This is a genomic window from Brevibacterium sp. FME37 (assembly GCF_014897485.1).
In the GTDB taxonomy this organism is placed as follows: Bacteria; Actinomycetota; Actinomycetes; order Actinomycetales; family Brevibacteriaceae; genus Brevibacterium.
Map to the genome: position 1 here is coordinate 1 of NZ_JABUYE010000007.1, position 57,671 is coordinate 57,671.

Consider the following 57,671-nt stretch of genomic DNA (forward strand, 5'->3'; position numbering starts at 1 on the left):
TACCCGAAGGTGCTAATTACGCGCGGCGCCGCGCGTAATTAGCACCTTCGGGTATCTTTAGACCCTCCCCCGACTCAGCCGACGGAGGTGCGCAGACTGCGGGCGAGGTCGCAGCGCTTGGCCTGCTCGGTCAAAAGTATTTTTATTACAACCACCCATGTAACCATAGATCTGTACATCTAGGCTCCTTGAGCGATGCACCTCACAGTGCACCAACGAAGAAGGAGAAACACAAAGCTATTACGCATCCACCAGGCAATCCATTACGGCTTGCCTGTTCCTTGCACTTGGCGACAATTGCCACGGTTCAACCATCACAAGCAGTCGCAGCGTCAGCGCAGCATTCATATACTCACAACGGCTGGACTGCCACATGGAGCCAGTCGGATTATGACGATCTTCAAATTAACAAGACTCCAGGAAAGGCTCCCTCAAAGACTGACGCCAGAGACGCAGAGATAGGTGACTGGTCATTGACACCTGGGTCAACACATACGGAGACCCAGGCAAATCAACTGCAATGGGGAGTCCAAATGATTGCACAAAGGTCCCAGACGGCTATGGCGCCGCAAACTTCAAACCTGCATGCGACAAACCTGATATTTGCTATGGGTCGTCGACTGACAGAATCAGCTGCGACAAGAAGCTTCGGTCCAACTTGAAGGCTGCATGCAAAGCAGGATACCCCAGCCTAACGCTGCCGACGGTCGCTGATGAATACAACAAGTGCATAGCTATGTCGACCGTCTACTACGACGGTGTAAGAAAGGTCGGAAAGAAACATTACGCAGGATCACGCAACCCGGCATAATCGACGAGCGCGGAAGGACAGATATGACAAAACTGACTTGGATCGGCGGGCTCGTGATTACCGCGTTCGGCCTTGCCATTTGGGCTCTGGGGTGGTTCCTTAACACTTATACGGGCGAGCCTGGCGACGCCGACATCGGAGCTGGAATTCTCTCCCTCGCTGGTTTGCCAATAGCCATCGTGGGAGTCATTCTGGTCGTTGTGGGCGCGACCGTTGCGGGAGTCAACCGGATCCGTAAACGCAAAGCACAAGACGCAGCCTGAAGTCCAGAATGAGTTCTTCCTGCCAGGCTCCGCAAACACCCCCTCACAACTAACTGACGGCGGCCCACGCTACCTCGCGCGAGGTAGCGTGGGCCCCCGTCAGTTAGTTGTGGCCCGACACGGTACCGCGTGGCTCAGCCGACGGAGCTGCGCAGGCTGCGTGCAAGTTCGCGGCGCTTGGCCTGCTCGTCCGGGTCGGGCACCGGCAGTGAAGCGATGAGTCGCTTCGTGTAGTCGTTGCTCGGCGAGCCGAGAACTTGTTCGCCCGTCCCTTCTTCCAGCAGCTCACCATGGAAGAGCACCCCAATGCGATCGGAGAGCATGTCGACGACGGCCAGGTCGTGGCTGATGAACAGGGCCGCAAAGTCGAATCTGTTCTGCAGCTCGACGAACAGCTCAAGCACCTTGGCCTGCACCGACACGTCGAGGGCCGAGGTCGGCTCATCGGCGACGAGCAGCTCCGGATCGAGTGCCAAACCGCGGGCCAGGGATGCTCTCTGACGCTGACCGCCCGAGAGTTCATGCGGGTACCGGGCACCGTAGGCGCTGGGCAGCTGCACCGAATCGAGCAGTTCGCGCACTCGCTGCTCACGGTCCCTGGGTGACATGTCCCGCTGGTGGATGGCGAAGGGCTCCGCCACACACTCACCGACCGTCAAGTGCGGGTTGAATGAGGCCGCAGGGTCCTGGAACACGAACCCGATTCGGCGCCTGACCGGAGAGAAGGCGCGTTCTTTGAATCCGACCATCTCGTGCCCGAGCACCTGGAGGCTGCCTCCGCTGGCCCTGGTCAGGCCTGCGATGGCACGCCCGATAGTGGTCTTGCCCGATCCGGATTCGCCGACCAGTCCGTAGACCTCGCCGGCCTTGATATCGAAGCTCACCGAGGACACCGCCTGGAAGTCCGACCGTCCGAATCCTCCCGGATAGACGATGTCGAGGTTGCGAGCAACGACGATGGAATCGCGTTCGTCCCGAGGCTTGCCGGGGTCCGCATCAGCGCCTGCGGATTCGCCGGTGGATTCGCCTGCGCGATCCTGCTTCGCCGAGGCGGCAGCGGCCTTTCGGCTGCCTGCAACCGTCGAACCCAATCGGGGGACGGCACCGAGGAGGTCGCGTGTGTACTGCTCCTTCGGGTCACTGAAGAGCTGTTTGACCGAGGACACTTCGACGAGGTCTCCGCGGTACATCACGGCCACCCGGTCGGCCAGGTCGGCGACGACGCCCATGTTGTGGGTGATGAGCACGATCGCTGTTCCCGTCTGATCGCGCAGATCCCGCAACAGGTCGAGGATCTCGGCCTGAACAGTGACGTCGAGGGCGGTCGTCGGCTCATCGGCGACGATGAGCTCGGCGCCGAGGGCAAGCGCCATGGCGATGACGATGCGTTGCTTCTGCCCGCCGGAGAACTGATGCGGAAAGTAGTCGAAGCGGTTCTGCGCATCGGGAATCCCGACCTGTTCCATCGCGGCGATGACCTTGGCTTTGAGCTCGGCCTTGCTGGCACGCTTGTGGTGGGCGCGCAGACCCTCCGCAATCTGCCATCCCACTGTGTAGACGGGGTTGAGCGCCGTCGACGGCTCCTGGAACACCATCGACACATCGGTTCCACGCATCTTGCGCAGCTGCTCTCCGGAGACGGTGAGCACGTCCTTGCCGGAGACGATCACCGCGCCCGATCGCTGCGCGGTTTCGGGCAGGAGACCGAGGATGCTGCGCGCGGTCACGGTCTTGCCGGAACCGGATTCGCCCACGATCGCGAGCACCTCCCCCGGGGTGACCGAAAGGGTCACGTTCTTCACCGCGTGGACGTCGCCGCCGTCAGTGGAGAAGGTGACGTTGAGGCCCTCGACGTTGAGGATGTTCTTCGCTGTGTTCACGTTCTCACTCATCACTTGGCCTCCACACCTGTGGTCACGCCAGCACTCGCGGATTCCTTCGCGGGCTTGGCAGTCTTCGTCTTCGCTTTGCGACGGACCCGCAGCCGCGGATCGTTGAGGTCATTCATCGATTCGCCGACCAGGGTGATGCCCAGAACGGTGAGTACGATTGCCAGGCCGGGGAAGACCGAGGTCCACCACACACCGCTGGTCACATCCGGCAGTGCCTTGTTGAGGTCGTAGCCCCATTCCGACGCCGAGGTGGGTTCGATTCCGAAGCCCAGGAACCCCAGTCCGGCCAGAGTCAGAATCGCCTCGGAGGAGTTGAGAGTGAAGATCAGCGGCAGTGTGCGGGTGGCGTTGCGGAAGATGTGCTTCGAAATGATCCGGGTCTTCGAGGCGCCGAGCACGATCGCCGATTCGACGAAGGGCTCTGCCTTGAGTCGCAGGGTCTCCGCGCGAACGACGCGGAAGTACTGCGGGATGAAGACCACGGTGATCGAGAACGCGGCTGCGGCGATGCCGCCCCAGGCACTGGATTGGCCACCGGAGATCGCAATCGACATGACGAGGGCGAGCAGCAGAGTCGGGAAGGCGTAGACCGCGTCGGCGATGACGACGAGGATCCGGTCGAGCCAGCCGCCGAGGTAGCCCGAGACGAGTCCCAGGATGACACCGGCGAAGAGTGACATGACCACGGCCACGATGATGACGGCGACCGCGGTCTGGGCTCCCCAGACCACACGGGAGAAGACGTCGTAGCCGCCGACGGTGGTGCCCCAGATGTGCGAGCCGCCAGGTGGCAGCTTCGACCCGAAGTTCCCGTCGGCGGTGCCGAGCTGGTTGAACCCGTAGGGGGCGATGAGCGGGGCGAAGATCGCGCTGATGAGGACGATGCCACACAGGATGAGACCCGTGATGAGCATCCCGCGCTGCAGGCCGACGGACTGCCGCAGGTGGGAGACGATCGGCAGACGGGAGAACCAGGATTTCTTGGCTCTGTCGTCGAACGCGATGGCGGGGACGCCGGAGCCCGGGACCGCCTCGGCGAAGATCTCGTTATTGTCTGGAGCCTGTGATGTGTTGTCTTCAGTGGACATCAGTACCTCACTCGGGGGTCGATGAAGGCTGCGATGACGTCGACGAGGAAGTTGGTCAGCGCCACGATGATGGCGAGGAAGACCACAATTCCTTGGACGGCCACGAAGTCACGAGCGGTGAGATACTCGGCGAGCTTGAAACCGAGCCCCTTCCACTCGAACGTCGTCTCCGTGAGCACGGCACCGGCGAGCATGAGGGCGATCTGCATGCCCATGACCGTGATGATCGGGATCAGCGCGGGACGGTAGGCGTGCTTAGTGACCAGGCGGTATTCGGAGATTCCGCGCGATCGGCCCGAATCGATGTACTGCTGGCCCAGGGTGCCGATGAGGTTCGTGCGCACGAGCCGGAGGAAGACGCCGGCGGTGAGCACGCCGAGGGCTATCGCGGGCAGAACCGCGTGGGCGAGCACGTCTCCGAGAACTTCGAAGTTGCCGATGCGGATCGCATCGATGATGTAGAACCGGGTGGGCCCGACCACGCCCGACATGATGTATTCGGTCTGGGTCGTGCCGCGTCCTGCGACGGGCAGGATGGGCAGGAAGACGCCGAAGATCAGTTTGAGGATCATGCCGGCGAAGAACACGGGGGTGGCGTAGCCGAGGATCGCGAGGATGCGCAGTGCGGCATCCGGCGCCTTGTCCCGGTGGTAGGCGGCGAGCATTCCGAGTGGGATTCCGAGGATGAACGCGACGATGAGGGCGTAGAAGACGAGCTCGACGGTCGCGGTTCCGTAGTTGAGGAGGATAGACGACACGGGCTGGCCGTCGGAGACCGCGGTGCCGAAGTCGCCCTTGAGCAGATTGCCCATGTATTCGAAGTACTGGACGAGGATCGGCCGGTCGTAGCCGGCGGCGTGGATACGCTCGGCCAGCTGGGACTGGGTCAGGCGCCCGCCCAGGGATGCGGTGATCGGGTCACCGGTGATCCGCATGAGGAAGAAGACCAGAGTGGTGAGGATGAAGATGGTCGGAATGATGAGGAGGAATCGGATGACGACGTAGCGTCCCAATCCGCCCCCCGAGGGCTTCTTCACCGCGACCGAGGTCTCGGCGGCTTCTGCCCCTGGTTCGCTGATGGCTGCAGACATGTGTTCCTTCATTGCTGGCGTCGAAGCTCGATGATCTCGAGTGTCGACGTGGTTCTCGTTCGATGCCACAGAGCGCGGGCACGATGGGGTGCGGGTGCGGGCAGACTGAGAGGCCTGCGCGAACGCACCACGAGGTGCAGGTGGGCCGGGCGGCTCACCTGCACCTCGTACCGACGATCAGTTCGGTGATCGTCGGGGCAGAGCCCTGCGCACTCTCACGTCGATGGCGACGTGCGTGGTTCGCGCTCTCATTTGCTCAGCAGCGCCAACCGGAACTGGAACGCCGGGTCAAGGGTGTCGTCGACGCCCTTGACATCCTTGCCTGACACCGCGATCTGGTTGCCCTGAAGCAGCGGCAGGGACGGCAGCTCATCGGCCAACTGACCCTGGATCTTCTTCAGCGCTTCCGCCCGCTTGCCCTTGTCGTCGATGGAGGACTGAGCATTCAGTTCCTTGTTCATCGTCTTGTCACGGTAGTGGTTCGCCAGGAAGCTGGGCGTCTCGTCGGTGTCGTAGAAGAACGGCACCAGGTAGTTGTCGGCATCCGAGTAATCGGGGAACCACCCCAGCTGGTACATCGGGTAGACGTCATCGGTGCGGTCCTTGTTGTACTGCACCCATTCGGTTGACTGCAGCTTGACCTTGAACAGCCCCGTCTTGTCCAGCTGATCCTTGACCAGAGCGTATTCGTCGCCCGAGGAAGGACCGTAGTGGTCGGGGTTGTACTGCAGGTTGAGCGTGACCGGGGTCTTGACGCCGGCGTCCTTGAGAGCCTTCTTGGCCTTGTCGACGTCGGCACCGCCCTGACCGTCTCCGTACTCCGACTTCAACGGTTCATCGGCTCCCGGCAGTCCGTCGGGAACGTGCGAATAAAGAGGAGTGAAGGTGTCCTTGTACACCTGGGAGGCAATGGCCTGACGATCGACCGAGTCTGCCATGGCCTGACGCACGGCCAAGGACTTCTTCTTATCTGCGTCATCGGTCTTGGCACCGAAGGGCATCGTGTCCATGTTGAAGACGATGTAGCGGATCTCGCCGCCAGGGCCCTTGTGGACCTTGAGGTCCTCGTTCTTGCCGAGGTCTTCGACATCGGTGGCCGAGAGCGAACGCCAGGCCACGTCGATCGTGTTTTCCTGGACGTCGAGCTTCATGTTGTTGGCGTCCGAGTAGTACTTCATCTGCACGGTGTCGGTCTTCGCAGGCTCGAGGTAGCCCGCGTAGTCCTTGTACGCCTTGTAGGTGATCAGTTCGTTGAACTTGAAGCCGTCGATCGTGTACGGACCGGCAAAGGCCTTGCCGTCGACGATGTCCTGGTTCTCGGTGATCTTGTCCGGTTCGAATACGTCCTCATCGACGATCGGCCCCACGGCGCTGGCCAGCACGCCTGGCCAGGTCTGGTCATTCTTGCGCTTGAGGTTGAAGATGACCGTGGAGTCATCCGGGGTCTCCACTGATTTCAGGCCGCCGAGGAGGGACGACGGTCCGTTCGGATCCTGGATCTTCAGCTGTCGATCGAATGAGAACTTCACATCCGAGGAGGTGAGTTCGTTTCCGTTGGCGAACTTCAGTCCGTCCTTGAGCTTGACCTCATACTTCGTCGGCTCGCTGAAGTCCGCCGATTCTGCGATGGAGGGGTTGAGCTCCGCGGTTCCCGGCTTGTACGCCAGGATGAACGGGTAGACCTGCTGCTCGACGAGCGAGCTTCCGTTGTCATAGGCACCGGCCGGGTCGAGAGCAACAACCTTGTCTGTGGTGCCCACTGTGAGGGAACCACCGCCCTCTTTGCCGTCTTTGTCGGTGGCCGAGGTAGAGCATGCCGAGAGTAGCAAAGCGCCGGCAGCGGCGATGGCCACTGCCTTTGCACCAGTTCGACGTTTCATTGTGTTCCTTGTCATCCAAAGTGCTCTCCGTGTCGTCTTTGCTCGAAGAGATCCGCACCACATCCTACGGCGACCGTCCCAAATAGTGAACCGAATACTATGATTCGGCCCACTCTGTCATCACTTTGAAACATGTCGATGGCTCCACCGAAGACGGAGACCGGCCTGATTTCTCGGGCTGTGACTACGAGATTTGCGTCGCGGGTCACAATCCGTTTGACTTATGAGGTCGGTCACAGCGAAATCCCATGCTCCCTTCCGTGATCGCCCATGCAAATGCTTGGTCCGGCTCCCTGCTGGATTCCGCTCACTGTTCGATTCCATTGTTTGCCTCCCTGATTGGAGAAGCATGTCCGCAGTCCTCGACTGGCTCAACAACATCATTTGGTCATCTGCCCTCGTCTACCTGTGCCTCGGTGCCGGTGTCTACTTCACAATCCGCTCGCGCGCAGTCCAGATCCGACAGATCAAAGCCATCTTCACGCAGATGTTCCGCGGCAAGAGCTCCGATGAGGGTGTCTCTTCATTCCAGGCACTTGCGATGTCGCTGGCCGGTCGTGTGGGCGTCGGCAACATCGCCGGCGTCGCCACCGCCATCGGCTTCGGCGGCCCCGGAGCGATCGTGTGGATGTGGATCTCTGCGCTGCTGGGCGCGTCGACCTCCTATGTCGAATCAACGCTCGGTCAGGTGTTCAAGGAGCAGGACCCCAAGACCGGCGAGTACCGCGGTGGTCCGGCCTACTACATCGAGAAGGCCTATCGTCATACCAAGGCCAAGGGACTGTTCAAGGTCTACGGCATGGTCTTCGCGGCTGTAACCGTCTTGGCCATGAGCTTCATGCTTCCCGGCATTCAGTCCAACGCGATCTCCGGTGCCGTTGAGAACGCGTGGGGAACTCCGACCTGGATCACGGCGGTCATCCTCGCGATCATCATGGGCTTCATCGTCATCGGCGGAGTCAAGCGCATCGCGCACTTCGCCTCATTGGCCGTACCCTTCATGGCCGTCATCTACATCATCGCCGCGATCGCCGTCACGCTCATCAACGCCGACCAGATCGTCCCGGTCTTCGAGCTCGTGTTCAAGTCGGCCTTCGGCATCGATGCCGGTCCAGAAGCCGCCTTCGGCGGAATCATCGGCATGGCCGTCCAGTGGGGCGTCCAGCGCGGAATCTACTCGAACGAAGCCGGTCAGGGCACCGGACCTCACGCGGCTGCGGCCGCCGAGGTCTCACACCCATCGAAGCAGGGCCTCGTCCAGGCCGGCTCGGTCTACATCGACACTCTGTTCGTGTGTTCCGCCACCGCGTTCATGATCCTCTCCACCGGCATGTACAAGGTCTTCGGTGATGATGGTGAGACGATCATCGGAACGGGCCGTGGTCAGATGGTCGAGTCGATCGCTGCGACTCCGGGCGAGAAGTGGCCACAGGCCGGTCTCGACACGATGATCTCCGGCTTCGGCGCTGGTTTCATCGCGATCTCGATCTTCCTCTTCGCACTGACGACTATTGTTGCGTACTACTACATGGCCGAGACCAATCTGGTCTACCTGCTGGGACGGTTCAAGAACCCCCTGGCGCTGACCATCGGCACACGCGTCCTGCAGGTGCTCATCCTCGTCGCGGTCGCCGTCGGTGCAATGTCGACCTCCGGCAGCGCTTGGGCGCTCGGCGATATCGGTGTGGGGCTCATGGCATGGCTCAACATCATCGCGATCCTCTTCCTGCAGGGCCCGGCGTTCAAGCTCCTCCGGGACTTCGAACGTCAGACGAAGCAGGGCCTGGATCCGGTCTTCGATCCCAAGGCGCTGAATATCAGAAATGCCGACTTCTGGGACAAACGATCCGCCCGTGTGAATGCGGGCGAAGCGGTCTCGGAAGGCTGAGCACAACACAATAATTGAATACAAGTCAGTGAATGCTCGCGAGGTCCGGGACAATGGCGTCCCGGACCTCGCGTCGTACTGCTGAGCTGTTAGTGCTGGTGTGCTGTCACTTCAACTGGCTGCACTGATTCGGAGTGTGCCGATCACTTCAGGCTGGTGCCTGCGGAACCGAGGTTCTGGCAGGCCTCGACGATGCGATCGGCCATGCCGGCTTCGGCCGCCTTGCCATAGGCGCGCGGATCATAGATCTTCTTGTTCCCAACCTCACCGTCGATCTTGAGCACCGCGTCGTAGTTGCGGAACATGTGCTCGACGACCGGACGGGTGAAGGCGTACTGGGTGTCCGTGTCGATGTTCATCTTCACGACACCGTGACGGACCGCCTCGGCGATCTCTTCGGCGCTCGAACCCGAACCACCGTGGAAGACGAGGTCGAATGGCTTGTCCTTGCCCACCTCGGCGCCGACATCGGTCTGGATCTCACCGAGCAGTTCCGGGCGCAGCTTCACATTGCCCGGTTTGTAGACACCGTGGACGTTTCCGAAGGTCAGAGCCGTGAGGTAGCGACCCTTCTCGCCCGAGCCCAAGGCCTTGACCGTAGCCAGGCCGTCGGCAACCGTGGTGTAGAGCTTGTCGTTGATCTCGTTCTCGACACCGTCCTCTTCACCGCCGACGACGCCGACCTCGATCTCGAGGATCGAGTGCGCGGCCGCCGAGAGCTCAAGCAGCTCCTCGGCGAGGACGAGATTCTCGTTCAGCGGGACTGCGGAGCCGTCCCACATGTGCGACTGGAAGTAGGGCTCGCCACCGTTCTTCACACGTTCGGTCGACAGAGCCAGCAGCGGCTTCACCCACTCTTCGACCTCCTTCTTCGGGGCGTGGTCGGTGTGCAGTGCGATGTTGACGTCGTAGCTCTTGGCCACCTCGGCGGCGAAGACGGAGAACGCGATGGCACCGCGCACACGGTCCTTGATCGTCGGGCCGGACATGTATTCGGCACCGCCGGTCGAGATCTGAACGATTCCATCGGATCCGGCCTCAGCGAAGCCGCGGATGGCCGCATTGATCGTCTGGGAGGAGGTGCAGTTGATCGCGGGGTACGCGAAGCCCTCTGACTTCGCCCGGTTGATCATCTCGGCATACACTTCGGGGCTTGCAATGGGCATACGGGCTCCTTGATCGGTGGATTCAATGCGCTTTCGGTTGCCCCCAGACTACTCGGTCTCCCGTTGCCAGCTGAAGCGGTCCTCGCCGTGCACGGAGAATTCTCGTCTCCTCCTCGAAAACGCAGACAGCAGAGGCGACCAGGATAAATACCCTGGTCGCCTCTGCTGCTTCGACGGGCCCTGCCGCAGACAGATACCTGCGGAAGGCAGATGCCTGCGGAAGGCAGGCCCCTACCGCGAGCCCTTGGGCTTCCGCTCCTCCTTGGGCGCCCTGTTCAACACGCCCTTGGTCCGTGACAGTCGATAGTCGATGCGTGCATCGACCTTGTCGCCGAGGTATTCGTCGAAGTCATCGGCGATGTGCTCACCGACCTCGTGGTAACGCTGACCGGTCTCGATCTCCCGAGCTCTGACGGATTCGATCTGGAACGCCCGCACCATCGAGATCGCGATGAATATCAGGATGATGCTGAACGGCAGCGCCGTCGCCAGGGAGGCCGCCTGCAGAGCACCGAGGCCGCCGGCCAGGAGCAGTCCGATCGCCAGAGCACCCTCGAGTGCGGCGAACAGCACGCGTGACCACACCGGCGGGTTCGGGTGTCCGCCGGACGCCAGCATGTCGACGACCAGCGATCCCGAGTCCGAGGAGGTGATGAAGAAGATCGCCACGAGGATGATGGCAATCACAGAGAGAATGCTGCCCATCGGCAGGGAGCTGAGCACGTCGAAGAGCACCTTCTCTGCCACGACTCCCTCTTCCGGGTCGACCAGGCCGCCCTCGCCGAAGAGCTGTCGGTAGATTCCCGTGCCGCCAAGTGCGGCGAACCAGATGAATCCGACCACGGTGGGCACGAGGAGGACGCCGGCGATGAACTCCCGGACGGTGCGTCCCCGCGAGATTCGGGCGATGAACACACCGACGAACGGGGCCCAGGAGATCCACCAACCCCAGTAGAAGATCGTCCAGCTGGATGCCCACTCGGCGCCTTCTTCGCCGGTGTAGGCACCGACGTCGAAGGTCATGTTGAAGAAGTTCGCCAGGTAGACGCCGAGGGATTCGATGAGGTTCTGGAACAGGAACAAGGTGGGGCCGAGCAGCAGCACGGCGATGAGCAGAAGGCCTGCCAGCGACAGGTTGATGTTCGACAGCCACTTGATTCCCGCGCCCACTCCCGAGATCACGGACAGTGTGGCCAGGAAGGTGATGACGACGATGAGGATGACGAGGAACATATTGTCGACCTCGCCGACCAGCCCGATCGCTTGGAGACCGGACGAGATCTGCTGGACGCCGAGCCCCAGTGAGGTCGCAATGCCGAAGACGGTGCCGAAGATGGCGAGGATGTCGATGATATCGCCCATCCAGCCCTTGACGCGGTGCCCGAGCAGAGGCTCGAGCGCCCAGCGGATCGAGACCGGACGTCCGCGGCGGTGGATCGCGTAGGCCAGCGCCAGTCCGATCACGGCGTAGATCGCCCAAGGATGCAGTCCCCAGTGGATGAAGGTCTGGGCCATCGCCAACTTGGAGATATCCGCTTCGCTGCCGTCCCATCCCGGCTTGGGGCCGGATGTGGCATAGGTCAGTGGCTCACCGACGCCGTAGAAGACCAGGCCGATGCCCATACCGGCTGCGAAGAGCATGGCGAACCAGGAGAAGACTCCGAATTCGGGCTTCTCCCCGTCGCGACCGAGCGTGATCTTTCCGAATTTCGAGAATCCGAGAACGATTGAGAAGAGGACGAATCCGCCCACAACAAGCATGTAGTACCAGCCGAGGTTGGCCACGATCCAATCGTTGACGTTGGTAAGAACCGTGTCCGTGCCCTTGGGCAGGAGAATCGCCAGCAGTGCCACCAGAATAATGGTGATCAGCGCGGGCCAGAACACGGCCGGAGCGATCAGGCCCTTGCCGAGGCGCACCCCCTGCGCTTTCAACTTGGCAGTGATCTCATCATCAGTGTCGGCTTCTGCCAGCGACACATCGCGCGACAGATGCAATCTGATCGGATCGGGTCCTTTGACCAACAGGTGAGGATTGTCTATGTCGTTTTTCGGCGCAGAGGAGGTCGTTTCTCCCACCTCATTGCCCTCTGCTTCGTCGGAGGTATCCATGAGGCCTTTCGATTCGAGCGGTCGTGAACGACTACCCACTCTGCCGCAATACACCATTGCTATCAAGCCATCTCTCAGGAATCATGCGGGAAACTCACCATGAGCACCGCTCCTCTGGCTGATAGCAGCACTGGCGACCACCACCGGCACAAAGAGGGGGCAGGCACCGGCAGACGCGAAGATTGCGTACAGTGCAACCATGGAGACACAAGGCAGCACCCGGCTGAGTCCCAGTTCTCGCATCCTCAGCTGGGCCCTTTGGGACTGGGGATCGGCATCGTTCAATGCCGTCATCATCACCTTCGTCTTCGCCCCCTACCTGACGAAGAGCGTGGCCGCGACCGAGGAGGCAGGCTCCTCTGCCCTCGGCTGGTCGACGGCTGCCGCCGGACTCATCATCGCGCTAGTAGCACCGGCAGCCGGCACTCGGGCAGACTCCGGTGGGCGGCACAAACTGTGGCTGGGAGTCCACACCGGGATCGTCATTCTCACGATGTTCGGCCTCTTCTTCGTCCGCGACTCCCCCGAATATCTGTGGCTGGGTCTCCTCCTCATCGCCATGGGCAGCGTGTTCTTCGAATTCGCCGAGGTGTCCTACAACGGCATCATGGTCCGCATCACCCAGCCCGACAATGTCGGGAAAGTCTCCGGCTTCGGCTGGGGCATGGGCTACGCCGGTGGCCTCGTGCTGCTCGTCATCCTGCTGGTCCTCGTCATCCAGCCCGAGGTGGGGCTCTTCGGCGCCGGCGATGAAGGTGGAATGCGATTCCGCGTCGTCGCCGCTCTGTCCGCAGTCTGGTTCGCCATCTTCGCTGTCCCGGTGATGTTCACAGCACCGAGCGCCAAGGCTTCAAAACCTTCGGGCGGACATCCGATCAAGGCATTCATCGCCGACTACGGCGCACTTGTGCGTCGGCTCGTGCGGATGTGGAAGCAGGAACACCAGACGCTGCGGTTCTTCATCGCCTCGGCAGTGTTCCGTGACGGACTGGCCGCAATCTTCGCCTTCGCCGGTGTCCTCGCGGCGGGCAGCTACGGCTTCTCCCCCGCCGAGATCATCATCCTGGGTGTGGCAGCCAACGTCGCGGCCGGTGCTGGCGCCATGATCGCCGGAGTCTTCGATGACAGGCACGGGCCAAAACCGGTGATCATCGCCGGACTCATCATTATCCTGCTCGGCGGCATGCCGATCCTCTTCAGCGATGCCCCGGTCGTGTTCTGGGTCTGCGCACTGGTGCTCAGCTTCTGCGTCGGACCGGTGCAGTCTTCGAGTCGGTCGTTCCTGGCCAGGATCACTCCGCCTGAGAGAGCCGGAGAAAACTTCGGACTCTACGCCACGACCGGTCGCGCCGTGAGTTTCCTGGGTCCGGCCATGTTCGCCGTCTCGATCTCGATCTTCGGATTCCAGCGGGCCGGCACCCTGGGTATCCTCGTTGTGCTGTTCATCGGCCTGCTCCTCATCATCCCGGTCAGGCCCGATGCCCCGGCTAAGTCGATGCAGGCACAAGTCGAAGGGTGAGAACGGGGCCGCGGGCTCGGACCTCTGCGCTGGAAGGCAAACGGTTGGCATGTTCTCTTCGATCTGAGCACGACGATCGAAGAGAACATACCAATCGTTTACGCATCCCGCACCGGCCTGCTTCGGTCGCCTGCTTCAGCCTTTGGCCAGCAGCTCGTCGATCTGGTTGATCGCTCCGGTCGAGCCTTCGACGACGCCCATGTCGAGTACGGTCTTCAGACCCTCAAGGGAGTCGAAGGACGATTCGTAGGTGACGCGAGTGCCGCCCTCGATCGCTTCGAAGGTGTAGGTGTTATTGCTACCCGGCATCGATTCGACTGCGTTGAAGTCTTCGTCTGCGAAGTAGTCGCGAAAGACGAAGCGTGCAGCCTCCTCCACCGAGGAGACCTCCCAGAGCCCACAGAACTTCTCACCCTCTGGGCTGGTCATGTAGTAGGTGACCCTGCCGCCAGGAGTCAGCGAGTGGTCAACGACCGTGGCCGGATAGGTGGGTGGCCCCCAGACTCGCTCCAACTGGCGCGGGTCGGCGTAGACCTCCCAGACTCGCTCCGGCGTCGCCGCGAACTCAGCGACCAACGTCAGGGTCAGTGTCTCTTCATCATGAGTGGTGTCTAGAACTGGCATGGCTTCTCCTCGAATGTCTCATCTCCCGCCCAGTTGACGGGATCGGGTCACTTCATCGACCGGCAGCCTCGTCGTCGGCAAGCAGGTCATCGATGCGCGCGACTCTCGCACGCCACATGTCCTCGAGCTCGTTCAGCAGCGACGCCACGGTACGGATCGCGCTCATCTCGACACGGGCGATCTGCGCCCTGCCGACTCGCCGCTTCGACACGAGTCCCGCGCGCTCGAGCACAGCAACGTGCTTCTGCACCCCCGCGAAGCTCATCTCATAGGAATCGGCGAGCTCGGACACCGAAAGCTCTTCATCCATGACACGCCGCACAATGTCCCGTCGCGTCCGATCGGCCAATGCGTGAAACATCGCATCCACCTGATCATCCAGAAGTGCCTCCATGGCATCAATGATACAACCACCTGGTTGTACGTCAAGGGGTGAATGAATTCATCCGCTACCCATTGACTCCAGCATTGAACAAGCGTTTAATATTAAACATGCGTTCAACACATGATGACTCGACTCCGCAGAAGCCGGGAACTACGAAGAACCAGGGCACGGCAGGGGCGAAGCCCACTCGTTCCCCCAACTCCTCGCCGGAGACTGCGGAGAAGATCCTCACGGCTGCGGTCCGAGAGTTCTCCGAGCACGGGTTCACGAAATCGACGATCCGCAGCATCGCCTCGGCGGCTGGGGTCTCTCCAGGGCTCGTCATCCACCACTTCGGGTCGAAGGAAGGTCTGCGCACGGCTTGTGACGATCATGTCTTCGCCGCGATCGCCGAGTCGAAGGCTCAGAACGCCGAGTACGCGGTCCACGCCATGCAGATGATCTTCGACGATCCGGACATGAGCACGAAGATCGACTACCTCATGAAGTCCCTGCTCGATCCCAGCGAACACGGCCAGCGCTACTTCGAGCACTATGTCGACCTGGTTGAGGACTACATCTCCCACGGCTTCGCAGGGTACGCCTTCCGCCAGAGCGACGACCCGCGCGGCCAGGCGGCGACGATCGCGACCCTCGCGCTCTCCCCGTCAATACTCGCCCAGCGGCTGCAGACGTCCCTGGGCACGAACAGTACGGCTGAGACGATGACACGCCTCGCGCCTCACCTGCTCGACCTCTACCTCAACGGCGTCCTCTCAGCGACGCCCGAGGGACAGCCCGATCCGTCGCAGCCCGATCGCGCAGACACCGGACCCGTGCCCGACGCTGCCCGGCCTGATCGTGCCGACATAGATTCCGACCCCACCGACCCCTCTGGAGGCAATCAATCATGACCACGACGACAAGCACCCCGCGCCCCGCCTCGGCGGCGGCCGACCACGAACGTGCGGCCATCTCCATGCAGGACGTCGTCAAGAGCTACGGACGCGTACGCGCACTCGACGGACTGTCACTTGACGTCGCCCGCGGCGAGGTCCATGGCTTCCTCGGCCCGAACGGCGCCGGAAAGTCCACGACCATCCGGATTCTGCTCGGAATCCTCAAACATGATTCGGGGCGCATCAGGCTCCTCGGAGAGGATCCCTGGGCGAAGGCGGTGTCGCTGCACCGCAGACTCGCCTACGTCCCCGGCGACGTCGAACTCTGGCCGAGCCTGACCGGCGGTGAGGCGATCGACCTGTTCGCCCGCCTGCGCGGCGGGGTCGACATCAGCAGACGCAACGAACTCATCGAGCGCTTCGACCTCGACCCACGCAAGAAGGGCCGGACGTACTCGAAGGGAAACAGGCAGAAGGTCGCACTGATCTCCGCGCTGGCCTCCCATGTCGACGTCCTGCTCCTCGATGAACCGACGGCCGGCCTCGACCCACTCATGGAGGCCGTATTCCAACAATGCATCAGAGAGGCCAAGGAGGAGGGCCGCACGGTTCTGCTCTCGAGCCACATCCTGGCTCAGGTGGAGGCGCTGGCTGATCGGGTATCGATCATCAGGTCAGGACGAATCGTCGAATCCGGTGCCCTGGCAGATCTGCGCCACCTGTCGCGGACAACGATCACCGTCGGACTCGAACACGATGTGCCCGCTCTGTCCGAGATGGCAGGAGTCCATGACCTCGTGCGCGAGGGTTCGCGGCTGCATTTCAGCGCCGATACCGCTCAGCTGCCGCAGATCATGCGGGCACTCGGCGAGCATGATGTCGAATCGCTCACCGCCACCCCGCCGACCCTCGAACAGCTGCTCCTGCGGCACTACGGCAAGGAGGAATGAGCCATGAATCTGCTGGCTGCGCACACGGAAGACGGAGATCGTCCCGTCCACAGCGGTGGGGCGACGGCACCACGGTCCGGGCGCCATCATGGTGCACATGAACGCGAGCGGGGCGGCCGCCTCGGCGAGGGAAGCCTGGCTGGGCTGGGTCACCTGCTGAGGTTCATGCTGCGACGGGACCGGCTGTGGCTGCCGATCTGGGTGCTCGCGCTCTCCGCGCTCACCGCATATTTCGCGAATGCGATCGCTGTGGTCATGGACTCGGATTCGCTGCAGGCGATGACGGCCTTTGCGAAGAATCCGGTGATGGCGCTCATCACGGGGCCGGGGTACGGGCTCGATCAGGTGACGATCCCCCGGTTCATCGTCGGAATGTACGGGTTGTTCCTCATGATCGGGTCGGCACTGATGTCGATCCTCACCGTCTCTCGGCACACTCGCGCCGAGGAGCAGACCGGGCGGGCCGAACTCGTCCGCGCCGGGGTCACCGGTCGGCACACTCAGCTCATCGCGGCCCTCGTGCTCACGGTGTTCATGAATGTCCTGCTCAGCGCGGGAATGGCTGCGGCGTTCGGATTCTCGCAGGCCGAGCCGGAATCGTGGTCGGCGACAGTGCTGTTCGCGATCGGGATCGGCGCGGTGGGATGCGTGTTCGCGGCGGTTACCGCGGTCACCGTGCAGCTGAGCGCCTTCGCCAGGGCCGCCTCGTCGATGGCCGGTGCGGTGTTTGCGCTCGGCTTCGTCGTCCGCGGTATCGGCGATATGTCGGCGGTGTCCGGGGGTTCACTCGATTGGCTGTCCTGGCTCTCCCCCTTGGGGTGGGCGCAGCAGACGGCACCGTTCACACTCGACCGCTGGTGGCCGCTGCTGTACTCGGCCGGCCTGTTCGCGGTCCTCATCGTCGTTGCCGTGGCGCTGCAGTCACGTCGTGACTTGAGCGCAGGGATCATCGCCGAACGGCTGGGCCGATCGCGGGCAGGACCGTTGCTGGCAACACCTCTCGGTCTGGCGCTGCGCCTGCAGGCATCGAATCTGATCTGGTGGTCGATCAGCATGCTGGTCATGGGCGTGGTGTTCGGTTCGTTCACGGGAGCCATGGACGAGGGCGCGGCGGGAATGCCGCCGGAGATTCTGGCGATCATGGGCGGACGGTCCGGAATCGTCGACGGCTACCTCGGCTATATGGCTCTGTACTTCGCGATCATCGTTGGCGCGTATGCGGTCATCGCCGCGGGTGGGGTGCGTTCTGAGGAATCCTCCTTCCACACCGAACCGGTGCTCGCGACCGCAGTCTCCCGCAGCGGCTGGTTGGCTTCTTGGGCCGCCGTGACGCTGGTCGGCGCAGGCTGGCTGATGGCCATGGCCGGTCTCGGCGAAGGTCTCGGTGCGGCGGTGTCGATGGACGATTGGTCCTTGCTGTGGCCGACGACCCTCGGGCACCTCGCGCAGACGCCGTCGATCTGGGCCCTGCTCGGCTTCGCCTACCTGCTCTACGGCTTCGCCCCGCGGTTGATGAGCCTGAGCTGGATCATCTTCGGAGCGTCGGCGGTGCTCGCCCTCTTCGGCGGGATGATGCAACTCGACGACGCGGTCCTCGACCTCTCCCTGTTCACCCATATCGGGCAGTATCCGGCTCAGGATCTCTCCGCCGAGGCGGTCCTGTGGTTCGTCGGGATCGCTGTGGTCCTCGTCGGGGCGGGGACGGTCGGGTTCCGGAGGCGGGACCTCGTCACGGCGTGAGGTGGCAGGGTCATTGGGCCTCGACTGTGTTCCTAGGCGAGGTAGCCGAAAGACCTGGCACGACTGAGCACTTCCGCCCGGCTCGACACCCCGAACTTGCGGTAGAGCGCCGAGAGCCGGTTCTTCACGGTGCCGGTGACCTGCTGCAGTTCGACGGCGATCTCGGCGACGGTCAGACCTCGCGCCAGAAAGTCGATGAGCTGGGCCTCTCCCGCACTGAGCTGGGGCATCGACGCTATGTCCACGGAGACCGGGCCGATCGTGCGCAGCCGGGTGATGAGTTCTTCCGGCGTTGCGAAGGTGTCGGAGAATTCCGCCGCAGCTTCCGCCCATGCGGGCGAGTCGGCGGTGAGCTCGACGAGCAGCTTGCGGTCGGACAGGGGAAGGAGCGCGAGCGGGAGCAGCGAACTCACCCACGCCGACAAGCTCACTGCCGTGGAGAAGTCGCTCCGTGCCGCATCTTCATCCCCGCGGCGCAGCTTGGCCGCTGCTCTGATGGCAGCGAGCTCAGCCCGGCTGCGCGGGCTCAGCGGGTGGTGATAGAACCATGTGTCTGCGCATGAGATCGCCTCGTCGTTTCGACCGGCGACGAGCGTCGAACGGACGTCGAGGACGATACGGGCGTCACAGGCCGGAGAGAGTCGTTCACGGTCTATCTCGGCCCACCGCAGCTGCCCCAGGGCGATGAAGACCATGCTGCGCCCGAGCGCCAGCAGATCTTTCTCCGCCTCGGACAGGACACCGGAGTCTCGGAACCGTTCCGCATCGTCGTTGACGAACAGCAGCCCGGACTCCGCCTCGGCCGACAGAACCGCCAGTGACCGGGCGATGTACGGCAGGTAGACCCACAGCGTCCGCAGTTCCGGATACGTCGAGAGCGCATCGAGTTCGCGTTTCGCCCGGTCGAGATCGAGTCGGTCGAGGGCCCGCAGCGCTGAAGCGATGCGTCTGGCTGGGGTGACCAGTTCGTCGATGATGACTGCAGGTTGCGGCACCGGGTCGGCTGAGCTCTCACCCGGGCCGGGACCGGATCGCATTTCACTCGACGGCTCCACGGCCGCCACCAGGTGCGCATCGGCTCGTTCATGATCGCCGCTGATCGCCGAGATGAGGGCCGTCCAGGCGATGATCGCCGGCAGAAGAAAGTCGCCGTCGATATGCCCGGCACGAGCCGGTCCTTCGATCTCATTGAGAAGGGACAATGCGCGGCGGGACGCTCCTGCGTGGTGGAGAGCGATCGCGGTGAGGAGCCGGACGATGGAACGCGCACGTGCGCTGGGGATAGTCGCGGCGGCCCGCATTCCCATTTCCGCAGCCTCACCATGACGGCCGGCATCGGCCAGTCCGATCATCGAGCGGACCGTGCCGACGAATATGGTCGGCTGTTCCTCTCGTCTGACATCTCCGAGCTCGACCGTCGCGGGATCCAGCGCATCAAGTGTTCCGGGCAACCGTGATCTCAGCATTCCCGGCCCTGTCTGTCTCACTGTCGCCGTCCGAATCTTAGCGGGCGTTCCGGCAGTGGTGCCTGCAGCGATGTCCTCGGCAAGTGTTCCGAAGAATTCGAGACCCGACCAGGCCGCACGGACCTTGGGCGGCAGGAGGCGAAACGCGGTGCAGGCGGGCCGGGGTGCGAGCAGGAACATCGGTATGCCCACCGCCTCGGTCACCCGTTGCAGCAGGGCCCAGTGTCCACCGTGTCGAGCCAGGAGCAGCACATCCCCGAGAAGGTCCGCGTCGACGGTTCCCGCCGACTCCATGTGGTCGATGAGCACGTCGAGCAGCGATGCGACCACCGGTCCCGCCCCGGCGGCGAGATCGTGACGCAGCTTGGCCGCGATGAGAGTCGGGATCTGCAGCAGTGTTCCGCGCGCGACGTCGTCGACTCGGATGAGGACCCCGTTGGACTCGAGCCTGTCGATGACTCCTTCCGGATCACGGAAACCGGTGCCGACGAGAAGATCATCGGACACCGCCGTCAGTACTCGCAGAGTGGTCGACTCGGATACGGTGCTGAGTTGCGCCAGCACTGCCGCTGCGATTGCGTCGCCGGGACCGAGCTCCAAAGTCAACGGCGGGCACAGCTCCGCCACCCACTCGGAGAAGGTCGCAGATTCAGGATCTACGCTGACGCCGGCCGCTGCTGCAGCGCGGAGTACTGACTTGGCGAATCGAGCACGACCGGCACTCCCGACCCAGAGTCGTCGACAGAGTTCGGGGTCGACCGGGCCGGTGCCTGCGGACTCGAGCTCGACGATGAAGTCGCCCAGACTGCGACGAGGATCCTGCCTCCCACCCTCGGCGTTCGAGCTCACGGCCACCCATCCTTCATCTCGGCGGATCAAGCCCGCGTCGTGTTCGTCGACGTACATCTCAACTCCCCCGCTCCTCCCCAACCTGACCCGACTGCTCCATCAGCCCATCGACTGCGGTCCGTCTCGGACTACCAATGTGCCCGCTCAGCAGACGATTATGTGCCGCTCCATGCCTCTTCTGCGGTAGTCCGCCATGGGAATGCGGGTGCACGAACCGCTGGGGAGCACCCATCCTGGTACCGTCGAAATCAGCGGAAGCCGATCGTGGTCTGCCGCTTCACTATCGCTGTTCTCATGTCTGCCCAGGACCGTCTGCCCAGGTTCGTCTGCTCAGGACGCTGGCCTCTGTCGCGGAGATGACCACGCACATACCGAGGTCGGTCCAATCCCCGACAGCAGCGATTGCGAGCCCCCAAGAAGTGCCGAACGTTGGCAGCGAGGTGTGCCCAACTGGCTGCACCTGCTGCCCGGAAATGAGGAACAGAGAAGCATGGCTGATGCGCTGAAGCAACTGGTCCGACCGGGTGAGCCGCCGACACCGTCGTATGTCCTCGACCTCCCGGCCCTTGAAGAGCAGGTCGGTGGTTTTCGCCGTGCGCTCGACTGTCACTGGCCGAACGCGATTCTGTCGTACTCGTTCAAGACCAATTCCCTGCCCTGGCTGCTCTCGTTCATGCACAGACGAGGGGTCTGGGCCGAAGTGGTCTCGGATTCCGAGTACGAATTGGCGCTGGCGGTCGGTTTCTCACCTGATCGGATCGTCTTCAATGGTCCGGTCAAAGGCCGTGATCGTCTCCGGCAGGCACTGCTCTACGGGGCCGTGATCAATCTGGATTCGAAGCGGGAGGTCCGCTGGGCGGCCGAACTGGCGGCGGCAGAGCCGGACCGTGTGCTGCGTGCAGGATTGCGTGTGAACTGGGATCTTGATGCCCGCTGCCCCGGAGAGAACACCTTGGCGGGGGCCAGCAGCCGTTTCGGGTTCAATGCTGAGAGCGGAGAGCTCAGTCAGGCGATCACCACATTGGAGTCCGCTGGAGTGCAAGTCACGGGCCTCCATATGCATCGGAACTCGTGCACGCAGAGCCTCGAGGTCTTCCGCGCCGCAGCGGCGGTGGCCGCAGAGGTCATCACCTCTCATCAGCTTCGCCTCGATTGGATCGACATCGGCGGCGGGTTCTTCAACAGTCCCGGAGGGAGCCCGACTTTCGGTCAGTATGTGTCTGCCATCCGCGAAGAACTCGATGGCACGATCGACGTCGAACAGACTCGACTGATCGTTGAGCCCGGAGGGTCGCTCATTGCTGTTGCCGTCGAATTCCACGCACAGGTGATCGATGTGAAGAAGATCGGAGGTCAACGCTTCGTCATCACCGATGCGAGCCGCACCGACATCGATCCGCAGTTCCGGCGCGAGAAGGATTTCGGACTCCGCCTTGAAACGGCATCGACGGAGTCCGTTCCTGAGCAGGTAATCTGCGGATTCACCTGCATGGAGAATGACCGGCTGACCGTCCTCAAAGACGCCCCGCTGCTGTGCGAAGGCGATCGGATCATCTTCGAGCGTGTGGGCGCCTACACCATGTCCTACCAGTCGTCATTCATCGAGTTTCCGCCCGCGGTCTTCGTCCGTCAAGGAGAGTCCTTGGAACAGGTCAGGAGAAAGGGCACCGCAGAAGACTGCTTGAGAGGAAACATCTGGTCAGAATCGGCTTAGCCGAGCACCGCGAAGCCTTCAGGCCTGGCCGAGCACCATGAAGTCGTCTCGTCGGGCCGAGGTGAGTCCGGGTTCACACCGCAGCAGAGACGGATCATTGTCCCACCCGGCCAACGTTCTGACGATGTCAGCGGGGACATCGGCTCCGGCGAGATGGCAGAACGGGTAGCCTCCTCCGAAACGCGGATTGACGTCGATGATGAGCGGCTCACCATCGGCTGACTCTTTGAAATCGACGTCGATGGGACCGACCGGTGTGAGGACTCTGCCGAGAGCAGCCAGGGAGGCCGCGAATCGTTCAGCGGGCACTGTTGTGGCAACGTCTGTGTCTCCGTTCCGCATGCGATCCTTGCGGCGTGCCAGCACTCCGCGCAGCTCTCCGGTCCCGTGCAGCGAAAAGATTCCGTCAACACCGTATTCGGTGCCTGGCAGCTGTTCTTGGATGATCACTGCGTCGAGACCGGCCGAACTCGTTCTGCCGTCCGGGTTCTTCGCGGATTGCGCCGACTCGTCGACAGCCGCGCGAAGAGTCTTCGCGGAGGCGAATCCCAAACCTGCCGAACCGCTGCCGAACCGATGCTTGACGACGAAGTCGCCGCTGGGGTTCACGCTGATCGCCTGCTCGGCCTCGCTGCCCAGCCACGTCGTGGGAGTCGGGATGGCGCAGTCATGGAGAGTCGCAGCCAAGAGGCGTTTGTCGAGGACGATCTTCTGGGCAGCCGAGCCGAGGGAGGCCACCGTGCATCCGAGTTCCCGGAGATCATCGGCAAGACCATCCGCAAGGATCTGCAGTTCATAGTCATTGAGCGAGATGAAGAGGTCAGGAGACTCGCTTCGGGCCCACTCCAGCACTGCGCCGCGATACTCCGGTGAGTTGTAAGCGGGCAGGATTACGCTGCAGTCTGCTGCTGCCAACGTCGGCGCCGATGACCGATACTCCAGCGCGATCACCTCACCCCGAATGCCCTGCGAGGCCAGAGCATCCTTGAACCAGTTAACATAGTGCGCTCGATAGGCGGCGGAGGCGATGGCGATTGTGAGAGGCTCGGTAACGGTCATGGACAGTCCTTCATTCACTGTGAATCGAAGTTCGCGAGAGCGAACACCTGGGCGTTGTGCGCCGTCCCTGCGTTCCGAAGGACACGTAGGAGGGAAAGTTCTGCGCCGGGGAATAGAACGTGACCGCCCAGAGCAGAAGCAGTGCTGCGATCCGGGCGTACATGCGCACGATCCAGGTGTGGAATCCTGCCCAGACGATGTCGCCGACCCCGCCGAGCAGCGAGGCGAAGAACACGAAGTACAGCAGGTCGCGGGGGCCCTGTGCCGCTCTCCGATAGCTGCGGACCGTCCACACATCGATGCGGTCAAGCATCAGAGCGAGCAGGGGGACCCCGATGACCAGTCCAAGTGCCCCGAAGTTCCACCACAGGTCGCCGTAGATGGAGGCGACGGTGGAGAATCCGGTCCCGTAGAGTTCCGGGTCGGTGAGTGCCGCGAGTTCGTAGCCGATGGCTTCGGGGATCCAATGCGGGGCCAGGTCGTCGGGCAGTGCCGATCGCAGCGGAGACAGAAGAGAAGCACCGAGGGTGGGGAGGCGTCCCAGTTCGGAGTCATGGACCAACGAGCCGAAGTTGCCGATGGCCACGAACATGGATGACAGTCCGGTATCGTTGCCGTAGTCCCCGCTCAAGGACACCTCGTATTCTTTCCTCCAGGCCCCCAACCCCGCCAAGAGGATGGGCGCGAGGATGACACCCGCGGTCTTCATCCAGCGCCGTCCGTAGCGGAGGAAGAAGACATAGGCGAGGGCCAAGATGAGAGCGATCGCTCGCAGTCTGCCCGTACCGGAGATGATCAGCGTCGGGTAGGTCACGAGTGCGCCGAGCACGAGGACGATGTTCCAAACACTCTGCAGCCCCTTCGGGCTCAGCAGCGTCGCGACACAGATGAGCAGGATGGCTGAGAACCCGACCCCGTCGAGCACGGGCTCGAGGCGGTCACCGAGGACCGCTGCGATTGTGAGCACGACGGCTCCGGCGCCCTGCGCCCACTGCACCGTTCGCAGCGGCAGCATCACCGGCTCTGGGCGTCCTGTCGAGTCTGATCGCAGGCACAGCGCTCCGATGCCGATCTGAGTGAGAGTGCTGGCGAACAGTGCCGCATTGAGGTAGACCTCGGGGCGAGCTCCTTCGATGAAGTAGGGGTCGGGGATGACGAGCAGTCCGCTGATCCCGACGATGGCGGCACTGGAGGCCATGAAATAGCCGGGCATCGTGATGCGGTCACGGCCCAGGAACACGAACAGCGTCATTCCATGGACGAACGAGACGATCGACATCACCTCGCTGGAAACGTTCACGACTGAGGCGTCTGTCGAGAACCACAGACGAGCAACGATGACGACGAAGAGGCAGGCAGCCGTGAAGACGATGACGAAGAGCGGAGAATGGACGGGCGGATCCGAGGCAGCGGGGCGATCAGCTGACAGCTTCTTCTCCACCAGTGTCAGGGACACGACCATCCACCTCCTGCCACTCTCTCTGCTGTATGGACCGCCAGGTGCTCAGTCATCGCCGGCAGCCCACAGTCCGTGCGATGCCGAATGTCGACTCCGGCTGCGTCCCGGCAGACTCTCCGTCAGTTCGTCCACAGCTGCGCGAACATCCGATTCGACGGTTGACTCGTCTGCACGCTGTTCCGATGCGCGCGCTCGACGGAGCAGACGACGTCGTGGCGCTGCCGTTTCCTCAGTCTGCGGGGCCTGTGCGGCATAGGCGTCTCTGTAGATCTGCGAATAGGTCGTGCTGTCGGTCTTCGGCATTCCGTTGAGTACCACGCCGAGTAGGCGCCGATCGACGAGCTGCAGCTTCCGCAGTGCCTGCGACATCTGCGTCCGGCGGACGGTTCCGCTGCCGGCAACGAAGATCGTCCCGGATACCCGCCGTGCAAGCGCGGCAGCGTCTGTGGCCGCCAGTAGCGGAGCTGAGTCGAGAATGACGACGTCATACCGGGCTGCGGCTTCGTCGAGGAAGGCCGTCATCTGGTCACTGTCGAGGAGCTCAGCGGGGTTGGGCGGAACCTGACCGCTGGCCAGGACAGTGAGGTTCGGCAGTTCCACGGGCTGAACCACATTGTCCAGATCGGAATCGCCGATGAGCACCGTCGACAGTCCTGCTCCTCCTTCGAGCCCCAGATAATTGTGCAGTGAGGGATCCCGCAGGTCGGCGTCGACGAGAAGGACGTTGCAGTCGGCACGGGCGAGCGCAGCAGCGAGGTTGATGGACGTCACCGACTTACCCTCTCCCTTCACCGATGAGGTCACGAGCAGTGAGCGACTCGTCTCGCCCAATTCGAGGAACCGCAGATTGGATCGCAGTTCCCGATAGGACTCGGACTGATCATCTTCAGTTCCGTACTGCGAAACGAGGGTGTGGTCGTCTCCTGCCGTCATCCGGGCCACGGTGCCGATGACCGCTGCATCGGTCAGAGCCTCGACATCGCTGCTCTTGCGGACCCTGTTGTCGAGGAGATCTCGCAGCACAGCAGCGAGGAGTCCGGCCAGCAGTGCGGCGAGCAGACCGAGGACGAAGTTCTGCACCAGGTTCGGTGACGCCGGACTGCTCGGAGCGGCGGCGGGGGTGACGACCGTGAGTTGGACGGTTGCCGGTCCACTCGCCGTTTCGAGCTCCGCCACCTGCGACCGGAGACTCGCTGCCACTGCGTTCGCCAACTCTGCCGAGGATCGGGCGTCGCTGGCCTGAGCCGTGATCGAGATGAGAAGGGTGTCTTCTGGAACCGTGGCCGAGACTCGTTTCGCGAGTTCTCCGGCATCGGTGGTCAGTCCGAGCGAGTCGATCGCCGGATCGAGGACGATCGGAGTGGTCACCAGGTCGGCGTAGGTGGAGATCTGCTGGCGCGCATAATCGGCGGCAGCGGAGCGGTCCGCAACAGAGCTTCCGGGGTCCGTGCGCACGAAGACGTTCGCCGATGCCTCGTAGGTCGGCGGCTGCAGTGCAGTCACCCCACCGACGGCGGCCAATACAAGAATAACCGTCGACAATGCGGCAACCCACCGCTCGCGGAGAATTGTGAGATAACGCTGAACGCTCATGATCGGCCTTTTCCATTGGAGGGATTCTGATGGTTGTCTGTTGGGCTCCCGGCTCTGCTTCGGTGGAGCATGCTGGGGTGTGCGAGTTCAGCTGGCATCGAGGACCACCTCACCCAGTCGTTCATAGGTCACGACACGATCGAACCGTTCTTCGGCCATGCGGCGGGATCCGCGTCCGCGTTCGGCCAGCTGCCTGTCGGCCGCCATCTCCACCAGGGCCTGGGACATGGATTCGATGCTCGGATCACAGCTGATGCCGGCACCGTAGTCCTCGAGGAGGTCGCGGTATTCTTCGCATTCCTGAGAGTTGACCACGGGCAGGCCCGCCGCCGCGTAGTCACCGATCTTGTTAGTAATGGACTGTGCGGCCCCGGCGACGATGGGATTCATCGCAATATCGCAGCCGCGCAGGCGGGCTACCATCTCCGGGAATTCGAGTCGTCCGTAGAAGATGACTTCGTCCGGCAGATCGGCCAGTTCACACCTCCATTGGCTTTCGAACGGCCCGGTGCCCATGACGTGCAGCCGCATGCGGATGCCATCGTGGTTCAGCTTGCGGACAGCACCGAAGACGGTGGGCAGATCATAGCTGTGGCCCAGGGTCCCGATATAGGCGAGTTCGACGTATCCGTCGTCGCTCGGTCGCTCTGCTGTGAATCGGTCGAAGCGGCTGAGATCCGTTCCCAGGTAGACGGTGCTCACTGCTGAATCGTCACCGCGTGCATCGGCGACTCGGCTCGAATAGGTCTCGGAGACGGTGATCACTGCGTCGGCTGCCTGGTAGATCCGTTCGGCCGTTCGGCGCAACGGCGCGAACAGAGGACGACCTGCCCACTGCGGTCTGAGCACCATTTCGAAGGCCTCTGGCCACAGGTCCTGGACATCGATGACGAATCGCACTCCGTGCCGTTCGGCATAGTCGGCAGCGACCTGCGCGACCTCGAGAGAGGGGACGGCACAGTAGACGACATCAGGGACTCTGCGCTGTTGCAGATACTCGTTGAGTCTCTTGGCCAGCACACGATGACTGCGCAGACGTCCGATGGAGACATTGCCTCGGTAGTCCGGTTCAGCCAGATACGTCGTCAGATACTGCGGGTTCCGGATGAGAGTGAGGTCCCGCTGCGACTTCGACAGGTGATGGAAAGATGAGGTGACGAGTTCCACCTGCGCTCCACGCCGGGCGAGTATGCTCGCCAAGGCGTCGAAACGGTCATTGGGGTGGCTTCCACCGCCGGTGAAATGAGCGATCATCAGGATGTCCATGGGTTCACTTCCTCGTCTCATCTGTGAATCGGTCGGTCGTCTCAGGGGCAGACTCCTCGGTCGCCGCCATCAGCGCGGGCGTCTCTGCGGCGCCCACCGCACCAACCGGCTCGCAGTCCGGTGGTTGTGCTCGCATCGTTCCCTCACTTCTGCTGCGTAACACCCTGGCAAGGGCGATCGCACCGGCCGCAGCGCAGACGCTGTAGCCGATGATCGATCCGTAGGCCGCGCCGAGCATCCCGAAGGGCGGAATCAGAGCGAGGTAGGCCAGCAGCGAGGCTGCGGTGCCGACGATCTCGACGATCGACACGGTTCCCGGCGCGTCCGCGGCGATGAGCAGTCCCTGTTGGACACGGGTGAGGCCGAATACGATGGCAGACACTGCGAGGGGAATGATCACCGTGGTCGCCGGAAGGTAGGACTCCGGGAGGACGAAGAGGATCATGGCCCAGGCTGCGGCCCCGAGCAGCCCGGCGGAGGCGGCGAGCAGGAGGAGGCTGCCGCCGATGAGCCTGACGACGGGGAGCGGACCCGATGCGAACGACGTCGACCAGCTGCGCAGGGAGGCATCCACCCACTGCTGCACCGGCCAGGTCGCCATCTCCAGGACAGTGGCCACGGTGACGTAGAGGCCCAGCGCCGCCGAACTGCTCAGCATGGGCAGCAGCAGTCGGTCCGAGCGGAGCATTGCAGTGTTGCTGAAATCCGAGGGCAGCAGGACCAAGCCGCGGCGGCGCAGCCCCCGACTCTCCTCCCGCGACGGGGCCGCAGGCTTCCACGACTTGGGCACGAGGAACAGCAGCGCCACGGCTGGCAGCGCCGAGGCGGCGTAGGCCCACATCCACAGCACCGGATCGTCCACTTTGAAGAGCACCAGCAGCATGGCACCGATGACGATGATGACCTGGGTGGCGACCGCATTGACCGTGAACCATTTCCATTCACGGCTGCAGACATAGGCGACGCGCAGTGCCCGCACCAAGGAATTGAGTGCGACATAGCCGGCGATCGCAATGACGCCCAGCCACAGCCAGTCGGTGCTGAATGGCGAGAACATGGCGGCAAGGACCACGACCGGCAGGATGCAGAGAGTTCCCGGTGTCACCATTTTGGAGAAGACTCGGTACTCGGTGCCGAATCCCCCGGAGCGCGCCGCGATGAAGGGGCGTTCGAGGCCCATGATCGCGAAGACTGAGAGAAAGTACGCAAGCTGAAGTGCGAATGCGAGATCACCGCGCCCGGCGGGGCTGAGCACGAAAGCGGCCAACAGGTTCACTGCCACGGCGCCGCCGGCGGCCAACACCTGCGAAGCGACCAGCACCGCGGCGGCGAGCTTGGCGCCGCCGAATCGGTCACGTACGTTCATCGCCGGGGTCCTTCTCTCGGGTGAACGTCGGCATCGTATCGAATCCGCCTTTGTTGATGCCCTGTCTGCCCAGCACGGTCTGCACCGTCTGCAGCAAAATGTGCAGGTCGAGACGCAGGCACCGGCGGTCGACGTACTCCACATCGAGGCGGAACTTGTCATCCCAGTCGAGCTCATTGCGGCCTCGCACCTGTGCCAGACCGGTGATTCCCGGCAGAGTCTCGTGCCGTCGCGATTGCTCCGGCGTATAGCGCTCGAGGTATTCGACCCGCAGCGGCCGCGGTCCGACGAGGCTCATATCGCCCCGGAGGACGTTCCACAGCGAGGGCAGCTCATCGAGACTCGAAGCCCGCAGAAACCGTCCGAGCGGGGTCAGGCGCTGGCCGTCGGTGACATGTTTGTCGTCGGGATGGAGCATGGTCCGGAACTTGAGGATCTCGAAGATCTCCTCCCCTCGCCCCGGACGAGGCTGGCGGAAGATCACCGGCCGACCGTGCACGACGAGGACGATCACAGCGACTCCCGCTTGCACCGGTGCCGTCACAATGATTCCGAGCGCGCCGGCACAGACATCAATCGTCCGCTTCACCGTGTCATACGGCCGCCTCCGGCGTACCACGGTCGGGTGACCTCGCCGCCGGCTCGGCGTCTTCGGATCGAACTCGCCCATCATTTTCCCTCCCCGAGGTTGAGCGCCCTTTGGAACAGAGCCGCGACCCCTTCGACCGCGGGAGCGAGCTGGAGCGCCGATCGGGCGTAGGTGTCACGATCGCAGCCGTAAGGATCGATGACATCGTCGACTGTGACTTGTTTCGGGGACCGGCGCCGGCTGCGTCGCCGGCCGGCTGCTCCGACTGCGGCGCGCAGGCGCGCGGCCCGGTCTGCTGATGGCCCGCCGCCTTCGCTTATGATGTCGGCGTCGCGGGTCACCGCGGCGAGGCTGGCGAGTTCACGGATCGTGAAGGTTCTGCGGACGATTCGCGGATTGAGTTCGACCACTTCCCGCCGGTGATCTCGAGTCATCACGAGGACGAGGTCGGCGTCACCAAGAGCCTGCTCGCTCACCTGCTTCGTGCGGCGGGTACGGATTTCGTCGACTCCCATGTAACCGGCGATCTCTCGCACTTCCTCCGGGATCAGCCACCCCGAGGCGGCCCGTGTCCCGGCCGAACGCAGACGAATCTCGGAGATGTCGGCGAATCTCTTCGCGAGCACCGACTCCGCGATGCGCGACCGACAGATGTTGCCGGTGCAGACCGCGAGCACATTGAACGTCTGAGGTGTCACTGCTCCTCCGTACTCTGCATCGTCACCTTTGCGTCGACAGCAACCGACGACAGCGGGTCCACTTCGAACTTGCCCATGAACGTGTCCTTTCACACTGCGGAACCATTGCGCGCAGGACTGCTGTCGATGATTGCGACCGACGACACCGGCGAGCTCTCAAAGACTCTTCTGCACCGTTCTAACCGGCTCGGAAAGCTCGGCATTTCGGGGTTCACGCTACCGGTGTGGAAGGAGCTCGGACCGGGGCTCCACATGAGCCTGCGGTGACCCGCAGTGACCCTGCGGTGACCCGCTCGAACGGGCCTGGAGCGCAACGAATCCTGGTTCGTCGTCTCAGAGGCGGATAAGCTTCTGAGTAACAGGCCGACGACGTTCGTTCAAAGGTGTCAGCCTTCTTCGCGCCGAGGAAACATACGCCCATAGCTCGCACTACGCTGAGTGATTGCAGGAGGACCACATGACGTCGATTCCAGCCACAGTCGTGATCGGCTCGGCCGGCCGCCGCCTGTATCTCATCGATTGGTTCCGGCAAGCCTTCGACACACTCGAGATCGACGGTCGAGTGGTCGTGACTGAGAACGACAAGACGAGTTCATCCGCGACTTATGGCGACATCGGCAGAATCATGCCGAAGTACTCGGACCCTGCTTATGAGACCGCCCTGTTGGACCTCATCGCCGACCTCGAACCCCAGCTGTTCATCTCCGTCAACGACTATGAGCTCCTTCATCTCCATGTGAATACGGACCTCGCGGACCGAATGCGACAGTCGGGAGTGCTCGTCCCCGGTGTGTCCGCCGAATGGCAGCGCGGCTGCGTCGACAAGCTGCAGACGGCGCAGATGCTCACCGACATCGGCGTACCGACGGCACCGACCGTCAGCGGAGGAGACCGTGACGGGCTGTCGGCTCTTGCATCGAATTCTGATGACGTCGTCGTCAAACATCGGTTCGGCAGCGGCTCGTCGGGCCTCGCCATCGTCTCCGCTGACCGTGCGGAAGAGGCTGTGGCCGAATCACTGCTCACCGCGCCTGCACGATCAGACACTGAGCCGACTGCCGACGATGTCGTGGTCCAGCCCAAACTCTCCGGCGTCGAACACGGTGTCGACATCGTCGGTGCCCTCCGCGCCCCCAGGAACCTCGCCGCTGTCCTTGCCCGACGCAAGCTGCGGATGAGAGCAGGCGAGACGGACAAAGCGGTTACGGTGGATCCTGCACCGTTCGTCGCGAATTCGGCTCTCATCGCGGAAGCGGCTGGGCTCACCGGACTCATCGATGTCGACATGTTCCTCGACGAGGAGGGACGCAGCACTGTCATCGACATCAATCCGCGCTTCGGCGGAGGGTATCCATTCGTGCATCTCGCCGGAGCCGATGTCCCGCTGTACTATCTGGCCCGTGCCATGGGCAGAGACATCGGCCAGCAGTGGTGTCTCTATGAGACCGGCGTCGTTTCGGCCAAGTACGAAAGCGTCCGCGTCACGGCGCGGGAATCGGCTTCGCCACCCGACTCAGCGCAATGACCTGGAACGAAAGTGCTGCTCAGGATCCGGCATCTCATTGATGAAGTGCTGGCGTTTCCCGAAACCCACAACGAGTTCTTCGGAGTCATACGAGAAGTCACAGCGCACGATGTCTCCGACGCTCTCATTGAGGAGAGCTCGCAGCCGTGCCTCGATCTCGGCCGATTGCGGTGCGTTGAGCACCCAGGTGAATTTCCCGATATCGTTCTGACGCAGTTGGAACTGCTTGATGTCCGTCATCCGATCAACGGGTTCGAGGATTTCCATATACAGCAGCCTCCGTGGTGTCTCCGCTGTGCCGCCGACCGGAAAATCGCGCTTTCGTCCTCGGAGTTCCTGCAGTATGGCAGGATTCGCAGCACCGGTCTCGTCGACGGCGAATCGTCCGAGATCCCCGGTGTCATATCTGAGATAGGGCGAGGCCCGGTTGAACAGATCGGTGACCACGATCCGCCCGATATCGCCGGGTTGAACGGGTGCGTCCGAACCCAGTTCGAGGATCTCGAAGTGGAATGTCGAGGTGTTGAGGGTGTAACGAGTCAGGGCGCCGTCCGAGATTCCGAAGATTCCATTCTCGGTGTTGGAATACCGCATGAAGAGGTTGACTCCGGCGTGAGTCCGCACCAACTGGTCGAGTGAATTGGTCGCCGGTTCGCCGATTCCGAGCACGGCTCCGACGACTCCCTCGTCGAACACGATGTCGCACTCTCGGAACCCCTCGAAGAGTGCGTCCAGATAGGAGCAGAGGGCAACGATGATCGTTCCGCGTCTGCGTCTGAGCCAATTCGCGATCTTCCGGATGCTCCTCTTATCACTCTCTCCGGTGTACATCCTCTTGCCTTGCAGATGGAACGCCATTCTGGTTCGAGCCGACACGTCGAGCCACGATGTCCCGTGAACGACTGTTGCGAAGGGATCGGCGCCGAGGTACTTGTGAACTGCCACCATCTCGGCTCGATGGTGAGAGATTCGGTCGGCATCGAAGTAGGAGATGTAGCTGATTCCGGAAGTGCCCGACGAGAATCGGGTCGTGAGGCGGTCAGGGTCGACACTCCGGTCGAAGAACTGCCGCCGATCTTCGACCATCATCGGTTTCGTGACGACCGGCAGCGAATCGAAGCCTTCCCCCGGCAGCTGCTGGTAGAAGGGCACATGAGTTCGTGCATGCTGCGCAATCCGATCCAGCGCATCGAGTCGATGGGGAGCAAAGGGACTCTTCAGCGCCGAATAGACGTCGTCGACGACTGCCGATGACAGCCCTTTCGGCAGCATCTGCGCTGCGTATCTGCGTGCCGTTGACAGCATTGCGACTCACTTCTCCTCTTTCGGATTTCTGTTTCATTCGGCGTCGGTGCGGTGCGGAGCTCGAGCCGGATTCTCTCAGTCTTGAGACTTCATTGCGGTGTCTGCCGTCCGGCCGACGCAACTCGTGCTTTGAGAAACTCCGTGACAGTCGCGATGATCCGCTCAATGTCTGCCTCGTCCATCGTCGAACCGCTCGGCAGAGCGAGGCCGGTGGCGAAGAGATTCTCAGAGACTCCTCCGCCGTACATCTGGGCTCCGGAGAACACCGGCTGCAGATGCATCGGCTTCCACAGCGGCCGAGTCTCAACATTGTGTTCGGCCAGCCACGCGCCCAGGTCGGGCGCGCTGAACCCGGCTGTTCGAGGATCGACGAGGATCGTGGTCAGCCAAGCATTGTCACGGTGAGTGTTGTCATCGCCGAAGAGCTCGGCCCCTTCGATCGTCGCGATCAGGTCGCGGTAGCGACTCCGGATCTCCTGTCGTCTCGCGACCATCGAATCGAGCCGCGTCAGCTGTGCCCGGCCGAGTGCCGCGAGCAGATTGCTCAACCGATAGTTGAAGCCGATCTCACGATGCTCATAGTGGGCAACAGGTTCCCTGGCCTGGGTCGAGAGATATCGCGCGTAGTCGGCGAGGCTGGCATCATCGGTGAGCAGCGCGCCCCCACCAGAGGTGGTCATGATCTTGTTTCCGTTGAACGAGACAACAGCACCATCACCGAGGCTGCCGCAGAGTTCGCCTCCATAGCGGGATCCCAGCGATTCTGCCGCATCGACGAGGACGGGGACTTCGAATTCGGCCGCGATCGGCAAGATCCGGTCGTAGTCGGCAGGCCGTCCGAGCAGGTCGACCGGGACGATTGCCGCCGGCTTCTTCTTACCTCGGATCGAGTTCTTCAAAGCCCGGTGCAGCTGTGCCGGATCCATGTTTCCGTCCGAGGAGCAGTCGACGAATACAGGTTCGGCTCCGCAATAGGTGATGGCGTTCGCCGTTGCGGCGAATGTCATCGTCGACGTGATCACCAGGTCTCCCGGCCGCACTCCAAGGCCGAGAAGGCCGAGGTGGAGAGACGCCGTGCCGGATGAGAGCCCAACCGCATAAGAGACTCCGACTTTTGTCGCAAGCTCGGTCTCGAACGCTTCGAGGTCCGGACCGACAGGTGCTATCCAGCCGCTGCGAAACGCGCGCAACAGGAATTCCTCTTCGAGTTCCCCGACGTCGGGGCCCGACAGGAGGATCCGGCCGACGGCCGGGACAGGCTGAGGCTCCAGTGCGGTCTGCGGCTTCGTCGGTGCCGCGTCCGAGATCGTCATGGCCTGACCTCGTCCGAAATCAATGTGGTCGGCACCGACAGGTGGACAGCTCCGCCGGCGGGTTCTCGGCGGTCCACTTGATGACCGAGTTCCGATTGGGGACGGCAGCTGCGGTCGCAGAATTCTTCGATGATGCTCCGCTCGGCCATATCGATCGGCAGCTCAGCGGACGAGAGGACCGGCGCCTCCACTCTGCTGATCTTGTCGTGGACGCGGATGACCGTGCCCTCATAGTCGCCGAAGAGCTCCTCGTCGAGCTTCTCGCCTTCACGCAGGCCGGTATAGACGATCTCGGTATTCTGATTCGACATCGCCACCAGGCTCCGTGCGATATCGACGATGCGCACGGGTTCACCCATGTCGAGGACCATGACGTAGCCGTCTTCACCGATCGTCGCCGCCTGCAGCACCAGCTGGCAGGCCTCCGGGATCGTCATAAAGAAGCGTCGGACCTCCGGATCGGTGACCGTGATCGGACCGCCCTGTCTGATCTGCTCCTGGAACGACAGGAGCACCGATCCGCGAGAACCCAGGACATTGCCGAAGCGGACCGAGAGGTAGGTACCGGGCGACTTCGCTGCGAATCCGCTGACGAGTCTTTCGGCGATCCTCTTGCTCCGACCGAGTTCGCTCGTCGGGGCGGCGGCCTTGTCCGTCGAAATGTTGACGAAGGTTTCGACTCCGGCCGCACGTGCGGCCTCGAGGACGTTGAGGGTGCCATGGACATTCGTCTTCCAGGCCTCCTCGGGGAATCGCTGCAGCATCGGCAGATGTTTGAGTGCCGCTGCGTGGAAGACGATCTGCGGCTTCGCCTCGGCGAAGATATGGTCAAGGGCGCTCCTGTCGCGGATATCGGCGAGCACGGTGTTCGGCGACATCAGCAGCGCCGAGCCGTAGAGCATGAGTTCGACTCCGTGCAGCGCGGTCTCATCCCGATCGAGCATGACGAGGCTCTCAGGGTGGAGAGAGAACAGCTGTCGGCAGAGTTCGCTGCCGATCGATCCTCCGGCTCCGGTGACAAGCACCCGTTTGCCGGCCACCTTCTCGGCGATCTCTGCCAGATCGGTGTGCACCGGGGCACGGCCGATGAGGTCCTCGACCTTGATATCGCGGATATCGCCGATCTCGACCCTTCGATTGACCATCTCTGCCAGCGGTGGGATCGTCCTCAGCCATTTCCCTGTCGGCTGCAGACGATCGCGGCAGGTCTGCAGGAACTCCGCTTCGGAATCGGCGATCGCGACGATGACGCCGGAGACGTTAAGCCATCCGGCCACCTCGGCGATGTCCTCGCTCGTTCCGCGGACACGGACCCCGTGGACGCTCAGATGACGTTTGTGCGGGTCATCGTCGATGAGCCCGACGGGAAGATAGGCACCATCAGGATCGGAGAGCATCTGCCGAATGAGGGACTCAGCCGCGGCACCGGCGCCGACGACTAGCACTCGCTCCCCTTGCAACGGGCGGGTGGCGATCTGGTGGGACCAGCGGACGAGGTAACGGCTGCCGGTCATGAAGATGACGGCAGAGAACACGGTGAGCAGAACGAACGGGGAATCCCCCAACGTGACAGCCATCAGACCGCACGCGATGATCAGGGCGATGATGGCGATGCCGCCGTATTCGGCGAAGCTGCCATAATGGAAGCGACTGCGATAGAGCCCGATGAGCAAGCCGAGGAGCAGCTGCAGAATCGCTGCGGCCGTGACTGCGGAGGCGAGTTCGACTGCGCGGACGACACCCGCGCCCATAACTACCGAGGCGAACAGTCCGGCAACGGCCCAGGCTGCCACATCGAAGACTAGTTGGAATCTGGTCTTGCTCCTCCAGATCCGCATCGACATCCGCGCCGACCAGGGTGCACCAGAAGTCACCGGGGCCGGCGGCGCCTCGCTCACAGCACCCATCCGGGTGAGTGGATTCGGATGTTCTGACACAGTCATCGTGATCTCCCATGCTCGGCTGTTCCGGCCCAGTCCTTGTGGCTGACGGGCATCGTCGGAGCGAGCCGGCGATGCAGCGATTCCAACTGCGGAATGCGTCGACTTCACGCTATGGGGGTACGGTGACTGCTCTGCCGCTTGCGGAGGAGGGACTGCGGTCATCCGCGACGGCCGTGCGGTATGCCGCTCAGCGGATTTCTCCTCCGCCGGTGCTCAGACGGCGGCGAGACGCGGGTTGCCCGCCAAACGGGACACGAGTTCGGTTCGCGAACCGACATCGAGCTTGCGGTAGACGGCCGTGAGCCGGAGTTCGACGGTGCGCAGGGAGACGAAGATCCGTTCGGAGATCTCCCGGTTCTTCAGTCCGGCACGGACCAGCTCGACGACCTTGAGCTCCTCATCGCTGAGTTCGCCGAGGCGCGGCAGGCCAGGCATCGTCGGTATTTTCGGCTCCTCAACGATCTGCCCGTTGCTAAGGTGCTCGGCGAGACGCCCGGCCCCGACTTCGCGAAGCAGTGCCGCGGCGGCGAGCCTCTGTTCACGTGCTCTCAGCTTCGAGCCGTTATCGGTCAGTCTCGAGGCGAAAGCAGCATGAGTGACTGCCTTCTCGAAGACGAGCTCAGAGGTGCTGGCCTGCCGCAGTGTTCGCCCGAACAGATCGGTGGCAGTCTCCCCTGCGGCCAGAAGCGCTTCGCTCCGCCCGACGACCAAGTCGACCCACCGAGAAGGGCATACCTTCGCGCGGTCACGCAGCTTCTGGAGCAGAAGAGTCGCATGTTCCCGTCTGCCAACACCCACCAACGCTTCGATGAGGTCGCCTTCGAAGCGACGCACGTTCGGATTGGTCACAGCCGCAGAGAGCGGTTCGCAGCGCCGAAGGTGGCCGAGGGCTTCGGCGGGACAGTCGGTGCGCAGCAGGTATCTGCCCTGAAGCGCATTGAGTTCGGCCAGCAGGGGTTGATTGTTCGTCGCCGAAGCCAGAGCCGCGGTCTGTTCTTCGACCGACCCCGCTTCTCCGGCGCGTCCGGTCAGCAGCAGCTTCCAGGCGTGCAGCAGCAGAGTCCGGTCCCGACGGACGACGGCGAGTCCTCTGCTCTTGTCGGCGGCCGATTCCGCGATGATTCTGTCGATGATGGCAACGGCTTGGCTGACGCGACCGAGACGCACTTCCAGGTCTGCGCGGACGCAGTCCACCTGTCGCTTCCAGACTCGGTTCGCCGCGCATGTCTCACCGATGTGGTCGAGCACAGCTGCGGCGGCTTCGTAATGTTCGGTGAGGATCAGCCCGGTGGCGACGGCGAGCCCGAAGCTCGGTCTGATCGAATCCTGGTGTTCCTGCAGGCTCGCGAATCCGGCGAGCGCCGATCCGTCTTCCCCGCTGTTGCTGTCGAGCAGGATGCGAACCGCCTGCGCAAGCTGCTGCTCGCCTGCGCGAAAGTGCTCGCTGGTGGCCTCGGCGAGCGCCAGGAGCTCCTGCGCTCGGGGGAATTCGCCTCGTTCACAGTGGCAGAGCGCCAGAGTCAGCTGCAGGCGTGCCACTTCGGAGGGCGCCTGTTCCGATTCGTCCCTGCTCCACGACGTGAACAGTGAGGAAGGCAGTGTCTGCGTTTCAAGGAAGACGTTGCGGACTTCGAGAGCCCGAGCGCGGACGACAACCGCTGCCCGGTTCGATCGGGAGGCGATCCGCACATAGCGACGGGAGAAGGCGAACTGCCCGTGATCGGACAATGTCTCTGCGATCTCGACCAGCTGACCGCGCAGCTCTTCGAGATCATTGCAGACTCGGATGGCTCGTTCGGCGAATTCGACGCCGCCGGCGGTGAGTTCGCGTCGGACCAGTCCGAGAGCGTGCGCCGCCAGATGCTGCGCGGTCTCCTCACCCGGATCGACGAACGAGACATGCCACGCCTCGACCTGCGGCCAGGTATCGGCACAGTCCTCGACCATTGTGAGATGGGTTCTGCGGCGCTCGCTCGCCCCCATCGACTGTTGCACCATGGCGCGGACGAATCCGTGCGGTATCCGCAGAAAAGCTCCCCGGCGTTCGATCGTTCCGCGCGACTCCAGCTCGTCGACAGCTTCCCAGAATCCGGGCATCCTCCTGGCCAGGGGCCGCAGAGGAGTCAGCGGAGACAGGGACAGGCATCTGAGCAGCGCATCGGCCTCGGGCGTCAGCCCCTCGACATAGTCGGCGATCATCGGACGGCTGGCCGGCCCCACTCGCACCGGGATCGACAATGCGATCTCACCGCGCATCTCGCTCGGCGCCATCTCCTCGAGGATGTGGCTGACTGCCAAGGGCCGACCTGACGCGGCGTGGGCGGCGATCTGGGCCGCCTCCTCGGCGATCATCGTGTGTCCGAAGCGGGCGAGCGCGAGGTCGCGGGCAAGCTCGATGAGTTCGGCGATGCTCAGCTCCGCAAGTTCGATCTCCGGCACCGAGGCGAACGGACCGTCATCATCGATCGACCGTGCCGTGATGACGATATGCAGGCGTCCGGTCTTCAGACGGCGAAGCACCTGCCCGAGCACCCGCTGCGAGTCCATGTCCATTTCGTCGGCATTGGGTACGAGGATGAGCGTGTCCTCCTCTCCCGGGATCGATCGGAGGGCCGTCATGATGCTCGGCACGATCTCATCGGCGGCGAGCTCCGCCGGATCCAGGGATCCGTCGGCGGATGCGCTGACGGCGGCCAGCAGACCGCCGATCCCGGAGAAGAGGCTGTCCTCGTCGAACGGGCTCGATGCCACTCTGATGACTGTCCCCTCCCACTCTGATTCGAGTGCCCGCAGGATCGAACGCCTGCCGGTCCCGAAGCCGCCGGTGAGAGCTGCGGAGCGGTGCCGGGAAAGGAGGGAGCGGAGGTCGCCGACCTCTTTGCGACGAATCACCTGACGCATGATCCACTTCCCGTCAGGGAGTCCGGGGAGATCATTCGGAGAATGATTCCCGGTCGGGGGACGGACGCTGCCGTTCGTGCAGCGCGGGGAATGGTTCGCAGAAGAGGCTGAAGGTTGATGTCCATACACCGATGGTGCTCGCCGGGAGCCCTCCGAAACCAGGTGGCCGACACGGGAGTCCCCAACAGGTCACTACTCAGTCACCACCGGGTCACCACTGGACCATCGCATCGAGTACTCGCTTGTGGCCGAAATCCCGCAGTTGCGGATACTCGCTTCCGGCTCAGGCCCGCATTCGACCTTCGGAATTCCGCATCGCCTCGGCGACCTGTTCTCTGCGCTCGACACCGAGTTTGCGGAACAGTCGGTAGGTGTGGCCCTCGACCGTGCGTACCCGCACCCCCAGTTCCAACGCGATCTCCGCATTCGATCGGCCTGCGACTATGAGTGCGCTGATCTGCTTCTCTCGTGCAGTCAGCTCCGCGAGCCGACCGCCTGATCCGCGATTCTGAACTCCGTGAGCGCCGAATCGCGCAGCCAGTGCGATGCACCGGCCTGCCAGGTCGGGCATCGACGGCCCGTATTCTTCCGCGAGAGCCGTCAGCGCTGCCCGATCAGCGTTGCGCAGAGCTGCGCCGAGGCGGCCGACGATATCGAACTCCCGCCCGGTTCCGTGCGCGGCCGCTTCGCACATCGCCTCGGGCGCGATCTCGTCGAAGTGCAGGAAGAGGTGCAGCCGGATGAGCACGACGATCGCTGCGGCTCCATCGGCTTCGGCTTCTCTCAGCCTCCGTCGCAGCTCGTGCTCGTACCGGGGTTCCCCTGTTCGGATCGCTCGTGCAGTGGTTCGCAGCACGAGTGCCCGACGGTATTCGTGGTAGACAGCCGTGACGGGCAGCTCGTCGAAGCGGGCGTGCAGGTCATCGGCCTCAGCCGGGGTTCCGACACGTGAAGCCGCATATTCGGCCTCGGCCAAGGCGATGGCGAGCTGAGTGCCCTGGTTCCAATAGGCGAGCGATTCGATCGCTGCACGGAGTGCCTTCATCGCCCCTGGGAGGTTACCCTCAAGCAGGTGGGTCTGCGCCCACAGCAGATCGACCGGACCCGAACGGGCTGACAGATATGCGATGTCATGTATCGGCAGTGCTGTCATCATCTCCTTCGCTTCGGCTATCCGTCCCAGCTGCAGCAGCGTACGCCCCCGCAGCATGATCAGGTGAAGCACTCCTGTGCTTTCGAAGTGGAATTCGGTCTGGGTGGATTCGAGGAGGGCGAGTGCTTCCACGGTGAGGCCCGAGTCGAGCATGTCCGTTGCATGCAGCATGGTATCGAGGAGGTGGAAGTTGCCCGGCGCCGCACTCTCGTGGGAGAGCCCGTCGAAGACATCGACGGTGAGCGGTCGGCCTTCAGCCACGACTGCAGCGACTCGGTCAAGCAGCCTGAGCCCGAACTCTGCATCCACTCCCGTTCCGGGATGCCCGTCACCATCGTGTTGAAGCCGTTCCAGAGCGGTGCGGAAATCCGCAAGCCGCAGAGCGGGAGACATCGTGCTGAAGGCACGGTTCATCCAGACCACGAGGGAGTCGACGACGAGCTGTGCACAGCAGGCGGTGCGAACACCGTGGGCCACGAGGTCGAGGCCGAGCGGAATCTTATTGCATCCGCAATAGAGCAGAGCAAACGCGAACAGGTCGTGCGGGCCCATCCGCTCCGTCGGGATCACCGCGATCAGCCGCATGGCCCGATGCCAATCCCCGAGGCGGGCAGCGATCAGTGCCGCTTCGATGGTCCGTGATTCGCTGATCTCTGCCCCGCAGATCAGTCCCCATTCGGCCCTGACCGTCTGCGCCCACTCCGAAGGTGCATCTCCACACGCGTCGATGAAATCGAACCACTCTCGGCTCCGACCGGTCGGCGTTGTGTATCTGATCGTGTCCGAGGTGTGGTTCTCCACCGCCTCGTAGATCTGGCCCCTCCTCGGATCGATCTTCAGCTCTCCGGCGGCCACGAGCTCGTCTGCGGCTTCCCCGAGTCCAGCCGTGATCAGTGTCGCAAGCTCCACCTCTCCTGCGAGGACGACCAGTTCGAGGGCTTCTGTCTCTTTCGGCGAGTGGTCGCCAAGACCGATCCGTGCATAGTCACGGGCACGCGCATCGTAGTCGATGTCGAGTCCGTCGAGAATCCACACTCCTCGACGCATGAGGAAACGCGAACGCCTTCCGGTGTACTCAAGCAGTTCGATCAGCCTCCCGGGGTTGCGCTTCGAATGGAAGTCGACGATGTCGACCACGGCTTGGGACACGATATGGCCGAGGCGGTGTTCGATCATCGACCGATAGTCCTCGCGCGGCAGCGGGCCGAGGACGAGATGCTGGAGCACATGGTCTTCGACCAGGGCCGAGAACGGAATGAGCCCATCGTCGGTATTGGTGCGCGACATCGCGACGAGCCTGATCGATCCGACGCTGGCCAGGCCCGTCAGGATCTCCTGCGAGCGGGAATCGAGCAGATGGGCATCATCGACGAACACCGCCCGCGGTGCGCGGGTCGAGGTGAGTCGTGACACGATACGCCCCAGGAGCGTGGACGGGTCTCCGTCGAGGTCCACGAGCAGACCGAAGACACCGAACTCGACGTTCTGATGGACCCGGTCTCCGCGGATCCAAATTGCGTCGCTTCTGTCTTCGAAGGTCGTTCGCGCCAGGAGGGTCTTGCCGACGCCGATTTCGCCTTCGATGAGGATGCCCGAGCATTCCGAGCAGCGCAGAGACTCATGGGTCAGATCGAGTTCGGCCCTGCGCCCGAAGATCTTCGTCCCGCTCTGGGTGCTCGCGGCCGATGCACTGCTCACTTCCTCAGCCATTCGGCCACCACCTCTCGCAGCTCGTGCCGATTTGCCACATGCGTCCGGCGGTAGAGACGACCGAGGTGCCATTCGACGGTTCTGGCCGACAGATGCAACTCCTCTCCGATCTCTGCGCTCGTCCGGCCTTCGACGACGCCGGTGATGATCGAGTGCTCGAGTTCGCTCAGGCTCTCTGCGAATCGGTTCCCGTCGGCGTCGAAGTCGAGCACACGTCGGCTCCTCCCCAGCAGTGCCCGGGCTTCTTTGGCGGCTGTGGCATCGCCTGCGGCAACAGCGCGCTTTCGGGCCTCGCCGGACAGCTGGTCACAGAGCACGACCGCGCCGAACAGAAGTGCCTCACGCGCTGCAGCGATGAGGGCCCGCAGATCGTCTGTGCTGAAGGCATGAGCCATGGCACGCAGCAGGCGACCGAGTGCGCCATCGACTCTGCCTGCCGATGCGGACAAGCGGCAGATGGCCTGTTCATGGCCGAGTCGACCTGCTTCGAGCCACGCGAGGCAGGCAAGAGTGTGCGCGCCGTGTTCTTCGGCCCACGTTCCGAGATCATTCAGCTGTGGTGCCGCGGGTACCGGCGAGGTCTGCGCCAGTGCTTGAAGATCGAAGAGTCTGGCTTCGAATGAAGCCCACCACGAATGCCGGCTGGCTTCGGCCTCGTCGTCGACAGCGATTGAGATGACGTCGGTCTGCTGGTGTGTCAGCACGGCAGACAGACTCTGCGCCGACCTGGCCATTCCCGCTATATCGACGACGTCGGATGGGTCGCTGACGAGATTGAGTGCGCTGAGGGTGCGGTGGGCATTCGCCACATTTCCGGTGCGCAGGTCGATGAGCGCGTTCGTCAATCTGGTCAGCCGCCGGCTGGAGGTCAGTTCGTCCATGGCGGTTCGCGCATCGGCCCAGTCTCCGGCGACGAAGTTCGCCACGAAGAACTGTGGAACGGCGTCTTCCCACTCGAAGGATTCGGGCCCTGGAAGTTCGAACATCAGCCGGGCTTGGGCAATATAGCTCAGTCCCAGTTCGATCCGGCCGGCCAACACTTCGGCAACGCCGAGGAACGCGCATGCCCGCAGGCGGTGGCGCACCAGACTGGCATGGTTGAGATAGACGCTTTCGGCCAGAGAGCAGGCAGCTGCGATCCGACCTCCTTTGAGTTCGAATCGGGCCCGCGTGGCGTCGAGCCGGCCGAGATCAGCAGGCGAGGCCAGCCGGTCACGGACCCATGCCAACTGCAGTCGTTCAGGAGCGCGCGGGTCCTTCAGCCGCAATTCCATCGAGGCGAGCCGAGACAGATATTCCTCTGCGCCAGATTCTGGGTCCAGGCAGGCCGCGGAGACGAGCGGGTCGATGATCTCCCTGGCTTGTCGGAGTCGGCCGGCGCCCCATTCGCAACGGGAGAGTTCGAGGTCGAGCTCGGGCCCGCGGTACCCGCTGGTGCGGATGATCTCCGCGGCTTCGAGGTACCTGCCGCGTGAGTTTCCCCAGGTTGCGGCGTCCAACACCTGCTTGGGAGTCGGCACCCGCCCCAAGGAGATCGACCACGCTGCATAACCGAAGAGCGCCCTTCCGTGGAGAGCCGAATGGTCGACTCCGGTATCGAACCGGGTGAGCAGTTCGAGGCTGCGAGAGGGCGGGACCGCAGCGCGGACGTTCTCGGCCGTGACTGGTTCATGCATGCTCACCTCTCCGCCTCTCCCCTTCGAAATCGCCAGGAGCCCATCCTCGGCCAGAGAATCGATGATCCGCGGACTGGTCAGTCCGACGAGCACGTCATAGGGCACTGCTTCGATGAGCGAGACGGTTTCGATGACCTCTCGGCTGGGCTGATCGGCACGGGCGATTGCGGTCTCGACTCCACTGGTCCGGCTGCGCCCGAAGAGCAGTCTCTCGAGCAGCCTCGGATTGCCATGGGCGAGAGCGCTCAGTTCTGAGACCGATCTCGTCTCTGTCTCCATGAGTCCGACGCTGTTAATCATCGCAATCGCATCGGCCTCGTCGATTCCGTCCAGGTCAACCCTGACGACACTTCCGGTCAACCACAGCCCGGCGATGAGATCGACCGGGGGCCGCGCGGATTCGGCAGCGATGACGATCTTGATCCGACGCGCGTCCGTGAGCTGCGCCAGCACAGCCAGAGAATGATCGTCGACGAGATCAGCATTGTCGACGACGACCAGAGGGCATCCTCCCGCCGATCTGCGTTCGAAGAGATCGCCGATCACCGACAGCGCTCGACCGGGCGGAAGGTCGGTGCCGAGGCCTTCCCGAGAAAGGAGTATTTCGAAGATTCCGAGATTTCGCACTCGAGCGTTACCCGATCCGCGCAGGCGGGTGACCGACAGATCGGCGTCGAGACGTGAGAGTGCGGCGTTGACCAACGCGGTCTTCCCGACGCCCGCCGTGCCCATGATGAGCGCTCCCAGATGCTTCTCACCGGCGATCGCATCGACGACCGTCGACATCTCGGACCCATATCCGAAGAGTCGACGCGACGGTGCGACCGGGGGGATGCGTGTAGTCCGACCTGACACGTCACTCAGCTTTCCGTACCCCTGGGGATGTTCTGCGGCGGGGAATGCGGAGCCCATCGGCACGGGGTTCACTCCGGATGCGCTCTCATTTCGGATTCAACAATGAAATTCCTGAATTATTCTTATCACTCGCGATAGGTGTAGTAATACATTTTTGAAATAAAGTTAGACGATTGTGACATGAACATCCGATCGGACGGGAGGGCCACCTCGGCGCAGGCGAAGCCTTCAACACCTCTTGCCGTCAACCGTCCTCCACTCCGGACCATCCGGCGCAGCTGCCCCCTCGGCGAGCATTCTCCGCCACTCACAGACACCCTCTCTCACTTCCCCACTTGTGAGCCTGCACACCGAAACGTACTATTGGAGCTAAGTTACCGAACGATCAATCAGGAGTTTTCATGGACACCTTGCTGAATGCAGAGGAGCGCGAGTTCGCGCAGAAGATGCGTCAGTTCTATCGCACGGAGATCCCCGAGGAACTGCGCTTCAAGGTCGCTACCGGCCAGGAGCTGACCAAAGAAGACATGGTCACTTCGCAGCGGATCCTCAATCAGCACGGTTACGCCGTGCCGAACTGGCCCGTCGAATGGGGCGGCCAGGACTGGACTCCTGTGCAGCGCCACATCTGGCTCGAAGAGATGCAGCTCGCTTGCGTCCCACAGCCTCTGCCCTTCAACGTCTCCATGGTCGGACCGGTCATCGCGACCTTCGGCAGCCAGGAGCTCAAGGAACGCTTCCTTCCGGCCACCGCCAATATCGACATCTGGTGGTCACAGGGATTCTCCGAACCCGATGCCGGCTCTGACCTCGCTTCCCTGAAAACCACCGCAGTCCGCGACGGAGACAAGTACATCGTCAACGGACAGAAGACGTGGACGACCCTGGGCCAGTACGGCGACTGGATGTTCAACCTGGTCCGCACCGACCCGAACGTGAAGAAGCAGGCGGGCATCTCCTTCCTGCTCATCGACATGAAGACGCCCGGCGTCACGGTCCGCCCGATCCAGCTCATCGACGGCGGCCATGAGGTCAATGAAGTCTTCTTCGACAATGTCGAGGTTCCTGTCGAGAACCTCGTCGGCGAAGAGAACAAGGGCTGGACCTACGCGAAGTTCCTGCTCGGCAACGAGCGCACCGGCATTGCTCGCATCGGCGGTTCGAAGGTCAATCTCGCCCGTGCCAAGGCCTACGCTGCGGTGACGAAGACGGCACGCGGCACGCTGCTGGATGACCCGCTGTTCTCCGCCCGCCTGACCCGGATCGAAGCTGAGCTCACCGCTCTCGAAATGACTCAGCTGCGGATCCTCTCAACCCAGGCCGCTGGGTCCGACAAGCCGGATCCACGCTCCTCGGTACTCAAGCTCAAGGGCTCACAGCTGCAGGAGGACATCAGCGAACTCCTCGTCGACGTCCTCGGCCCGCAGGGACTCGACTTCGTCACTGACCGCACCCAGGGTGAGGGCCTCTCAGACCTTCCGCTCGGAGCTGTCGACGCCCTGCCCGCGTACTTCAACACCCGCAAGGTCACCATCTACGGTGGCTCGTCCGAGGTCCAGCGCGGAATCATTTCGAAAGCACTGCTTGGTCTCTGAGGTTTCCACAACCCCAGGACATCTTAGAAGAGGACAATCATGGATCTTGAACTCAACGACATTCAGCAAGAACTCGCCAGCACTCTGAACAAGTACCTGCGCAGCGAGTACGACACCCAGGCCCGCGAGGCCATCCTGCACAGCGAGGAGGGCGTCTCCCGCGAGAAGTGGGAGGCGTTCGCAGAGATGGGCCTGCTCGGCCTGGCTATCCCGGAGAACTACGGCGGAGCCGAAATGACCTTCGCCGAGGTTGCCGTGGTCCTGGAAGCATTCGGTCGCGCACTCGTGCTCGAACCGTTCCTGGCCACAGCTGTGCTGGGCGCAAACGCGATCGCCGCCGCAGGCTCCGAAGAGCAGAAGCAGGAGATCCTGCCCGCAGTCTGCGAAGGCCAGACCTTCCTCGCATTCGCTGCCCTCGAGCCCGGCCTGCGCTACGCGGTCGACACACCCTCCACCACCGCCTCGGCGGGCGCCGACGGCGCCTTCACGATCAGCGGTGAGAAGAACGGTGTGCTCGGCGGAGACGTCGCCGACCAGTTCATCGTCACCGCTTCGGAGAACGGTGAACTGGGACTGTTCCTCGTCGCGGCATCCGCTTCGGGGGTCAGCCGTGTCGCTCACCGTCAGGCCGACGGTCAGGGAAGCGCGAGCGTGAAGTTCGACAATGCGCCGGCCCAGCGTCTCGGCGCTGCCGATGCGCATGCCGTCGTGGCTGAACTGCTCGACACCGCAAACGCTGCGATCATGGCCGAAGCAGTCGGCGTGATGGAAGCCTCGCTGACGATGACGGCCGAGTACCTCAAGACCCGTGAGCAGTTCGGTGCCCCGATCGGCACGAACCAGGCACTGCAGCACCGTGCGGCCGACCTCTACGCCGACCTCGAGTATGCACGCAGCATGGCACTGTACTCCCGTCTTGCGGTCACGAACGAGGAAGCCGGCTCCGAGAAGGACCGTCACCGGGATGTCATCGCGGCCAAGATGATCATCGACCAGTCGGCACGCACGATCAGCCAGGAGTCGATCCAGATGCACGGCGGCATCGGCATGACGATGGAGTACCCGATCGGTCACTATGCGAAGCGACTGACCGTCATCTCCCGCACCTTCGATGATGCTGATTCGCTGACTGCCGAACTGGCAGAGATCGGTGGGCTCATCGAGCCACACGCAGCCGACCTCAGCTGAGGCAGGAAGACCCGACCGAGGCGCAGAGCATTCGCTGACGTCGGGCGTCGAAGTCTCTGCAGAGTAGAAGGGGCGTTCCGCGTTGCTTCCAGTATTGGAAGCAACGCGGAACGCCCCTTCTTCGTCCTTTCCTGCACTTTTGCCGCAGCCGCATCGATGAACCACCGAACGGTTGGTAAGTTCTGGTCGATTCCAGCGCTGGGATCGACCAGAACTTACCAACCGTTGGGGCCAAAAGTGCCAGCGGAGGCACAGTACAGCCCTGCCCACCCGTCGACGTTCGACTCACGGGTTGCTTGCCCACTCGTCGGCCGCCCTCTTCACGTTGGTAGGACTTAGGCCACCGGCTGGTCGTAGACGTGACGGCGGACCCAGGAGTGCATGGTGATCGCTGCCGCTGCGGCCGCGTTCATGGACCGCGTTGAACCGTACTGTGCGATCGAAAGCACCGCAGTGCTCGCCTGGTGCGCTTCCTCGCTCAGGCCCGGCCCTTCCTGCCCGAACAGCAGCAGGCTGCGCCGCGGCAGGTCATAGGTCTCCAACGGCACCGAGTCCGGGAAGTTGTCGATTCCGATCAGCGGCACGTCATTGTCAGAGCACCACTGCAGGAGGTCGTCGATGCTCGGGTGATGGATGATGTGCTGGTACCGGTCGGTGACCATCGCACCGCGACGATTCCAACGCCGTCTGCCCACGATGTGCACCGCGGCGGCGTTGAAAGCGTTGGCCGTCCTGACCACCGAACCGATGTTGAGATCGTGCTGCCAGTTCTCCACACCGACGTGGAACTCGTGCCGTGTCGTGTCGAGATCGGCGACGATCGCGTCCAGCTTCCAGTAACGATATTTATCGACGACATTGCGACGATCGCCCTCGCGCAGCAGCTCGGGATCAAAGTGCTCAGACACAGGCCAGGGGCCGGTCCACGGACCGACCCCTACCTGTGGCGTACTGTCTTCAGTCACTTCTTGTCATCGGTTTCATCCGCCGACTCGTCAGTCTTCGCTGCCTTCGCCGAGGTGTCGTCGGAGTCCGCATCGATCGCGTCGTCAGAGTCGGAGTCCGAATCGATCGCGTCGTCAGAATCGGAGTCCGAATCGGAGTCCGAATCTGCGGCAGCATCCTTGACGTCAGTCTTCTTCTCACCGGCGGAGCCGACGGAGACCTTCTGCGCACGCTTGCTCATCTTCACGGTCTTGCCGCCGCGTCCCCCGCCGGTGAGCACCGCGCGAACGTAGGCGCTGCTGGCCAACGAGTGGATGATGAGTGCGACCACCGCAGCAATGGCGGCGGCAACGAGGCCCTCCCACCATGCGGGTGGACTGCCGAAGAAGCGTCCGGCAATTCCCAGTGGCGAAGTGAACGGGGTCCACGACAGCACCTTGGCGACCAGTCCCGAAGCTCCCAGGATGACGGGAGCGATGAAGCCGGCCACGGTGATGACGCCGATGATCGACACGAAGGTCTTGCGTCCCTTGCTGCCCGCCACGGTCGACGCCCACAGGAGGAGTGCGTAGATGGTCCATGCGGTGAACAGCAGCGTCAGTGCGAACCAGCCCAGGCCGGGCAACATGGCGAATGCCAAAGATGTCTTGCCTGTGATGGAGAGACCGAGTTCGACCACGACGATCGCGACGACCAGATACACAACGGTCAGGGAGAGCATGCCCGTGATCCGACCCGACGCCGAGGCGCGAGGCGGGATCGTGGCGGCGATGATCTCAGTGATCCGGTTGCGCTTCTCCAGACGCAGGTTCTGATAGAGCGCGGTGCCGAGTGTGGCCACCACGAGCAACGCGAACACTGCCATGGCCCACAGCACCGGAGTGGCGACCTCGTCGCCGACTGCTGGCGAGTTCAGCAGCGTCGCCTCAGTCTTCGGCGCAAGCTTCTCCAGCAGTTCCTCGGGCTGTTCGTCCAAAGCAATGATGGTCGGCTCTGCCTGTCCGCTGGGGTCCTGGATGAAGGCCGCGTCGACCTTGCCCTCCTTGACCAGCTTCTCTGCGGACTGAGCGTCCTTGACGTCGGTGATCTTCACACCCAGCTGCTGCTCGTACATGGCAGCCTGCTCACCCACCCCGACCATGGCCATGCTCGGGGTGCCAGACTTCGAGTCGGATCCCCCGACAACGCCGGAGATGATCGCTGCCAGGATCCCAAGCACGATGACGGCACCGGTGACCAGGAAGAGAGGGCTGCGCAGTGCGGTCGTGCTCTCCCGGTTCGACACCAGCCAGGCGGCCTGATTCTTGTTCACGTCGACGAACTCGGAGACCAGTCCGGTCTCGGGAAGTTCATCGGCCGAGGGCCTGTCCTCGGCAAGTTCGAACGGAACCTCGTCGAGGCCGTCATCGGCTGGCACTGCGTCCGAGTCTGAGTCGTCAGCGTCGTCAGCCGTCGTTGCGGGCTTGGCACCCTTGGCGCCATTGGCGGTTGTCGCCGACTTCGCGCCCTTGGCCTTTTTGCCCGACTTCGCGGTCTGAGCCGACTTCGCTTCTGTGCTCTGTCGCGAGTCGGCATCGTCCTCGGTCGCTGTGACGTCATCGCCGACAGGTATGCCCAGATCATCGATGTTCTCGCCCGCAGTGCCCGTCGAGACCTGCGGTTCCGGGGAGTCCCCGTCTAGGCCTTCGTCCTTGCCTGCCATCACAAAGCCTCCTTGTACTGCTCGGCCAATGTCGGGCGAACACTCTCGAAACTCTTCACACCATTCAGTGCTGCCACGGTCTGCGCTGCGGAGCCGGCATCGGCAGCCCGGAAGCTGATGACGTTGTCTGCGGAGTCGAGGACCGCAACATCGCTGATGCCCGCGCGCTTCTCCAATGACTTGGCGGCCGCCTCGGCGTCGGCGAGCTCCACACGGTACTTCACGTCCGCCCGCAGCTCCTCCACGCTGCCGGACACGCTGGTCCGACCCTGGTTGAGGATGACCACGTCGTCGGCATAGGCCTGCGCGGCCTCCCAATTGTCGGTGGCCAGGATGACGGGCACCCCGGAAGCAGCGTGGGCGCGCAGCAGGGACATCACAAGTTCGGTTGACTGCGAGTCGAGCCCGGAGAAGGCATCGTCGATGACGACGACGTCGGGGTCGGCGGCCAAGGTCGCTGCGATGTCGACGCGGGCGATCTCCGTGCCGCTGAGATTCTTCAACGGCGCATAGCCACGATCGGCCAGCTCGAGACGTGACAGCAGAGTCAGCGCATTGCGCTCAGCAGCGCCGAGGGTGATGCCGTGCAGACGTGCCAGGTAGACGATCTGATCGATCACGCGCATGTTCGGGTAGCCCCCGCGTTCGGAGGGCAGATAGCCGAAGTTCTGACGATCGCCGAAGTCGAGTTCGAAATCCTCAAGCTTGACGGTGCCCTCATCGGGCGAGATCAGCCCCATGATGACGCGAACCAGCTCGGTCCGGCCGGCCGAACGGGTTCCGACGATTGCGGTGATCCGGCCTGCCTGCGCGGTGAAACTCACCTCGTCGAGATAAGTTCGCTTTCCCTTGCGCAGGGAAACCTCTTTCAGTGTGAGCACGCGTCATCCTTACTTTTCCTGAAGCAGTACTGTGGGAGTGTCTCATCTATCGTGTTGATTCGACCACGATGTTTCAAACCAGGACCGTGATTTCGACAGAATTGCCAGTCGAGTCCCAGCTGGTGATCGACGGGCAGAGATCCGTCCGAGAAGCTTGGACGAACGAATCAGTCCAGCCCAAGATCGCTTGTCGTCATCGCCGTGAGATACGGAATTCCTGTTGCTTCGACCCGTTCCTTGGCGCCGGTGTCGCGGTCAATGACCACGGCCACAGCTACCACCTCGGCGCCGGCCTCCTTGAGAGCTTCGACCGCGGTGAGCACAGAACCGCCCGTGGTCGAGGTGTCCTCGACCGCCACGACCCGCTTGCCTTTGACATCCGGGCCCTCAACGCGACGGGACATCCCGTGCTTCTTCGCCTCTTTGCGGACGACGAAGGAGTCCACCGGAGTGCCGCGAACGACGGAGCGGTGCATGACTGCGGTGCCGACCGGGTCAGCACCCATCGTGAGACCGCCGACGGCATCGACCTTCTCCAGGAGGCCCTCGGCCGCCAGGAGGTCGAGCACCACCTCACCGATCAAGGGAGCGGATCGATGGTCGAGGGTGACCCTGCGCAGATCCAGATAATAGTCAGCTTCCCTGCCTGAGGAGAGGGTCACCTTGCCACGAACCACGGCGAGTTCGTCGATGAGGTCGAGCAACTGTCGGCGGGTGTCTGCACTGTCGGTCATGCCCCCAAGTCTAAACGGCCCACTCCGCTGTGCAGACCAGGGCCGTCTTCCCGCGCGGGGCGGGTCGAAGTCACCAAGCACGACCCGCTCCCTCGCCGAGGTGGCGGTGACAGGGATCACTGCACTCGAATCGCACATGTCCGTGAGGTTTCATCACTTCCACCGTCTGTACCGATGTCATAAAGAATCGGGCGATACTGTCAGTTTCAAGAGAATCGGCTCTAAGATTAATGACAGGTCGACTTTACAGACCCGATCAGCAACTCTATGGAAGGGATGTGAGCCTCATGGGTTTCTTCGCTTATCTAATCCTCGGACTCATCGCCGGCGCTATCGCAAAGGCGATTCTGCCGGGCAAGCAAGGCGGCGGACTGATCGCCACACTCATCATCGGCGTCATCGGCGCCATGCTGGGAGGTTGGATCGGCGGTGCGATCTTCGGCGCCGAAATGGACAAGTTCTTCTCGCTCTCCACCTGGCTGTGCGCAATCGGCGGTTCGCTGATCGTGCTCGTCATCTGGGGCTTCATCACCAACAAGATGGGCAAGAAGAAGGTCGACTGATCACGCTTGATCACACGCTGAAACGTGCGGGACTCAACACCGTTTGAGCCCGAACAGAGTGCCGGAACCCGTCAGCGGGCTCCGGCACTCTGCTATTCACGAACCACACCGAAGCACACCACCCAGCCGCCTGACAGGCGACAAGGCGACGCTGCGCTCAGCCCCTGCTGACGACGCGCAGATCGATGTCGAGCCGTCCGCCGGCCTCCACAGCCCCGCGTGCGATGTCGGCCTCGACAACCGAGAAGATCTCATCGACAACCTCGGCGACCGAGCGGGTGTGGTCAAGGTGGGCATCGATCCTCACCTTCACCCCGTCACCGCCCCGAGTCACATCGACACCCACAGGTTCACCGCCGGTGCGGCGCAGCACCTTGGCTGTGGCGGTGGCGACCAGGGCATGAAGTCCCGGAGCCAGCGCCCTGACACCGTCGATCGAGGTCACAGAGTCCGCGAGCCGCAGGGACTCCACAATCTCCTCGTCACGTTCAGTCAACGTACACATCCTCAGCATTGATATCGATCCGTGCCGCGGGGATCCCCAATTCGGCCAGGATCGCGGCGGATACGGATCGGCGAATCACATCGGCGGTGGAGGCGAAGGAGATGCCGGCGCGCATGGCCACTGTCAACGACACCGTCGCCGCGCTGCCTTCGGGAACACCGGCGGGCTCGACATCAACGCTGCGGGCCCGGATCCCGTCCACCGAGTCGACGGCGTTGCGCACAATCGACCGCACCGAGGCGGTGGAGATCGCGAACGGATGCCCATGCTCGGTCTGCAGATGGGTGGAGGGGCCCCGGTACAGGTCGTCTCTGACCAGCTGGAGGATGCGCTCACGAACACCCGCGGTGTCTTCAGGTTCGGGTTGGAACGTGCTCATGTATTCGTCGATGACACCGCGAAGCTGGGCGTCTGTCTCTTGGTGGGACTCGGAGCTCGTCGGATCGGGTTCAGTGCCGGAGCTGACATGTTCGTTCATGTCCATCCTTCCATCCCCTCCATGATGGCAGTGCGAGCCCTGTGGATACGGCCACGCACACTGCCTTCGCTGATGCCCAGAGTTTTGGCCACCTCGGCGTAGCTGAGGCCTTCCATCTGGTGGAGCACCCAGGTTACTCGCTGTTCCGATGAGAGCGTCTGGAGAACGGCTGAGAAATGCTGCAGAGCGGTACGCGCCTCGACGGACTTCTCCACCGATACCCGCCCGTCCGCGTGGATGCTCATATCGTCGGGGTCTTGCACATCCGAGGGCCTGGCCATCCTCCTGCGCAACAGGTCGGTGCACTTGTTCGATGCCAGTCGGTAGATCCATGTTCCGAACGCGGCTGGCTCGGACAGAGCATTCAGCGACTTCCACGCCTGGACCAGCGTGTCCTGCACAACGTCTTCCGCATCATGTCGGTCACCGAGCGTACGCAGGCAGAATCGCAGGAGCTTCGTCTCATATCGATCAACCAACGCTTCGAAGGCATCGATATCGCCCTCTCTCGCACGCACGACGAGGGTGACGATATCGAACCGATCATCGTGCCTTGTCATATCCACATCGTATGCGACTGCAACCGTAATAAGGACGAACACCGCGCCCCGGAATGTCCCTTCGGAGTCGGCACAGGAATTTTTCTGCACACGTGCGTGAGGATCGCAGCCAGTCCGCGTCTGTACTGATGAAAGCGCAATCGAAACGATAAGGAAATAGAAATGCCTGAAGCCAAGCAGTCCACCGTTTCCCAGCAGTCCACGGCCGAGGATTCGGTGCGCAGCCCTCTCATCACCGACATGGGCAACACCACGATCGCCGAGAACGTCGTCGCCAAGCTCTCCGGCATCGCTGCACGTGAGGTTCCCGGCGTCTACAGCATGGGAACCGCGGCCCGCCGCGCTTTCGACACCCTTACCGACCGCATCCCCGGCTCGCAGACCAACGTCTCCGGCGGCGTCTCTGTTGAGAAGGGTGAGAAGCAGACCGCGATCGACCTCACCATCGTCGTCGAGTACGGCACCTCAATCGTCGAGGTCGCCGAGGCGATCCGCCGCAACGTCATCCGCGCCGTCGAGCAGGGCACCGGCCTGCAGGTCGTCGAGGTCAACATCGAGGTCACCGACGTCCACCTCCCGGGCGATGACGATGACCAGCAGAGTTCCGGCGACACCGTCGAACTCAACTGAAACGAAGGATTGTCATGTCGAAAACACTCGTCGGCCTGCTTGTCGGTCTGACGCTGGGCATCGTTGCGTACTTCGGAGGATTCCTCGCATTCCTCATCGTTGCCATCTGCGGCGGACTTGGCCTGGTCATCGGCCTCGTCCTCGACGGGCGCCTCGATCTCAGCGCGCTCAGTTCGCGATCGACGACCCGGAGGTAGCATCGTGGCTTCATCACGTGGTGGCCTCACGATCGCTGACCGGGTCATCGAGAAGACGGCCTCCCAGATCCTCAAGGGCCTGCCCGGGGTCGGCGGCGCGAAGTCGAGCCTGTTCAGGTTCGGTTCGAACGCTGACCTCGACAGCCGCCCCAGCGTGGATGTGACCCTGTCGGGTCGCAGCTGCACCCTCGAGGTTGAGTTGGGCCTGGCGTACCCGTCCCCCATCACAGAGGCGACCGAATCGGTCCGTCGTCGTCTGAGCACCGATGTCGAAGCACTCACCGGGGTCAACGTCCGTCAGGTCGATGTCACGGTCAAATGGCTCAAACCCCACACCTCGGGGTCCGGAAGCTCAGTGAGGAATCTGCAATGAGTCCACGCTTGTTTCGGTCACGCCCTGCACGCATCATGCCTGCCGTCATCGTCTCCCTCATCATCCTGGCCCTTGCAGTGGGCCTCGGATGGGCAGCGATCGCCGCAATCGCAGTCGGCGGCTCTGGTGACTCGGCGCTTACGTCCGGGTTCTCCGGGTTCACCGACCTCGGCGCCACACAGTGGGGTGCCGCAGCGGTCATCGCGGTGGGAGCCGCCCTGCTGATCCTGGGCCTGATCTTCACGATCGCTGGTATCTCTCCCGGCGCCAAGCGCATCATCGGCTACCGGGCCGAGGCGACCGAGCACATCGGACGCCTCGAAGTCGTTCTGCCGACCTCGGCACTGTCGAACCTGGCGGCCGCCGCCGCGGACTCCGTCGACGGGGTCTCGAGCGTGCGCGCTGCATCAAACGCTTCGTCGACGAACATCACCTTCTCCACCCCGGTGCGTGAAAATGACCAGATCCGTGCTGAGGTCGACGCCGCTGTCTCGCAGCGCTTCAGCCAGATTGCATTCGACCGCACGCCGACAGTCAAGGTGCGCGCACAGAGGAGGCAAGCATGAGACGCATGGCAGCAGGCGCCAACAGGACCGGCCTCATCATCGTCGGTCTGCTCTGCCTCATCGTCGGAGTCGCCGTACTCTCGATCAGCCTCGGCCTGGCCCCCGCCCTTGCACCCGGGCTGACCCCCGATGGTCAGCTGCAGCCGGTCGCCGCCGTCCTCGCATTGCCGTTCTCGGCTGTCATCGCTCTGGTGGTGGCAGTGCTCCTCGTGGTCATCGGCATCCGGTGGCTTGCTGCGCAGGTGCCGCGGAAGGATTCTGCAAAGCCGCTGCGCATGCAGGAAGATGCTCGGACCGGAGTGACCACGGTCAATGCCAATGTCATCGCTGCGGCTGTGGTCGACGATCTCGAGCTCACTCCCGAGGTCGTGGATGCCCAGGCCATTCTGCGAGGAACAGCCCGCAGCCCCGAGCTGCTCCTCCATGTCGACGTCGATGAGCGAGCAGATATCGATGCGGTCGTCGCCGACATCTCCGATCGCGTGACCCACAACTGCAGTCAGGCTCTCGGAGTTCCGCTTTCCGCCGTGGGAGTGGAGATCGGCATCGCCAGGTCACGTCAGAGAAAGCAGCGCAGTGTTCAGCTGTGACGACGCTCAGACGGCAGGGTCTCAGATGTGAATGACAAAGACCCCGGGGCGCGTAATCGCGACATCCCGGGGTCCTCGCAGCACTCCCCTCGAGTACCCGGACGCATCCCCATACGTCCGTTATGTTCACCCGATCCCCACCGGGCGAACACCATTATTGGATCACACTTCGATCCTACTTGTAAAGATTGTTCTGCCCTGTCTGAATCGGGATGGGGAAGTTCAGCGACCCCTCAGACCCGATATAATCCCAGGTCAGAGGGCCAGCTCAAAATAATTCAAGACTCAACTTCATGCGGCGCGTCGCAAATCCACTGTTGCAAGCTCAGCAATCGTCTCGCCTGCTGAGAGAGAATCCGGCCGATCCCCAGCGCACCAGAGGGCGGGGAACGAAGCGGGCGATTCGTGCCGCCAATCCGTAGCTCACGCCGGGGATGGAGACCACCTTGCCTCGTCGCGCATCGCGCAGGGATGCGGTGACGACCTGCTGCACGCTCAGCCAGATCCAGCCGGGGCCCGGCCGTTCGACGCCGAGGCGTTCATGGAATTCGGTTCTGATGAACCCGGGCAGCACGGCAGTGACCGTGACCTGGGTGCCGCGCAGTTCGCCGGCGAGGGCTTCGGTGAAGACCAGGGTCGACATCTTCGACGCTGCGTACTGTCCCATCGTGGTCAGGGCCGCCATCGATGAAACGTTGATCAGACCGCCCCTGCCCCTGGCACGCATCTCCTTGACCGCTGCCAGGGAGAGTTCGCGCACCGCCCCGGTGAGCACCATGTCCTGGTCGTGCAGTTCCGACATCTCCGATTCGAGGAGACCCTGCTTGAGGCCATACCCGGCGTTGTTGATGAGGAGATCGACGGGCGAGGCCTCGATCACGGTGCGGACGGCGTCGATGCCGGTTCGAGTGGACAGATCGGCCACCACCACCTCGGCGACGGTGCCGTTCTCGGTTTCGATGCTCGTTGCCAGCTCTCGCAGGCGGGGCTCATCCCGGGCGACGAGAACGAGGTCATACTTCTCGGCGGCGAGACTGAGTGCGTAACCGCGCCCCAGCCCGGAGCTGGCACCGGTGATCAGTGCGCGCGGTCGCGTCACTTCGCGCCTTGGCCCACACGCACAGTCAGCGACTGCGCCGCGGTTCCGATCGGCCCGTTCATGTCGCTGAGCACACTCGTGGTCGCGCCACTCCCGGTGGGCCCGAACGCAACCTTCGTGTCGAAGCCGACCCAGCCGGACTCGGGGACCCGGGTGAGGTGGATGGTCAGGTCGACGTTGGGGAAGAACGTCGTCTTCGGATCCTCTCTCACGGCCAGACCATTGGCGGTGTCGATGAGTTTCACGAACGCAGCGGTTGCGGGGTCGTCCTCACCATCGACGAGGGGATACGGAGTTCGGAGCCAGGTCCGGGCGAAACCGGGACGGGCATCCGGGAA

47 protein-coding genes (1 of these 47 running past the window's edge) are annotated in these 57,671 nt (G+C 62.9%); 16 read left to right on the top strand and 31 right to left on the bottom strand.

Features of this window, described 5'->3' with window-relative positions; genetic code table 11:
* Positions 1 to 834 precede the first annotated feature (834 nt).
* Positions 835 to 1,074: a hypothetical protein gene (locus INT29_RS09820; RefSeq protein ID WP_096157658.1), complete on the top strand. Its 240-nt coding sequence runs from the start codon at positions 835 to 837 to the stop codon at positions 1,072 to 1,074.
* 134 nt (positions 1,075 to 1,208) lie between these two features.
* Here INT29_RS09820 and INT29_RS09825 read toward each other — a convergent pair whose 3' ends face one another.
* From INT29_RS09825 to INT29_RS09840, 4 genes are all read right to left on the bottom strand, one after another.
* Positions 1,209 to 2,966, bottom strand: a complete 1,758-nt coding sequence (locus INT29_RS09825) for a dipeptide ABC transporter ATP-binding protein (RefSeq protein ID WP_096157659.1) — start codon at positions 2,964 to 2,966, stop codon at positions 1,209 to 1,211.
* Positions 2,966 to 4,054: an ABC transporter permease gene (locus tag INT29_RS09830; RefSeq protein WP_226829658.1), complete on the bottom strand. Its 1,089-nt coding sequence runs from the start codon at positions 4,052 to 4,054 to the stop codon at positions 2,966 to 2,968. The genes INT29_RS09825 and INT29_RS09830 overlap by 1 nt, the downstream gene beginning before the upstream one ends.
* Positions 4,054 to 5,145: an ABC transporter permease gene (locus INT29_RS09835; RefSeq protein WP_096157660.1), complete on the bottom strand. Its 1,092-nt coding sequence runs from the start codon at positions 5,143 to 5,145 to the stop codon at positions 4,054 to 4,056. The genes INT29_RS09830 and INT29_RS09835 overlap by 1 nt, the downstream gene beginning before the upstream one ends.
* 248 nt (positions 5,146 to 5,393) lie before the next feature.
* Positions 5,394 to 7,025 carry an ABC transporter substrate-binding protein gene (locus INT29_RS09840; protein WP_096157661.1) on the bottom strand — a complete coding sequence of 544 codons (1,632 nt, stop codon included), beginning with the start codon at positions 7,023 to 7,025 and terminating at the stop codon, positions 5,394 to 5,396.
* 349 nt (positions 7,026 to 7,374) lie between these two features.
* On the opposite strand from INT29_RS09840, the gene INT29_RS09845 reads away from it, so the two are divergent.
* Positions 7,375 to 8,913 carry an alanine/glycine:cation symporter family protein gene (locus INT29_RS09845; RefSeq protein ID WP_096157662.1) on the top strand — a complete coding sequence of 513 codons (1,539 nt, stop codon included), beginning with the start codon at positions 7,375 to 7,377 and terminating at the stop codon, positions 8,911 to 8,913.
* 143 nt (positions 8,914 to 9,056) lie between these two features.
* Here INT29_RS09845 and fbaA read toward each other — a convergent pair whose 3' ends face one another.
* Together fbaA and INT29_RS09855 are read right to left on the bottom strand one after the other, a co-directional pair.
* Positions 9,057 to 10,079: a class II fructose-bisphosphate aldolase gene (gene fbaA, locus INT29_RS09850; RefSeq protein WP_096157663.1), complete on the bottom strand. Its 1,023-nt coding sequence runs from the start codon at positions 10,077 to 10,079 to the stop codon at positions 9,057 to 9,059.
* A 231-nt stretch (positions 10,080 to 10,310) separates the two neighbouring features.
* Positions 10,311 to 12,191 carry a BCCT family transporter gene (locus INT29_RS09855; protein WP_226829657.1) on the bottom strand — a complete coding sequence of 627 codons (1,881 nt, stop codon included), beginning with the start codon at positions 12,189 to 12,191 and terminating at the stop codon, positions 10,311 to 10,313.
* A 199-nt stretch (positions 12,192 to 12,390) separates the two neighbouring features.
* On the opposite strand from INT29_RS09855, the gene INT29_RS09860 reads away from it, so the two are divergent.
* On the top strand, positions 12,391 to 13,710 hold the full coding sequence (locus INT29_RS09860; protein WP_096157664.1) for an MFS transporter: 1,320 nt from the start codon (positions 12,391 to 12,393) through the stop codon (positions 13,708 to 13,710).
* Positions 13,711 to 13,845: 135 nt separating this feature from the next.
* Here INT29_RS09860 and INT29_RS09865 read toward each other — a convergent pair whose 3' ends face one another.
* Positions 13,846 to 14,334 (bottom strand): SRPBCC family protein, encoded by a 489-nt coding sequence (locus INT29_RS09865; protein WP_096157665.1) that lies wholly within the window; start codon positions 14,332 to 14,334, stop codon positions 13,846 to 13,848.
* Positions 14,335 to 14,386: 52 nt separating this feature from the next.
* Entirely contained in the window at positions 14,387 to 14,728 is a 342-nt protein-coding gene (locus INT29_RS09870) for an ArsR/SmtB family transcription factor (protein WP_096157666.1), read from the bottom strand.
* A 98-nt stretch (positions 14,729 to 14,826) separates the two neighbouring features.
* On the opposite strand from INT29_RS09870, the gene INT29_RS09875 reads away from it, so the two are divergent.
* Genes INT29_RS09875 through INT29_RS09885 form a run of 3 tightly spaced genes read left to right on the top strand, consistent with a single transcriptional unit; the run spans position 14,827 to position 18,287 of the window.
* Entirely contained in the window at positions 14,827 to 15,612 is a 786-nt protein-coding gene (locus tag INT29_RS09875; protein ID WP_096157667.1) for a TetR/AcrR family transcriptional regulator, read from the top strand.
* Positions 15,609 to 16,547 carry an ABC transporter ATP-binding protein gene (locus tag INT29_RS09880; RefSeq protein ID WP_096157668.1) on the top strand — a complete coding sequence of 313 codons (939 nt, stop codon included), beginning with the start codon at positions 15,609 to 15,611 and terminating at the stop codon, positions 16,545 to 16,547. The genes INT29_RS09875 and INT29_RS09880 overlap by 4 nt, the downstream gene beginning before the upstream one ends.
* A gap of 3 nt (positions 16,548 to 16,550) precedes the next feature.
* Positions 16,551 to 18,287 carry an ABC transporter permease gene (locus INT29_RS09885; RefSeq protein WP_193071518.1) on the top strand — a complete coding sequence of 579 codons (1,737 nt, stop codon included), beginning with the start codon at positions 16,551 to 16,553 and terminating at the stop codon, positions 18,285 to 18,287.
* Positions 18,288 to 18,319: 32 nt separating this feature from the next.
* Here the strand turns inward: INT29_RS09885 and INT29_RS09890 are convergent, their stop codons facing one another.
* Complete coding sequence (locus INT29_RS09890) at positions 18,320 to 20,659, bottom strand: helix-turn-helix domain-containing protein (RefSeq protein ID WP_193071519.1); 2,340 nt, start codon at positions 20,657 to 20,659, stop codon at positions 18,320 to 18,322.
* 433 nt (positions 20,660 to 21,092) lie between these two features.
* On the opposite strand from INT29_RS09890, the gene INT29_RS09895 reads away from it, so the two are divergent.
* The gene (locus tag INT29_RS09895; RefSeq protein WP_193071520.1) at positions 21,093 to 22,316 is read left to right on the top strand and encodes a hypothetical protein; all 1,224 of its coding nucleotides are present in this window, start codon (positions 21,093 to 21,095) and stop codon (positions 22,314 to 22,316) included.
* An 18-nt stretch (positions 22,317 to 22,334) separates the two neighbouring features.
* On the opposite strand, the gene INT29_RS09900 is transcribed toward INT29_RS09895, so the two are convergent.
* From INT29_RS09900 to INT29_RS09930, 7 genes are all read right to left on the bottom strand, one after another.
* Positions 22,335 to 23,375, bottom strand: a complete 1,041-nt coding sequence (locus tag INT29_RS09900) for an ATP-grasp domain-containing protein (RefSeq protein ID WP_193071521.1) — start codon at positions 23,373 to 23,375, stop codon at positions 22,335 to 22,337.
* Positions 23,376 to 23,385: 10 nt separating this feature from the next.
* A complete protein-coding gene (locus INT29_RS09905) occupies positions 23,386 to 24,831 on the bottom strand; it encodes a hypothetical protein (RefSeq protein WP_133066639.1) in 1,446 nt (481 codons plus the stop codon).
* Between the two features lie 48 nt (positions 24,832 to 24,879).
* Positions 24,880 to 26,427 (bottom strand): polysaccharide biosynthesis tyrosine autokinase, encoded by a 1,548-nt coding sequence (locus INT29_RS09910; RefSeq protein ID WP_096157673.1) that lies wholly within the window; start codon positions 26,425 to 26,427, stop codon positions 24,880 to 24,882.
* Positions 26,428 to 26,514: 87 nt separating this feature from the next.
* Positions 26,515 to 27,693 (bottom strand): glycosyltransferase family 4 protein, encoded by a 1,179-nt coding sequence (locus tag INT29_RS09915; RefSeq protein WP_165770463.1) that lies wholly within the window; start codon positions 27,691 to 27,693, stop codon positions 26,515 to 26,517.
* A gap of 4 nt (positions 27,694 to 27,697) precedes the next feature.
* A complete protein-coding gene (locus tag INT29_RS09920) occupies positions 27,698 to 29,059 on the bottom strand; it encodes a lipopolysaccharide biosynthesis protein (RefSeq protein WP_096157675.1) in 1,362 nt (453 codons plus the stop codon).
* Positions 29,046 to 29,648 (bottom strand): sugar transferase, encoded by a 603-nt coding sequence (locus INT29_RS09925; protein WP_240516216.1) that lies wholly within the window; start codon positions 29,646 to 29,648, stop codon positions 29,046 to 29,048. The genes INT29_RS09920 and INT29_RS09925 overlap by 14 nt, the downstream gene beginning before the upstream one ends.
* 80 nt (positions 29,649 to 29,728) lie before the next feature.
* A complete protein-coding gene (locus INT29_RS09930; RefSeq protein ID WP_165770464.1) occupies positions 29,729 to 30,346 on the bottom strand; it encodes a low molecular weight phosphatase family protein in 618 nt (205 codons plus the stop codon).
* Positions 30,347 to 30,803: 457 nt separating this feature from the next.
* Between INT29_RS09930 and INT29_RS09935 the strand changes: the two genes are divergently transcribed.
* On the top strand, positions 30,804 to 31,871 hold the full coding sequence (locus tag INT29_RS09935) for an ATP-grasp domain-containing protein (RefSeq protein ID WP_096157678.1): 1,068 nt from the start codon (positions 30,804 to 30,806) through the stop codon (positions 31,869 to 31,871).
* Here the strand turns inward: INT29_RS09935 and INT29_RS09940 are convergent.
* The 6 genes from INT29_RS09940 to INT29_RS20760 all read right to left on the bottom strand — a co-directional run bounded on the left by INT29_RS09940 (position 31,860) and on the right by INT29_RS20760 (position 42,930).
* The gene (locus INT29_RS09940) at positions 31,860 to 33,176 is read right to left on the bottom strand and encodes a hypothetical protein (RefSeq protein WP_096157679.1); all 1,317 of its coding nucleotides are present in this window, start codon (positions 33,174 to 33,176) and stop codon (positions 31,860 to 31,862) included. The two genes, INT29_RS09935 and INT29_RS09940, sit on opposite strands and share 12 nt — an antisense overlap.
* A gap of 89 nt (positions 33,177 to 33,265) precedes the next feature.
* A complete protein-coding gene (locus INT29_RS09945) occupies positions 33,266 to 34,489 on the bottom strand; it encodes a DegT/DnrJ/EryC1/StrS family aminotransferase (RefSeq protein WP_096157680.1) in 1,224 nt (407 codons plus the stop codon).
* The gene (locus INT29_RS09950; RefSeq protein ID WP_165770465.1) at positions 34,486 to 36,432 is read right to left on the bottom strand and encodes a nucleoside-diphosphate sugar epimerase/dehydratase; all 1,947 of its coding nucleotides are present in this window, start codon (positions 36,430 to 36,432) and stop codon (positions 34,486 to 34,488) included. Before INT29_RS09950 ends, INT29_RS09945 begins: the two co-directional genes overlap by 4 nt.
* Positions 36,433 to 36,645: 213 nt before the next feature.
* Positions 36,646 to 39,333: a helix-turn-helix domain-containing protein gene (locus tag INT29_RS09955; RefSeq protein WP_193071522.1), complete on the bottom strand. Its 2,688-nt coding sequence runs from the start codon at positions 39,331 to 39,333 to the stop codon at positions 36,646 to 36,648.
* 283 nt (positions 39,334 to 39,616) lie between these two features.
* The gene (locus INT29_RS09960; RefSeq protein WP_193071523.1) at positions 39,617 to 42,196 is read right to left on the bottom strand and encodes a helix-turn-helix transcriptional regulator; all 2,580 of its coding nucleotides are present in this window, start codon (positions 42,194 to 42,196) and stop codon (positions 39,617 to 39,619) included.
* Positions 42,181 to 42,930 (bottom strand): helix-turn-helix transcriptional regulator, encoded by a 750-nt coding sequence (locus INT29_RS20760; RefSeq protein ID WP_413463159.1) that lies wholly within the window; start codon positions 42,928 to 42,930, stop codon positions 42,181 to 42,183. The genes INT29_RS09960 and INT29_RS20760 overlap by 16 nt, the downstream gene beginning before the upstream one ends.
* Positions 42,931 to 45,128: 2,198 nt before the next feature.
* Between INT29_RS20760 and INT29_RS09970 the strand changes: the two genes are divergently transcribed.
* Complete coding sequence (locus INT29_RS09970) at positions 45,129 to 46,322, top strand: acyl-CoA dehydrogenase family protein (RefSeq protein WP_101571434.1); 1,194 nt, start codon at positions 45,129 to 45,131, stop codon at positions 46,320 to 46,322.
* A 39-nt stretch (positions 46,323 to 46,361) separates the two neighbouring features.
* Positions 46,362 to 47,510 carry an acyl-CoA dehydrogenase family protein gene (locus INT29_RS09975; protein WP_101571436.1) on the top strand — a complete coding sequence of 383 codons (1,149 nt, stop codon included), beginning with the start codon at positions 46,362 to 46,364 and terminating at the stop codon, positions 47,508 to 47,510.
* A 335-nt stretch (positions 47,511 to 47,845) separates the two neighbouring features.
* Here INT29_RS09975 and INT29_RS09980 read toward each other — a convergent pair whose 3' ends face one another.
* The 4 genes from INT29_RS09980 to pyrE all read right to left on the bottom strand — a co-directional run bounded on the left by INT29_RS09980 (position 47,846) and on the right by pyrE (position 51,772).
* Entirely contained in the window at positions 47,846 to 48,475 is a 630-nt protein-coding gene (locus INT29_RS09980; protein WP_101571438.1) for a TrmH family RNA methyltransferase, read from the bottom strand.
* Positions 48,472 to 50,157, bottom strand: coding sequence for an ABC transporter permease (locus tag INT29_RS09985; RefSeq protein WP_193071524.1), 1,686 nt, complete (start codon positions 50,155 to 50,157; stop codon positions 48,472 to 48,474). Before INT29_RS09985 ends, INT29_RS09980 begins: the two co-directional genes overlap by 4 nt.
* Positions 50,157 to 51,038: an ABC transporter ATP-binding protein gene (locus INT29_RS09990; RefSeq protein ID WP_193071525.1), complete on the bottom strand. Its 882-nt coding sequence runs from the start codon at positions 51,036 to 51,038 to the stop codon at positions 50,157 to 50,159. Before INT29_RS09990 ends, INT29_RS09985 begins: the two co-directional genes overlap by 1 nt.
* 167 nt (positions 51,039 to 51,205) lie before the next feature.
* A complete protein-coding gene (gene pyrE, locus INT29_RS09995; RefSeq protein WP_096157689.1) occupies positions 51,206 to 51,772 on the bottom strand; it encodes an orotate phosphoribosyltransferase in 567 nt (188 codons plus the stop codon).
* 287 nt (positions 51,773 to 52,059) lie between these two features.
* Here pyrE and INT29_RS10000 point away from each other — a divergent pair, with 287 nt between their 5' ends.
* Complete coding sequence (locus tag INT29_RS10000; RefSeq protein ID WP_193071608.1) at positions 52,060 to 52,335, top strand: GlsB/YeaQ/YmgE family stress response membrane protein; 276 nt, start codon at positions 52,060 to 52,062, stop codon at positions 52,333 to 52,335.
* A 157-nt stretch (positions 52,336 to 52,492) separates the two neighbouring features.
* On the opposite strand, the gene INT29_RS10005 is transcribed toward INT29_RS10000, so the two are convergent.
* Genes INT29_RS10005 through INT29_RS10015 form a run of 3 tightly spaced genes read right to left on the bottom strand, consistent with a single transcriptional unit; the run spans position 52,493 to position 53,878 of the window.
* On the bottom strand, positions 52,493 to 52,831 hold the full coding sequence (locus tag INT29_RS10005; RefSeq protein ID WP_193071526.1) for a hypothetical protein: 339 nt from the start codon (positions 52,829 to 52,831) through the stop codon (positions 52,493 to 52,495).
* Positions 52,824 to 53,318 carry a hypothetical protein gene (locus INT29_RS10010; RefSeq protein WP_193071527.1) on the bottom strand — a complete coding sequence of 165 codons (495 nt, stop codon included), beginning with the start codon at positions 53,316 to 53,318 and terminating at the stop codon, positions 52,824 to 52,826. The genes INT29_RS10005 and INT29_RS10010 overlap by 8 nt, the downstream gene beginning before the upstream one ends.
* The gene (locus INT29_RS10015; protein WP_101571450.1) at positions 53,315 to 53,878 is read right to left on the bottom strand and encodes an RNA polymerase sigma factor; all 564 of its coding nucleotides are present in this window, start codon (positions 53,876 to 53,878) and stop codon (positions 53,315 to 53,317) included. The genes INT29_RS10010 and INT29_RS10015 overlap by 4 nt, the downstream gene beginning before the upstream one ends.
* 162 nt (positions 53,879 to 54,040) lie before the next feature.
* On the opposite strand from INT29_RS10015, the gene INT29_RS10020 reads away from it, so the two are divergent.
* From INT29_RS10020 to INT29_RS10040, 5 genes are read left to right on the top strand one after another with little or no spacing between them, the layout of a single operon-like run.
* Complete coding sequence (locus INT29_RS10020; protein WP_193071528.1) at positions 54,041 to 54,508, top strand: Asp23/Gls24 family envelope stress response protein; 468 nt, start codon at positions 54,041 to 54,043, stop codon at positions 54,506 to 54,508.
* Positions 54,509 to 54,522: 14 nt separating this feature from the next.
* Positions 54,523 to 54,705 (top strand): hypothetical protein, encoded by a 183-nt coding sequence (locus tag INT29_RS10025; protein WP_101571453.1) that lies wholly within the window; start codon positions 54,523 to 54,525, stop codon positions 54,703 to 54,705.
* A 4-nt stretch (positions 54,706 to 54,709) separates the two neighbouring features.
* Positions 54,710 to 55,078 carry an Asp23/Gls24 family envelope stress response protein gene (locus INT29_RS10030; RefSeq protein WP_193071529.1) on the top strand — a complete coding sequence of 123 codons (369 nt, stop codon included), beginning with the start codon at positions 54,710 to 54,712 and terminating at the stop codon, positions 55,076 to 55,078.
* The gene (locus INT29_RS10035) at positions 55,075 to 55,644 is read left to right on the top strand and encodes a DUF6286 domain-containing protein (RefSeq protein ID WP_193071530.1); all 570 of its coding nucleotides are present in this window, start codon (positions 55,075 to 55,077) and stop codon (positions 55,642 to 55,644) included. Before INT29_RS10030 ends, INT29_RS10035 begins: the two co-directional genes overlap by 4 nt.
* A complete protein-coding gene (locus tag INT29_RS10040; RefSeq protein WP_226830934.1) occupies positions 55,641 to 56,234 on the top strand; it encodes an alkaline shock response membrane anchor protein AmaP in 594 nt (197 codons plus the stop codon). Before INT29_RS10035 ends, INT29_RS10040 begins: the two co-directional genes overlap by 4 nt.
* Before the next feature lie 325 nt (positions 56,235 to 56,559).
* Here the strand turns inward: INT29_RS10040 and INT29_RS10045 are convergent, their stop codons facing one another.
* Both INT29_RS10045 and INT29_RS10050 read right to left on the bottom strand, forming a co-directional pair.
* Positions 56,560 to 57,333, bottom strand: a complete 774-nt coding sequence (locus tag INT29_RS10045) for an SDR family NAD(P)-dependent oxidoreductase (protein ID WP_193071531.1) — start codon at positions 57,331 to 57,333, stop codon at positions 56,560 to 56,562.
* Positions 57,330 to 57,671: the final stretch of a thioesterase family protein gene (locus INT29_RS10050; RefSeq protein WP_193071532.1), read on the bottom strand. 483 nt of this gene lie beyond the right edge of the window; 342 of the gene's 825 nt are visible here — the last part of the coding sequence; its start codon lies off the right edge, out of view; the stop codon is at positions 57,330 to 57,332. The genes INT29_RS10045 and INT29_RS10050 overlap by 4 nt, the downstream gene beginning before the upstream one ends.

Coding starts and splice junctions, on each gene's coding strand:
- INT29_RS10010 (WP_193071527.1), bottom strand. CDS start 53,318: ATGAACGAACATGTCAGCTCCGGCACTGAACCCGATCCGACGAGCTCC.
- INT29_RS10040 (WP_226830934.1), top strand. CDS start 55,641: ATGAGACGCATGGCAGCAGGCGCCAACAGGACCGGCCTCATCATCGTC.
- INT29_RS09910 (WP_096157673.1), bottom strand. CDS start 26,427: ATGAGCGTTCAGCGTTATCTCACAATTCTCCGCGAGCGGTGGGTTGCC.
- INT29_RS10020 (WP_193071528.1), top strand. CDS start 54,041: ATGCCTGAAGCCAAGCAGTCCACCGTTTCCCAGCAGTCCACGGCCGAG.
- INT29_RS09960 (WP_193071523.1), bottom strand. CDS start 42,196: ATGGCTGAGGAAGTGAGCAGTGCATCGGCCGCGAGCACCCAGAGCGGG.
- INT29_RS09860 (WP_096157664.1), top strand. CDS start 12,391: ATGGAGACACAAGGCAGCACCCGGCTGAGTCCCAGTTCTCGCATCCTC.
- INT29_RS09935 (WP_096157678.1), top strand. CDS start 30,804: ATGACGTCGATTCCAGCCACAGTCGTGATCGGCTCGGCCGGCCGCCGC.
- INT29_RS09920 (WP_096157675.1), bottom strand. CDS start 29,059: ATGAACGTACGTGACCGATTCGGCGGCGCCAAGCTCGCCGCCGCGGTG.
- pyrE (WP_096157689.1), bottom strand. CDS start 51,772: ATGACCGACAGTGCAGACACCCGCCGACAGTTGCTCGACCTCATCGAC.
- INT29_RS09885 (WP_193071518.1), top strand. CDS start 16,551: ATGAATCTGCTGGCTGCGCACACGGAAGACGGAGATCGTCCCGTCCAC.
- INT29_RS09970 (WP_101571434.1), top strand. CDS start 45,129: ATGGACACCTTGCTGAATGCAGAGGAGCGCGAGTTCGCGCAGAAGATG.
- INT29_RS09865 (WP_096157665.1), bottom strand. CDS start 14,334: ATGCCAGTTCTAGACACCACTCATGATGAAGAGACACTGACCCTGACG.
- INT29_RS09875 (WP_096157667.1), top strand. CDS start 14,827: ATGCGTTCAACACATGATGACTCGACTCCGCAGAAGCCGGGAACTACG.
- INT29_RS10035 (WP_193071530.1), top strand. CDS start 55,075: ATGAGTCCACGCTTGTTTCGGTCACGCCCTGCACGCATCATGCCTGCC.
- INT29_RS09955 (WP_193071522.1), bottom strand. CDS start 39,333: ATGCGTCAGGTGATTCGTCGCAAAGAGGTCGGCGACCTCCGCTCCCTC.
- INT29_RS20760 (WP_413463159.1), bottom strand. CDS start 42,930: ATGGCCAGGTCGGCGCAGAGTCTGTCTGCCGTGCTGACACACCAGCAG.
- INT29_RS09950 (WP_165770465.1), bottom strand. CDS start 36,432: ATGACTGTGTCAGAACATCCGAATCCACTCACCCGGATGGGTGCTGTG.
- fbaA (WP_096157663.1), bottom strand. CDS start 10,079: ATGCCCATTGCAAGCCCCGAAGTGTATGCCGAGATGATCAACCGGGCG.
- INT29_RS09880 (WP_096157668.1), top strand. CDS start 15,609: ATGACCACGACGACAAGCACCCCGCGCCCCGCCTCGGCGGCGGCCGAC.
- INT29_RS09820 (WP_096157658.1), top strand. CDS start 835: ATGACAAAACTGACTTGGATCGGCGGGCTCGTGATTACCGCGTTCGGC.
- INT29_RS09855 (WP_226829657.1), bottom strand. CDS start 12,191: ATGGATACCTCCGACGAAGCAGAGGGCAATGAGGTGGGAGAAACGACC.
- INT29_RS10025 (WP_101571453.1), top strand. CDS start 54,523: ATGTCGAAAACACTCGTCGGCCTGCTTGTCGGTCTGACGCTGGGCATC.
- INT29_RS09915 (WP_165770463.1), bottom strand. CDS start 27,693: ATGGACATCCTGATGATCGCTCATTTCACCGGCGGTGGAAGCCACCCC.
- INT29_RS09830 (WP_226829658.1), bottom strand. CDS start 4,054: ATGTCCACTGAAGACAACACATCACAGGCTCCAGACAATAACGAGATC.
- INT29_RS09900 (WP_193071521.1), bottom strand. CDS start 23,375: ATGACCGTTACCGAGCCTCTCACAATCGCCATCGCCTCCGCCGCCTAT.
- INT29_RS10015 (WP_101571450.1), bottom strand. CDS start 53,878: ATGACAAGGCACGATGATCGGTTCGATATCGTCACCCTCGTCGTGCGT.
- INT29_RS09985 (WP_193071524.1), bottom strand. CDS start 50,157: ATGGCAGGCAAGGACGAAGGCCTAGACGGGGACTCCCCGGAACCGCAG.
- INT29_RS09835 (WP_096157660.1), bottom strand. CDS start 5,145: ATGTCTGCAGCCATCAGCGAACCAGGGGCAGAAGCCGCCGAGACCTCG.
- INT29_RS09895 (WP_193071520.1), top strand. CDS start 21,093: ATGGCTGATGCGCTGAAGCAACTGGTCCGACCGGGTGAGCCGCCGACA.
- INT29_RS09870 (WP_096157666.1), bottom strand. CDS start 14,728: ATGGAGGCACTTCTGGATGATCAGGTGGATGCGATGTTTCACGCATTG.
- INT29_RS09945 (WP_096157680.1), bottom strand. CDS start 34,489: ATGACGATCTCGGACGCGGCACCGACGAAGCCGCAGACCGCACTGGAG.
- INT29_RS09975 (WP_101571436.1), top strand. CDS start 46,362: ATGGATCTTGAACTCAACGACATTCAGCAAGAACTCGCCAGCACTCTG.
- INT29_RS09940 (WP_096157679.1), bottom strand. CDS start 33,176: ATGCTGTCAACGGCACGCAGATACGCAGCGCAGATGCTGCCGAAAGGG.
- INT29_RS10000 (WP_193071608.1), top strand. CDS start 52,060: ATGGGTTTCTTCGCTTATCTAATCCTCGGACTCATCGCCGGCGCTATC.
- INT29_RS09890 (WP_193071519.1), bottom strand. CDS start 20,659: ATGTACGTCGACGAACACGACGCGGGCTTGATCCGCCGAGATGAAGGA.
- INT29_RS09825 (WP_096157659.1), bottom strand. CDS start 2,966: ATGAGTGAGAACGTGAACACAGCGAAGAACATCCTCAACGTCGAGGGC.
- INT29_RS09840 (WP_096157661.1), bottom strand. CDS start 7,025: ATGAAACGTCGAACTGGTGCAAAGGCAGTGGCCATCGCCGCTGCCGGC.
- INT29_RS09845 (WP_096157662.1), top strand. CDS start 7,375: ATGTCCGCAGTCCTCGACTGGCTCAACAACATCATTTGGTCATCTGCC.